Origin of the sequence: Paraburkholderia nodosa DSM 21604 (assembly GCF_000519185.1) — a bacterium.
Classification (GTDB): Bacteria; Pseudomonadota; Gammaproteobacteria; order Burkholderiales; family Burkholderiaceae; genus Paraburkholderia; species Paraburkholderia nodosa.
On sequence record NZ_JAFA01000046.1, the window covers coordinates 1 to 56,465 of the forward strand.

Consider the following 56,465-nt stretch of genomic DNA (forward strand, 5'->3'; position numbering starts at 1 on the left):
CGGCGGCAAGATCCCGGGCTACGGCGCTGAAGCGAATCGGGAGAAGCTTTCTCCACAGGCGCTTTGAAAGGATGTTCAGGGACAGGTAGGCAAGATAATTCGCGACCAGCAGCCACATGATCGCGAAGTGCCATTGCAATGCGCCACCCAGCCAGCCGCCCAATGTCATGCTTGCGGGAAATTTCAGTCGCGCAAAGATTGGCGAGGCATCGTATATCTGCCAGCCGCTTGTCACCATCAGCGCGACTGCCACGGCATTGATCCAGTGTGTCGTGCGGACCCAGAGAGGCTGAATTGTCGTTCGGCTCATTTGCAGGTTTCGTGGAAGTTTTTCGTTGACGATCAGACCTGGCTCCATCGTTCCGTGGTCGCACCGTGATGGTGGGTAAACCACTCATGTGCGCCCCTATTCCACTGCTGCTGAGAAATTTCTCCTTACAGATTTCCAACGAATCTTGCTTCAGGTGCTGCGGAATAAAGGGTGCGGGTGGAACGTTTCCACGGTGTCCTCAGTACGTCAGTGCGGCGACGTCACGTCTTGATCGGGCACCTGAGCACATGCGACTGTTGCTCGCGGGGTCTGGCTCAGCAGCCCCGTGTCAGCATTAGGTTAGCGCGATGAACGATGAGCGACGATCTTGACCCTGGCGCAGCGTCACGCTTAAGCGAGCCGGATCTGCGCGCCCTATCGGCATTCGTCGACGACGAGTTGACGGCAGCGGAACACCAGGCGCTCGGGGCGCGGTTGACCATCAACCGGCGTGCTGCAAACCGCGTCGCCTGCTATCGCACGCAGCGGGCCGCCTTGCGTGTACTGTTCGCTGATCCTGCCGCGCAAACAAGCAGGTCGTACGTGGTGCTGCGCACGCGCACGTCCTGGTGGCATCGCATGGCGCTCGCCGTCAGCGCGTTCGCCGCCGGCGCCGCCCTCGCTGGCCTCGCTGGCCTCGCTGGCCTCGCTGGCGTGATTTCAACGCCTGTTACACCGCTATCGGCGCAGATGGCATTTGCCAGGCAAGCCGACCTCGCTTATGTGGTATACGCGCCCGAGCGGCGTCATCCGGTCGAGGTGACTGCCGCGCGCAAGGGAGCACTCGTCGACTGGCTCTCGAAGCGCCTGAATCGTCCGCTCTCTGCGCCGTCGTTACGGGAGTATGGCTACGCGCTGCTGGGTGGGCGGCTGTTGCCAGGCATAGCCGGACCAGCCGCGCAATTCATGTATGAGAACGGGGCCGGCGCACGGCTTGCGCTTTACATGAGTCCTGCCTCGCAACGCGAAGTTGCGATCCAGCTCCTGCGCGAAGGGGATCGCCGCACGTTCAGTTGGGCAAATGACCATATGAGTTACGCGCTCTCCGGGCAGATGGCAGAAGGGCAATTGCGCGAGATAGCTGTCGACGTTTGCAGCGAGTCTGGCGGGCATCCCGAAAAATGGAGGTAAAAGCGTGCCGGATTGCAACCCTGTCCGTCGACGTGGCTCGGTCACGGATCGTCTCAAACGACACGCAACCGTAATCGCGACGTTTGTCTGCGCTACCTGCGTCGCTGTCAATGTGAGCGCCGATCCAATCGGCGAGTCTGCTCCGCTCGGACAGTATCGACTCGATCCAGTCCGTTCGGGAGTGACATTCGACGTCGCAAACGTCTGGCACTCGAATCTCGCGATGCACTTCAGCCGTATGGATGTCCAGCTCGATGGATTCCAGGGCTTTATCGCGGGCCGCGTCACGGTGACGATCGACGCAACAAGCCTCGAAGCGAACGCACCGTTTGTCAGGGGAATTGTCGAAGGCGGCGACATGCTGGACGTGGCGCACTATCCGGCCATTCGCTTCGTCAGCACCCGCCTTGTCCAGACTGGTCCGTTTCATTGCCTTTTGACAGGCGATCTGACGATCCGCACGACAACGTCCCCCGTCACGCTCGCTGTCACCCTCGACGAAGACCCGCACGATCCGCCGGGCGCCCGCCAAACGCTGGCCTTCTCAGCCGACGGCCATTTCAGCCGGGCAGCGTTCGGGCTGTCGAAATGGCGTTCCGCTGTCGGGGATGACGTGCACATGAGGATCCGTGCCGAATTCGTCAGGGAGCGTACGGATCCGTGAACCATCACGCTGCCGTTTCACCCGAGGAGACCCGTCATGATCAAGCCCTTGCTGGACATCGCGGCCGCCGCGAACGCGCTCAGCATGTATCGGTAGATCGATGGCTACATCGAACGAGCCATCGTGTCATTTGAGGAAAGGCAGCATGCGCGAGAGCAGGCGGTCGCGATCGAGCCACTGGTGCTTGACGGCCGCGGCGACGTGTACGGCAACGAGTGCGAACAGCCCGTAGTTGAGCGCGATGTGAACCGTCTTGAACACCACCTTCAGCGCCAGATCGGGCCCGATGATGCGCGGCAGCGGGATCAAGCCCAGATAGACGACGGGCACGTTGGCAGCCAGGGTGTAGAGATAGCCGGTAACCGGGATCGCGATCATCAGCACGTAGAGCAGCAGGTGCACAACATGCGCCGCGCTGCGCTGCCAGGCGCTCATGCCGGCAGGAAGCTGGGGCACCGCATGGCTCGCGCGCCAGAGCATGCGCAGCAAGGCGAGCGCGAACACCGTCACACCAATCCACTTGTGCCAGGAGAAGTAACGCAGCTTGTCGGGCGTGATACCCGGGATGCGGACCATCACCCAACCTAGCGAGAAGCCGCAAGCGATCAGTNCCGCGATCAGCCAGTGAAAGACGATCGCCGTGCACGTGTAAGAGACGGGGGTGGCTGACGTACGCCGGGATGACATGGGGAAAAGACGCAAGGCGAACCCTCAGGAACAGACTCCAATCAGTAACCCGGCCGGCCCGCAAATCCCCTCGCGCGACCATGGCTGCGCCCGTGAACTGAATCGCCTCCGACAGCAGCGAGAGTTATGCGTGTCCATTAACTGATCACATTCTTGCGCCACGAAAGCCGGGCTTTCGACACGAAGTAAACGATGCCATCGGGTATGTTATTCCGTTGATAAATTCTCGCCCCTGGAGAACGAGAGGCGGAGAAGCGCACGGCGAGCGTTCCGAGCGCCCGCACGGCGATCCGGGACGTCGACAGGTTCTTGTCGCGCGATCGAATACCGTTCCATCGCGCCACCGGGATGTCATGTCGACGACCGATCAGGGTCGCACGCGCGTGTCCGCAAATACATGGCTCGCGGTCGGCGCCATGCATCGCAGATCCGGCACCCGGTCGTAGCCGCCTGGTCGATGCCGCTCCCCGCCTGGATACACGCCGGCGCGCTCCTGGAATATGCCTCCCTCCGCGCACGTTTACTGCACGTGTCGCGCGATGCAGAAAGCGTTCATGCCTTCGCACAGGCAGGGGCCATTGCGTGCGCAGCGAATTGCATGCGGCAATCGCCCCACGCCAGGCAGACGCGATATGTCGAAGCAAGGGAGGCCGCCATGTATGCCACTTACAGAATCACCATCCTCGCCAGTGTGATCGCACTCGGGATGACATCGCATCCAAGCTGGGCGGAGCAAACCGTCAACGCGACATTGCTGTCGAACTCGATCCAGCTCGGGACGCACAACGTGAAGACGGGTCGCATCACGCTTGAAGTCAGGAATGCTGCGGATAACAACATGGAACACGAACTCGTCGTGCTCAAGACGGATCTCGCGGACGATGCACTCCCCGTCAGCAAGGGAGAGGTGCTTGAGCGCAGGCTGAACAAGATTGGCGAAGTTGAAGGTATTGCCCCGGGCAAGAGCAAGCGCGTTTCATTCAGACTTGCGCCGGGCCACTACGCGCTGATCTGCAACAAGCCGGGACACTACGCAGCGGGAATGCATACGGAGCTTGTCGTGACACCGTAGGTTGACGCCAACGTCCAGAGCGACCCAAATCGCGCAGTTCGACTGTACTCGGCGGAAAGAGCAGCAAAAGTGCTGCTCGAACACGAGCGTCCAAGACGCTTCGAGTGTCCTGTGGTGCCACGCAGGGTATGGCAACGAGCGTGAACAGCCCGTAGTTGATCGCGATGTGATCCGCCTTGAACACGACCACAATGCCGAAAACGGTGGTGTAGAAAATGGTTCGCAGCGACCTTGGCCACACCGAGTGCCCCGATCCGGTCGCGGAATATTTCGAAGCCAACTTACGTTTTTATAGTGGAGCCGAAATGCAGATGCGATCTCATCAGGTTCTCGAGGAGAAACATCATGATAGATATCATGCTGCGCTCGTGCTCGCCGCCACCACGCTTGGCATTGCTCCGCTGAACAGCCGTGCCCACGAGACACGGTGAATCCATCGTCTTTCGCTCGCGACAGGCAATTTGCGCGACAGCCGAAAGGGAGGCCACATGTCACTCATCGTCGCAGCACGCTTTACGACATTCCCCGCAGCTGAAGACGCGGCACAACGGGTCATCACTGCCGGTTTCGTCGAGGAGGACGTCACACTGTTTTTCGTCAATCCGTCCGGCCAGCACGGATTCGAAACCATCAGCGACGCAAACGCGAGGGAGGCGCCGGAGGGTGCCGAGATAGGCGTCACGATTGGCGCAGTGGTTGGCGCCCTGGTCGGCGTCGGTATCTTCGCAGTGTTTTCGCCGCCGCTTATCGTTTCGCTGATGGCGACTGGGGTGAGTGCGTATGTCGGCTCATTGGTCGGCGCGATGGTGCGCACCCGTGAAGCCGGCAACGAAGAAACCCGTGAATCCGGCGTGCTGGTGGCCGTACACGTGTCGCCGGACAGCCAGTTGGACGCCGCACGGGTGCTGCGCGATGCGGGAGGCGCGGCGATCGAACGCGCGACCGGCCGCTGGCAACAAGGGCGGTGGGCCGACTTCGATCCGCTCAAGCAGCCTGTGCCGCTCAACGAATTCAGTGCGAAGCACGCCTGATTTAAAGGAGTTTTTCGCCGAGAGTTCCTCCGAGTCAATCAGGAGACAGAATATGCAACTTCACATGGATTCCCATCATTTCACCCACGGCCAGCTCGACTTGCGGGCCGCCGTGCTGGCAGGCGTCATCGCCGGCACTGTGTTCCTGGTGTTAGGGGTCGTCCTGATGGCACTGACGACTGGCGGCAGTCTGCTAGATCCCCCACGCATGGTCGCCGCGATCATTCTGGGACGAGGCGCATTGCAATCGCCGCAAGCATTCTCGCTTGGCATCGTGCTCGCGGCCTTTGTCGTGCATTTTGCCCTTGCCATCGTATTCGCGCTTGTCCTCGGTCTGATCATGACGTCATTCAACCTTGACTCAAGCATGGGGATGGCTTCACTGGCGGGTTGCGCTTTCGCTGTAGCCGCATACCTGATTAATTTCTACGGCATGACTCGGCTTTTTCCGTGGTTCGCAGAAGCGCGCAACTTGGCGAGCGTGATCGTTCACATCGTCTTCGGTATCATGGCAGCGAACCTGTACATGAGACTGGAACGCAACACATCACGCAGGGCCAAGGCGGTCGCGGGCGGGCCGTCGTAGTCCGGTGCCGTGCTGATCGACGATCAGGCTCTGGAATCCGGCGTGCAACGCAAACGGAGCGAAGCCCTACGGACACAGTGGGCCAGTTTCCGCCCTCGCGGTGCTGGCCGATGGCCGGCTTGCCTCCGGGTCGACGGACCAAACGACCAGGCTGTGGAACCCAGCCAATGGCGCGTGCGAGGCGACGCTCGAAGGGCACACCAACCATGTAGATCGCATTAAAACTGTTGCGACAATAAATGTGTCACAACGCGCCGGCCCCGGCCCGGAGCCGGCAGAGTGGCGTAGGCAGCGACCACGGCGAGCACGTCGCCGCTGCCTGCGAACTTCCGGTATCGACCTAGGGTGTGTGAAAACACGCTGATCGCCTAAACTGGATTAACTCATTCAGCACGGGTGACCGGATGAAGCGATTCATAGAAGGTGAAGATCGCAAGCAGGTGACGCTGCTTCCAGAGTGCCTGGATGATTTCGTTGCCGAGGACAATCCGGTCAGAATCATTGAGGCGTTCGTTGAAGAGCTTGACCTTGCATCACTGGGCTTCGATGGAGCGATGCCGTCGACTACAGGTCGACCGTCCTATCATCCGGGCGTGCTGCTGAAGATCTATATCTACGGCTACCTGAACCGGGTCCAGTCGAGCCGGCGCCTGGAACGTGAATGTCAACGCAATGTTGAATTGATGTGGCTCACGGGCCGTTTGGCGCCGGATTTCAAGACCATAGCCGACTTCCGTCGTGACAACGGTACAGGCATTCGCAACGTATGTCGCCGCTTCGTCGTTTTATGCCGCGAACTGAAGCTGTTCTCGCAAGCGTTTGTTGCCATCGACGGCAGCAAGTTCAAGGCAGTCAACACTCGTGATCGTAACTTCACAGAGGGTAAGGTCGAAAAGCGCCAGAAGCAGATCGAGGAGAGCATCCAGCGGTATCTGAACGCGCTGGAGACTGCCGATCGTACGCAACCCGCCGAGCTGGAAGCGAAGACGACCCGATTGCAGGACAAGATCGCGCGCTTACGCGAGCAGATGCGAAACCTTAATCAGATCAAGCAGCAACTCAAGACGCAGCCTGATGGCCAACTCTCGATGACTGATCCCGACGCGCGCTCCATGGCGACGAGCGGAAAAGGCTCGGGGATGGTCGGCTACAACGTGCAAGTGGCCGTTGACGCCAAACATCACCTCATTGTTGCTCATGAGGTCACAAATTCTGGTAGTGACCGGGCGCAGCTTAGCCCGATGGCGCGAGCCGCGCGCGATGCGATGGGCAAAACCAGATTGCAGGCAGTAGCCGATCGTGGCTACTACAGTGGGCCTCAAATCAAGCAGTGCGACGATGCGGGAATTGCAGTCATTCTGCCGAAACCGACAACATCGGGAGCGAAACACCACGGCCGGTTCGACAAGGCAGACTTCATCTACATTGCGCGGGACGACGAATACCAATGTCCAGCTGGAGAGCGGGCAATCTACCGTTACACCAGTGAGGAACACGGGATGCAGCTACATCGATACTGGAGTAGTGCCTGTTCGCAATGCAAGATAAAGTCACAGTGCACGCCCGGCGAACAACGACGGATAAGTCGATGGGAGCATGAGTCGGTGCTGGACGCAGTTCAACGTCGGCTGGACAAGACGCCTGATGCGATGACAGTGCGCAGGCGAACCGTCGAACATGTCTTTGGCACGTTTAAGCATTGGATGGGCTACACGCACTTCCTGATGCGCAGATTGCCTAACGTAGGTACCGAGATGAGTTTGAACGTACTCGCCTACAATCTCACTCGAGTGCTGAAAATCCTGGGCTTCAGCAAGACGATGAAGGCAATGCGGCGGATGGGCGCCTGAGCACCCCATAGGTCCAGAAACACATCTCTTCAATTCGCCAGAACGCATCGGAGAGGCTTGCCCTCTCGGAGTCGCCGTGATGACCTAAAAGGTAGCCAAACGCGCCGCTCGTGTCAGCGGTTATGCTTCGCATTGCAATTCCATCGGGTTTCCACACGGCCTCGACCCGGAGCGGCCGTTCGCACCTTTCCGAAGCAGACGTTCAGCGGTTCAGTTCGGTGTGCCAGAATTGACTTCTGCCGATGAAGTCGAAGGCTTCTGGCCACGATGGATCAAGGTCAGCCTCGATCTGAAACGCCGCGCCACCTGAAAAGCGAAGGCAAAGCACGTAAGCATCCGTTTGCGTGACAGCGACCACTGACTGGCCGATGAGCTCTACGAGTTTGTCACAGAAGCCAACTGTTCCCTGCCGGATTACGCTTTCTCTATCTGCAACTGCAGATCTGTTATAGACAGTGAACCGTTCTTCCTGGAAAACGAGTTGAAAATAGTCGTGGATGAATACAACCTGCGACAGCGGTTCAACGGGCACTAGCCTGCTATCCATGCGTCGTGCTCCTTGCACAGTAACCGACGACAATTTACCTAAGGGTGTCGAGCGGCAGACAGTGGCCGACCGGCACCCGTGCCTGTCTGCATACTAGAGTGACCGGGCGCTGACGTTGCCCAATCAAGGGATCGGACGCACAAATTCAAGCCCAAATCTCACGTTATAGACAACGAAGCGGTCTTCGGGTGTTATCACGAGGCCAGTGATATTCTCCCGCTGAAAGTCGTCTATACGCGATTCATCATCGACGCCAAGGCTGACGTTCAAAGCCCCGTCCACCTCAACTATGACCTTGTGGTCATAGTTTACAGTCGATCCTAAGCAGGTAATCGCGCCTCCGCTTACCACTAGCTCCGAAAGCGGATCATCCGCACCCACCCAGCGACCCTGCATTCGCGCTGGCAGCGGCTCATCACGTCCCAATCGATTCACGTTTTTCCCTCTTCATCGAGTGCGGAGAAAGGGATTGTCGACGATCCAAGCAGCCCTGTCGAATGTCTCAAAGTGGCCGCACTGGCACGTTCGTCGCCCAACGCTGCTCGTCCATCCTACCGCTGCTCCGAACTTCCGCAGTCGACCCCAAACGGCCAGTCGCATACATTTCGGTGCAACGGCCGCTTGCAAGGGCGGAATCGACGTTGAAAAGTCCGCCTGAGAGCACGGCCGAACGGCCGTAGATTGCCGATCTCAGCTGAGCCACATGTTCATACTGCCGATCTCGTCGTGCTCTCGAGGATCCAGGCGTGCGTCTGATCAAGCACTTCGTCGGAAAGCGCCGGATCCTGCGCCAGCCGCGCGAGGATCACGGCGCCGACCATCGCCGCATAGCTGCCAATCGCATTGCGCCGCACCATGGCAGCGTCGGGTTGAGGCGCGCTCGCGGCGAAGCGTTCGATTAGCCTGCGCAGTCCCTCCGCCATCGCGGCGCGCGCTTCGGGCGTCTGCCGCACCGTTTCCGCGCCAAGCGCCGCTATCGGGCAACCGCCGGCTACGTCGTCGCGATGGTCAGGCGACAGGTAGCTCGCCGCATAGCGCTTGAGGTCGGTGTCCGCACGCGCGCCTTGCGCCGTCACATACGTGAGCGTTTGTGCAATCAGGTCGTCCTTTGATTTGAAGTAGCCATAGAAGCCTCCGTGCGTGAGCCCTGCGGCCTTCATAACATCGACGACTGTCACCGCGTCAAATCCCTGCGCGCGAAACAGACGGCTCGCGGCGTCCAGAATCTTCTGCCGGTTCTCGGCAACTTGCTCTCGGCTGACTTTCATTTCCCCTCCAAACACTAGTTCTTGACATTATACATGTTGCCCATCATGATAACTTTAATCATGATGTTGATCATGATTAAAGTCTGACCATATCTAAAGGAGCAACAACCGAGATGACCACAAAACCAGCCGTACTCGTTACAGGCGCCTCTACCGGCATCGGCGCGATGTACGCCGATCGCTTCGCGAAGCGCGGCCATGATCTTGTCCTCGTTGCGCGTGATCGCAGCCGCATGGAGCATCTTGCCGCGAGACTGCGAGCCGAAAATGGTGTCGGTGTCGACATCATCAAGGCCGATCTCACCAACGCCGCTGAACTCGGTCAGGTGGAGGCACGCGTGCACGGTGACGCGAGCATCGGCGTGCTTGTGAACAATGCCGGCATGAGTGCGCCGGGCACCTTCGTCGAACAGACGCCAGACACCGTCGCCGCAATCGTCAATCTGAACACGACCGCGCTCGTGCGACTCGCTGCTGCGGTCGCACCGCGCTTTGTACAAGCGGGTACCGGCGCGATCGTGAATATCGCCTCCGTGGTCGGGGTCGCGCCGGAACTCGGACTGACCGTCTACGGAGCGACGAAGGCGTTCGTGCTATTTCTTTCACAGGGGTTGCAACTTGAACTCGGACCAAAGGGCGTCTACGTGCAAGCGGTGCTGCCCGCGGCGACACGTACCGAAATCTGGGCGCGCGCGGGCAAGGACGTCGACGCAATGCCCGGCGTGATGGAAGTCGACGCGCTCGTCGACGCCGCGCTGGTTGGTTTCGATCGTCGCGAACCGATCACGATTCCGCCATTGCCCGACGCCGCTCAGTGGGACGCCTACCAGGCCGCACGGCAGGCCATGTTGCCAAACTTCGTGCAGGAGCAAGCAGCGGAACGCTATCGCAACGTGTAGTGAGCGCGGCTGCGGTGTGGGTCACTGCGGGTCTTGCGGCGCCGACCGACGACGAGAAGCGTGCCCACGAACCGCCGGAAATCTTCGTCCAGGAAGTCAGGACGGCATTCAAGCCTCTGCGCCAGAAACTATTGGGAACGGAAGGCGTCGCCGTTCCGGCGTCATCCCTGCGGCGCTCGCCCGGAAATCTGAAATCCCTCACCACGACTACCCCCGGAGAAATGTCATGGCCGAAGTGAAATATCCCATTGATCGCACCGCTTACCTGCTAGTCGATCCCTATAACGATTTTCTGTCGGAAGGCGGAAAGGCCTATCCCTTTATCGAACCGATCGCCCAGAAGGTCGGCCTGCTCGACAACCTGCGCGGTCTGGACCGCGCCGTCCGTGGTCGCGGCATTCAGGTGGTCATCGTGCCGCACCGCCGTTGGGAGCCAGGCGACTACGAAGACTGGGACCATCCCAATCCCAACCAGCTCAAGGTCATGCACGGCCATCACTTCGCGCGCGGGGAATGGGGCGGCGAATGGCATCCCGACTTCGCCCCCAGGGGCGGCGACATCATCGCCAAGGAGCATTGGGGCTCGAGCGGGTTCGCCAATACCGACCTTGATTTCCTGCTCCGGCAGAAGGGCATCACGCACGTGATCGTCGCCGGCCTGCTGGCGAATACCTGCATCGAAGCGACTGCCCGCTACGCGGCAGAGCTCGGCTACCACGTTACGCTCGTGCGCGATGCGACTGCCGCCTTCAAGCCAGAGATGATGCATGCCGCGCATGAACTCAATGGCCCTACGTATGCCCACGCCATTGTGACGACGGACGAACTCATTGCCTCCCTGGAGCAACCCGCTTCGGCGCGGTGAGTGATCATTCCGCCAGGAGTGGCGAGCGGTCGAGACCTGCTCGCCCTGCAAGGCCGCGGACTTCCTGTGAGTTGCGCTGCCATTGTCAGCGCACCACTACTCGAAGGAAAGCGTTTCATGGACAAGATTCACAACATGCGTGTGTTTTCGCGCGTTGCCGAAGCCGGTAGTTTTACCGCAGTGGCCAACATTCTGGAGAGCAGCGTCGCGCATGTGTCGCGCGCCATTTCTCTTCTTGAGGACGAGTTGCGCGTCCGGCTGTTTCACCGGACAACGCGTCGCATCACGCTCACCGATGCCGGGAAGCGCTATTACCAACGCTGCAAGCAGATCCTCGCCGACATGGACTACGCCGACGCTGAAGCCGGAGATGCGTTGAACGACCCCTCCGGCATGCTGCGCGTCCATGCGATGCCCGGGCTTGGACAGACGCATCTCGCGGCTTGCATCGTGGCCTATCAGGCCCGTTATCCGAGCGTGAACATCGAGCTCGTGCTGTCGTCGACGATGCCAAGACTCGTCGAGGAACAGTTCGACGTATCGGTGGTGAGGGCAAATACGCTTCCTGACTCTGGCTATGTTAGCCAGGTGATAGGCACCAGCCGCAGCGTGCTGGTCGCTGCACCGTCGTATCTGGAGAAGCATTCCCTGTTGCGTTCGCCGGAAGATCTGGAAAGCCATGCGTGCGTGCGGATACAGTCACCTGCATCGGCGGCGGATGGCTGGCAGTTCGAAAGCGCCGATGGCGCCGTGCTGTCGAATGCTTCCAAGGCACGCTTCAAGGTCAGCGATGCGGAGGCCTTACGTGTGGCGCTACGCGCGGGCGCGGGCATCGGAGAGCTCGCCGCTTGTTTGGCAATCGACGACCTGCGCACCGGCACGCTGATCCGTATCTTGCCGCAGTTCCAGTTGCCCACTCGCAACGTTTATTCGATTTATCCTTCGCGTCACTATCTTGACGCGAAGATCCGCACGTTCGTCGACTTCGTCAAGGAGGAACTCAGTATGAGGATTTCTTCTCAGGAAGCCGCGCTCCAGACCTGAAATGATTCGCATCACTGATCATCATCTCCGATTGGACGATTTTACAGAGACGCCAAAAAGACTTTTACCGAACGCTGCCTTTTTCCTCCAAAGCTTCCTACCTAGACTAGGTAGCAAGGTCTTCCCAGTCTTTCTACTTCGACTCGATTCGGGGAGGCTGATCGAGGCGTCGAACAAAAGAGCAGAACGTGCCGCAATCGAAAGTTTGCTGCTGATGCAAGCCTTGAAGCGTTGCGTGTCCTCTCAGATTCGATTCAGTCTCGTTACCCGAACCGCAAATGCGTGTTTGCGTAGAAACCACTGACTGGAGGTAGGAAAAATGAAACTCGTTCAATCGTTCATCATCCCCGTTGTCGTTACTGCTCCGGCCGTATCGTACTCACAGCAGAACCAACCGTTTACTTGGGCCGAGGTACGTGAGCAACTGGTTTTACTAAAGAAAACCGGCTACAACCCCTCCAGCGATCACACCCAATATCCGAGGAACATCGAGGCAGCTCAAGCGCGCCTAAGCTCTGCAAACGCCCCGTCCACCAGCGGCACGTAGGTGCCTGGGTCGGCGGAGTAGGAACTTGTCGGACTCGGTCCGATCTGCGTGCCTCCGATAGCGCATCGTCGCTTAGATATACTAATGATGGAGATTTTGATGTTCAGTCATGTAGTGGTCGGGACCAACGACCTTAAAAAAGCCAAGAGATTCTACGATGCGGTGCTGGGCTCCCTTGGTTACGGTGAGGGTTTGATCCGGGACGCCGGCGGCTACCTCTATGTCGCCGACAATAGTTTTTTCATCGTGACAGGGCCGCTCGATGGTCAGGCGGCTACCCATGCCAATGGTGGCACGATCGGTTTTACCTGCCGGTCGACTGACCAGGTCGATCTCTGGCACGCCGCCGGGGTTGCCAATGGCGGCAAATCGGTCGAGGACCCACCTGGTGTGCGGGAGACCCCGGCTGTCGCGCTTTATCTCGCCTATTTGCGCGACCCGGATGGCAACAAGCTCTGCGCCCTGTACCGCATACGCGCTTAACGTACGCCGCAGTGCCTGCCTTTTGTCTCACGAGACAAGGGCGGCCGCCATCAATATCGCTTCGATCGTCGCCATTGCCTCGTAAGCCTGCACGCGCCGCAGGCTACCCGGTGTTATTCGGAGAATCACCATGTCTTTTGTATCGTCAGCGCCAACCCGGCGCACCCTTCTTGTATCTGCTGCGGCTGTAGTCGGTCTTGTTCTGGCCACTGCCCTCAGTTACGCCCATGCCGTTACGACTGCGGATCAGCCTTCCCCAACACAGCGCGCAACCGCTGAAGACGACTCGATCCGCCCGTTCCCCAAGGTCCACGTGCCGCAGGCCGCCATTGACGAACTTCGCCGGCGGATCGCCGCCACCCAATGGCCGGAAAAGGAGACCGTCGCAGACTCTTCGCAGGGCGTACCGCTCGCGACCATGCAGAATCTCGCACGCTATTGGGCGACGGATTACGACTGGCGCAACGCGGAAGCGAAGCTGAACGCTCTTCCGCAGTTCGTGACGACCATCGACGGAGTGGACATCCATTTCATCCATGTTCGTTCGAAGAACCCCCATGCGCTTCCACTGATCATCAACCATGGTTGGCCCGGCTCCGTGCTCGAACAGATCAAGCTGGTCGGACCGCTCACGGACCCGGTTGCGTATGGCGGGAAGGCCGAAGACTCGTTCGACGTCGTCATCCCGTCAATGCCGGGCTACGGTTTCTCCGGCAAGCCGACAACAACCGGTTGGGGTCCCGAGCACATGGCGCGCGCGTGGGCGGAGCTGATGCGACGTCTCGGATATCAGCACTACGTCGCCCAGGGCGGCGACTGGGGTGCGTTCGTCGTCGATCAAATGGGCTTGCAAGCACCTCCGGGATTGCTCGGTATTCACACCAACATGCCCGCAACGGTCCCTGCCGACATCGACAAAGCGCTCCAGATTGGCGCCCCGGCACCAGCCGGTCTGACAGCGGACGAGGGCCGCGCATACGGGCAACTCGCCCGGACGTTCAAGGAAGTGGACTACGCCCGCTTGATGGGGTCGCGTCCACAGACGCTCTATGGCATTGACGATTCACCGGTCGGCCTCGCCGCGTGGCTCCTCGACCACAATGATGCTAATGGCCAGCCAGCTGCGGCAGTCGCGGCGGCTCTGAACCGCACCTCAAGCGCAACAGGCGAACTGACGCGTGATGAAATCCTCGACAACATCACACTGTACTGGCTGACCAACACGGGCGTGTCTGCATCTCGTCTCTACTGGGAATATAAGGGAGGCTTCTTTAACGCCAAAGGCGTCAAGATTCCGGTGGCCGTGAGTGTGTTCCCCGGCGAGCAGTATCAGGCACCGCGAAGCTGGACGGAGAAGGCCTACCCCAACCTCATCTACTACCACCAGGCAGAGAAAGGAGGCCATTTCGCGGCGTGGGAGCAGCCAATGATCTTCGCTCAGGAACTTAGGGCGGCGTTCAGGCCGCTGCGCTGAGTTGGAGGGCGCGGACAAAGCTCTCTCAGCCGTCCGCCCCAACCTCGGTCCCCACTTCCGAAGTCGCCCCTGAACCGCGGTTCGGACTCCGGCCGCTGCAACGTACCGCTTTCGAAATACAGCCGGCGATTGCCCTATCAAATTGATTGGCGAGTAACGGCCGTAGCTATATCGCCAATATCAGGCCGGTCGCAGGTTTACCCGATTGCGCGTACCCGGCGGTCATACCTCCGTACGCATCCCTCGGCGCATTGATAGCGTCGCTGTGTTCTGCGGCGATGGGAAAGGACTATTACCGCCTGCCTTCAACAACCCAGGTTTCCTGCCAGTAGGAGCTTGTATGCCAAACAAAATTTCCGCCCAAACGCCGTCACGCCGTCGTTTCATTGGTGTGGCGGCGGCGACCGTTGCTGCGGCCTCATTGGGCCGGCTCGCTTTCGCAGAAACGAATCAATCCATCACTCAGGTCGCACAGTCGGCCGGCGGTGACAAGGCCGCTATCCGTCCACTGCGCGTGCATGTGCCGGAATCGCAACTTGCCGATTTGAAGAGGCGCATCAAGGCGACCCGCTGGCCTGAGCGGGAAACGGTAGCGGATGCTTCGCAAGGCGTGCAGCTCGCGACCATGCAGAAACTGGCGCGTTACTGGGCGACAGACTATGACTGGCGGAAAGTCGAAGCGCGGCTGAATGCCTTGCCGCAATTCGTCACCGAGATCGATGGGCTCGACATTCATTTCATCCACGTGCGTTCGAAACATGAGAATGCGATGCCGATGATCATCACGCACGGCTGGCCCGGCTCGATCATCGAGCAGCTGAAGATCATCGGTCCGCTGACCAATCCGACCGCGCACGGCGGAAGTGCGTCGGACGCGTTCGACGTAGTGATTCCGTCGCTTCCGGGCTATGGGTTCTCAGGCAAGCCGAGCGCGACCGGCTGGGACCCTCAACGCGTGGCACGCGCCTGGGTCGTACTGATGAAGCGCCTCGGATACACACACTATGTCGCGCAAGGCGGCGACTGGGGAAATGCCGTCACTGAGCAGATGGCCCTGCTGGCTCCGCCGGAACTGCTTGGCATCCATACCAACATGCCGGCCACCGTACCGGACAACATCGCCGAGGCGCTCAAGGTTGGCGCGCCGGCCCCGGCAGGCCTCTCCGCCGACGAGAAGCACGCGTTCGATCAGCTCGACTATTTCTACAAGCACGGCCTGGGCTACGCATTGGAGATGGCGAACCGCCCGCAGACGCTGTACGGCATTGAAGATTCACCTGTCGGCCTCGCCGCGTGGATGCTCGACCACGACGCCAGCAGCCAGGCACTTATCGCACGCGTCTTTGACGGTCAGTCCGAAGGCCTTTCGCGAGACGACATCCTCGACAACGTCACGCTCTATTGGCTCACAAACACGGCAATTTCTTCGGCTCGTCTGTACTGGGAAAACAAGCTCAACTTTTTTGCACCGAAGCACGTTGCCATCCCGGTCGCCGTCAGCGTCTTTCCAGATGAGATCTACACCGCCCCGCAGAGTTGGGCAGAGCAAGCTTATCCAAAACTGATTCACTATAACCGCCTCCCCAAAGGCGGACACTTTGCAGCCTGGGAGCAGCCGCAACCTTTCGCGGATGAGGTTCGCGCGAGTTTCCGGTCGCTGCGCTGAACACAAACGTGCGGACGACGCCGACGCGGCGGCATCCACGTCGCTTGGCAAACATGCAGTGGAAATGCCTATGGCGACTGCAAATGACCAACCCCACCCGTACGATCGCCCTTGCGGGCGCTGGTACTCCTATTCCTACCAACATTCGCTGCGTCCAACGCAGCACCTGGAGAGCATCCATGTCGACCATCCTGTCCGACACCATCACCGCACAGCCCCCTGTTAAACGGCTTCGCGTCGATTCCTACACGAACGGACTCCTCGGACCGAGCCAGCCGATGCTCGGTCCGCTCGCCGACGGCGGCACGCTGGTCGCTGGCACCCCGCCCGGCTGCTGGGGGCCGATGATCACGCCGGCCTTCCAGGGCGGCCACGAAGTGACACAACCGGTCGCGATCGCAGGAGCCGAGATCGGCGACGCTGTCGCGCTGAAGATCAAGCGCATGTGCGTCACGTCGGTCGCGACGTCTTCGGGCGTGATGGAGTTCGTGGAGGGGCGCTATCACGGCGACCCGTTCGTTGCAAAGTTCTGCGCAACGTGCGGGACGGAGCATCCAGCCAGCCACGTCGAAGGCATCGGCGAGGACGCGATTCGCTGCGATCACTGTGGCGCCGAGGTCAACGCGTTCCGCTTCAAGCATGGCTACGTGATCGTGTTCGATCAGGAAAACCAGGTAAGCCTTACGGTCAATCAGCAAATCGCCGATCATCTTGCGGGCAAGGCGCCGTTGATATCGGCCTTGCCCGAGCTGGCGGCCCAGCATTCGATCCTGTCTCTCGCGCGCGCCGACATCCCGGGCGTGGCGGCGCACATGCGCCCCTTCCTCGGCAACATCGGCACGACGCCGTCGCGCAATTTGCCCGATTCGCACAATTGCGCCGATTTCGGCCAGTACCTGGTCGGCGCACCGCACCGCTACGCGCTGACCCGCGATGAGCTGCACGCGGCCAAGACCGACGGCCACATGGACACCAATTCGGTCCGCGAAGGCTGCATCGTGATTTGCCCGGTCAAGGTGCCAGGAGCCGGCGTGTATCTGGGCGACATGCACGCGCAACAGGGCAATGGCGAGATCGCCGGGCATGCCACCGATGTGTCCGGAGAAACCGAGCTCACGGTCGAGGTCATCAAGCACCTCACGCTCGAAGGTCCGATCCTGCTGCAGAACGTCGATGACTTGCCACCGATGGCGCGCCCAATGAACGCCGAGCAGCGGCAGAAGGTGGCCGAACTGGGTGCGCGCTGGGGCCAGCGCGAGATCGAGGATAGCGGTCCGATCACGTTCATCGGCAGCGGCGTCAATCTCAACGAGGCCACCGAAAATGGCCTGCGCCGCGCGGCGGCAACGACGGGGCTCGCTTACGAAGAGGTGCTGAACCGGGCCACGATCACGGGCTCCATCGAAATCAGCCGGCTGCCCGGCACGGTCCGCGTGACCTTCCTGTGCCCGTTCGCGATCCTCGATCGAATGAGGATCGGGCATCTCGTGCGCGAGAAGTACCAGTTGAAATGAGCAACGCGTCGTGCCTCCTTCCCGATGAGGCACGACGCCCGATGTCTGCAGTAATCATCAGGTCGCCGGCCGTGCGCCGTGACCAGTTCGACGATGCGGGCATCCTCCGCGTCGAAACCCGCCGGCACTTGAATTGCTTGATAAAGGGAGATGGTGGCGTGCGCAAATATTGGTTCACAACCAGCGTCACCCATACTTCTGCACGCCGCGCGGCCCGAAACGACATGTCTTTGATGACGGCGGGACAAGCGTCAGTGTCGACCAGCACTTGCGTGAGGGCAATTCCAGTACATTAAAAGGCGATCATATATCAAGGTCGGCGGTGGTCTTGCTGTGGCTCGGGATGACCTACGGATAGCCAGCACGCGGATTCGCGCACGAAGGTCCACTATCGGACACTGCCTCAGCGTCTCGTAGAGTGTTTCTACCTGCTCTGGTTGTTGCCGAACGCGTGACCGAGGTCCCGAACATCGGAATTTTCGGGGATCCTTGGCTATTCGCACCGTGTAGTTCAGCCCAAACGAAATTGATGAGGCACCGCAAGATCACACGATACCAGCTGCGATGTAAGCGGTCTTCACCGTCGTGAAAAAATCTCGGGCGTAGCTGCCCTGCTCCCTCGCTCCGTAGCTAGATTTCTTTCGACCGCCGAAAGGCACATGGTAGTCGACCCCAGCCGTTGGTGTGTTGATCATAACCATGCCCGCCTCAGCGTTTCGCTTGAAATGGCCCGCGTATTTCAGCGAAGTCGTGCAAATACCTGCGGACAGGCCGAAGTGCGTATCGTTGGTTACTGCAAGCGCCTCATCGTAATCATGGACCTGAATAACCGACGCGACCGGACCGAACACCTCTTCCTGATTGATCGTCATGGATTGATGCGTCCCGGTGACCAACGCAGGCGCGAGAAAAAACCCGTTAGTGGCGGCATCCACACGGCCGCCACCGAACACGTTTCCGCCCTCACACCTTGCTAGCCGAATATATCGCTCGTCCTGCGCAAGCTGCCTTGCATCGACGACCGGTCCTATTTGCGTTTGCGAATCGAGCGCGTTGCCCACTTTCAGCACTCTCATGCGTGCATGCATTGCTTCGACGAATGAGTCATGGATACCGCTACCGACAATCAGACGACTCGATGCGGTGCAACGTTGTCCAGTTGAATAGAAAGATCCGTTGATACAGGCTTCGACAGCGACGTCTATATCAGCGTCGTCGAGAACGACCATCGGATTCTTTCCTCCCATTTCAAGCTGTACCTTTTTCCCGCTCGACACGCATTTCTCGGCGACAGCTTGACCTGTCGCCACCGAGCCCGTAAAGCTGATTGCATCGACGTTGGAAGACCGCACGAGCGCTACGCCCACGGCCGCACCTGGTCCCATCAACAGGTTGACTACGCCAGGGGGAGCCCCGGCGTCAGAAAGGATTTTTACGAGCTCCCACGCACATCCCGGCACCAGCTCTGCTGGCTTGATCACGACACAATTCCCGTACGCGAGAGCCGGTGCAATCTTCCAGGCCGGTATTGCAATCGGAAAGTTCCAAGGTGTAATGAGCCCAATCACTCCAATAGGTTCCCGAGTGACCTCGACGGTCAGACCTGATCTTACCGATGGAAGTACTTCGCCATCGGCTCGCAACGCTTCTCCAGCGAAAAACTTAAAGATTTGCCCCGCTCGCTGCACTTCGGCGGCGGCTTCCGGGAGCGTTTTACCCTCTTCTCGAGAGAGCAGTCTCGCCAGCTCCGCCTTCCGAGACAGGATGATTGAGGCCGTCTGGTCTAGTAAGTCAAAGCGTTCCTGTGGACCACTTTTTGACCATGACCGAAAGGCCTCGCGTGCCGCAGCGGCGGCGAGCTCAGTCTGCAGTGCGTCTGCATCGGCGTATTCACCGATTACATCGTTGCTATCTGAAGGACTCACATTGGGCCGCCAGTGTTCGCCAGCGACCCACTCACCATTGATCAGGTTTCTAAACTGATTCATTTAACTTCGCCAAAAGGAAAGTGTCTTGCCGTATATTGGATATTTTATGAACCGCTAAAGCGCCCTGCGCAAACTGGTTACACCGATAATGGTGGCGTCGAAACGACGACTTTCGGCTCATCGACGCGCTTTCCGACTATCAGTGCGTAAACAAGAGCAGCAAGAAGCGCGATTCCGGCACTGATAAGGAACGCGTCGACAAACGAATGCGTCCGATCAACAACAACACCAGTGACGAAAGGCGCGAATGAGCCGCCGAAATAACCGCCGAAATTCTGAATACTCGCAAGGGAAGCCGCCATGTGCCGAGGCGCAGCCACAGACACAAGTGCCCAACTCGCACCGCAGGCCATCTGGACAAAGAACATCGCTACGCTGAGGTAAAGAATTGCAAGTGTCAGATTCGGAGTGAACGCAGCGGGAACTGTGAATACGGCACCACCGATCAGACCAACACAGACGGGCCATTTTCGGCTTCGAATCGGCGCGATGCCTCGGGCCTGCAAGGCGTCAGCGACAAAGCCGCTCGACAACATGCCAATCGTGCCGAAAAGATAGGGGATTGACACCAACCATCCGGTGCTCGCGAGCGACAGATGACGCTCACGTTCAAGATACGCAGGCAGCCATGTCAGGTACAGCCACAACATATAGATGATGCCCGCATTACCAAGAATCATGCCCCACGTGGTACGCGTCAGGAACAGATTGCGCCATTCCGACATGGTCATGTTTCGCTCAACCTTAGTATCACTCGCACCTTCGTTGAGATAGGCGGCTTCTCCTTCCAATAGCTTTACGCTTTTTCGATCACGATAGATCAAGTACCATCCGATCGACACCGCAATTCCTAAGCCTCCCATAATCATGAACATTTGTCGCCAACCGAATGACAGCATCATCACTGTCAAGATCGGGGGCGCTAGGGCCGGCCCAATCGTTGACGAAGTAATGAAAATGCCTGTCGGTCGACCCCGCTCACGAATTCCAAACCATTCGCTGACCACTTTCGCTCCAGCTGGAAAGTTCGGCGATTCACCTACTCCAAGAGCGATACGCGCAATAACGAACTGATGGAGGTTTGTTATAAACCCTCCACAAAACTGTGCAACAGACCAGACAAACATTCCAAGTCCGAGCATCACTCGCGATCCGAACTTGTCCAGAAGTACCCCAACTGGCAGTTGAGCAAAAGCGTACGCGAACGAAAAGGCAGACAGCAATATTCCCATTTGAGATGCCGACAAACCGAGTTCACCGCTCACGGAATGGTTCGCAATAGACAACGTACTCCGATCGAGATAGTTGACTATCCCGGCCAGCGTTAGAAGCGCGACTGATACGACCTGTATGCGCTTTAATTTTCTTGATTTCTCCATACTTCGGTCTCCCTATATTGTTGAGAGTTAGCGTTAACATCTACCTCGAACAGCACTACGTTCGGAGTTGTATCTAATGGTTATCGGCGGTAGATCTCTGCGAGCACCTTCACGGGGTGACGAAGCGTCTGGCCTCGCAGCCGCTTTACCTGACAGCGACAGGAATAGCCTGTCGCCAGGACCTCGGGACTTTCCTTGTTCCCCAGCGAGTGGGCGAACTCAGGGATCTGGTATGCCCACGAAAGCGCGAAAATTTCGGTCGATGTGGTCAAGTTCCTTGCCTCATGTCCGTAAGTGCCTGACATCCCGCAACATCCCGTTGACGGCATCGCCAAGTCCAGACCTGCCGCTGCAAACACCGCTTTCGAAAGCGCTGTAGCTTGCCCAGCGTTCGTCTTCCCCGTGCAATGAGGTAGCAGCTTAAACGCCTCGCGTGCATCTTTAGGCGGTTGCGACGCGGTGATCGCAGTCGCGAGCCACTCTTGGCTTGCGCTGGTAGATCGAATTGTCTGTTGCAAGTACCGTGCGGGTCGCATGGCTGACGTCAATCTCGCCCTCCAGTCCAGCAACCCGCAAAACTCCAAGAAACGCTGTTTCAGAGGTATTGTCTCGAGCTTCTTCTAGTTTTATCTTTACAACCTTCATGTCGCTTTACCTTTTATGCGTCCTTGCTCGGCACTTTTCGTCGGTTTTGCGAAAACCGCGTCCATCAAGAATGGAGGCTCGAGATGCGTTTCCATCCACCACGTCTCGCACCGCGATTCAGTCAATTTTTTCAAGTCAAGCTGCGCCTGTGCGGCCTTTCCAGACACGACTAATTCGCGATGTCGGGATGCCTTGCTCGCTGCACCGTTGCCATTGGCCGCATTTTGAAAAAGACGTGAGGTCACGAGTCGACCGCCCGACATTTGGAAGGAAAGCTCAACCCGATCGATGCGTTCGTGAGTGCTGAACGCAACCTGCATGCGTATCAGCATTCACCTTCTGGCTCGCCGCTACCACCGGGCACATGCGCTCTGGCGAGCAACGCTCGTGCAAGATCAGCCGATCTGAACTCTCTCGAGAATTTCGTCGGAACCAAGCTCGAGGGGAGCGAAATTGGTCGAGCGCACATAATCCGGCCGCGGCTGCTCTACTTCGTCAGGTTTGTTCTTCACCTGGTTGTATACGACATAGGCCTGCCATCGATCCTCACCGGAGAGGTTGTGACCTGAAGAATGCACAATGTTTGCGTCGAAGAACACGACTGTTCCCGGTCGGCCAATGATAGGCACGGCCTTGGGATGGCTGGACAAAACGTCAAGCATGGTCTGCTTGGGCACAACGTAAAAGCGGTAACCGGTCGCCTCGTCGAACGCCGGATCGAGCGAACCCAATTTGTGGCTTCCAGGGATGAAATAGAGACATCCACCGATTTCGGTAGGCTCGTCGAGCATGACCAACGCGGTCGTCATCTGTGGCTCTTTCACGCCGTCGATATGCCAGGTTCCGAAGTCCTGGTGCCATTGCCAAACGGAGCCGTCAATTGCCGTCTTCAAATTACACTTCGTGTGATAGACGTAAAGTTGTGGATCATCGATGAGTTGTTGTGCCGTCTCGAGCAGTCTGGGAGAGCGTACTGCGGAGTGAAAAACCGCTGATGCCGTCGGACTTTCGGTCTCGTGAACTTTGTAGATCGTTTTTGCGATGCCGCCAGTTTTTTCACGGACGAGATGGTCGGTATCGATCTTTTGGATTCGGCGCAGCTCGTTCTTCATCTGCTCGACTTCCTCTTCCGAGAAAAGCTCCGGCAGAACAACGAAGCCATCGCGCTCGTACGCTTCCAACTGCGACGCGGTAAGTTTCATGAGGGGATCTCCTGACTTGTTGGTGTGATGCCATGATCCTAAGAGCGATCGCGTCCAATGTAAAAGATATAATAAGTTGCATATCGATACCCAAAAGGTTTCACATGGAACTGCGTCATCTTCGCTACTTTCTGACGGTGGCACGCACACTTAACTTCACGAAGGCGGCGGATGAGCTGCACATGGCGCAACCGCCGTTGAGCCGACAGATCCGGGAACTGGAAGAGGAGCTCGGAGTGGCGCTTTTTGAACGCCGGGGCAAACGGGTGTTTCTTTCATCGGCGGGTCAGGTATTCGAAGAACGGGCCAAGCGGATTCTGACGGAAGCGGATTCCGCGATCGTGGATTCACGACGCGCAGCAAGAGGGGAAATCGGTCGGGTGGCGGTCGGGTTCTTTGAGCACATCGCGTACACACTGCTGCCACCGCTATTGCGTGAATTCCAGCAGCGTTACCCATCGGTCGCGGTCGAGCTTCGCTGGTTCTCCTCCGCCGAACAGGTCAATGCCCTGAACCGAGGTGACGTCGATCTGGCATTCGTCCGCTCTTTGCCACCCGATACTCAATTGAGCAGCGTTTTGTTGCTTCAAGAGCCGTTTTACGTTGCCATTGCCAAAGACAACCCTCTCGCAGCCAAACGACAGATTTCCATCAAGGACTGCATGCAGTTGCGCGTAATCAACTACCGGAAGGATGTCGCGCCGGACTATCACGCAACCATCAACCAGTTGTGCGCACTTGCCGGATTTTCTCCTTCCACAAGTTTTGAGATGGGGCAGATCTACGCTTCCCTAGGGCTTGTAAGCGCCGGGTTCGGTGTGACGCTCGTACCGGCGTCAGTCCAACGAACGCACATGGACAACGTTGTCTATCGTCCTCTGCGCGAGCAGCACGCGAAAAGTGAGCTATATCTTGCATGGAAGGAGCCTAATCCGCCCGCTGCGCTAGGCACCTTTGTTCAACTCGCTCGCGAGATAGCCGCTCACTCACCACAAAAAAGCGAAGGTTAAGCGCGAAGCGACCCATGCTATTGCAGGGAAGCGTCTGCCGCACTCATGCGTCTGACTCAGAATTTGACTGGTCGAGGACTCGACCAGACACATGCTGGCGTCGAAGGCGGAATGGTCGGTGAGAAAGCGCGTGACAGTGAATGGCCCACTCGGGAACGGCCGACGTCAGGAAGCGGAATGACTGCACTGCGGGCACCCTTTTGCTTCAAGATTTTCCGGCAAACGCAGCAGGCCCACCCTTGTGCCGGTAGCTTTTGCCGCTGACTTGAACGCCTCGACCAGGCTGGCCAGGATTAAACGTCGTCGTCACATCGCGATTTGCGCGACTCTATCGCAGAAGGGGCAACGGAAGTTTTCGTGGAGCGCAGGGCGAATCACGACATCGCCGCGAGCGCGGGGCGACGCAACGGCACATCATCGGAATACGAGCGGCCACGCGTCCCCGGCGGATCTGATCGCGTTCGCCCGCCGCGTCGACGCGCGGACCACGATTCCCATTCAGGGCGTTGCCTGGGACCCAGCGCGCAATAGCTTTCCAAACATCACGCGGCTCGCAGATGGTCAGCCGCACGACCTTTGAAAGGACGTTGAATGTCGACCGAAGATGCGCTGCAACTGGACTCGAACGATGGTCCCTTCCGGCCGCGCGCGCTATCCGAAGCCTTCTTTCACATGCTGGAGAACGAATGCGCATCGCTCCATCCACTTCTGAACTACGTGATGTGCGACCACACGTTGATGACGGGCTGCGAGGGACATACATCAACGTCCATTATCGGGGCGGCAGCCTGATGAAAGTCGCTTGCACGAGTTAAGCATGCGACCGGTTTCTCATAACTTTCGACCCGAACTATGGCGATCATCCGCTGTGCAAGCAGCGTCTGGTGTGGTGAGCAAGGCTCACGATTTGCAGCTCTGGCTCGATAGCATCCCGTACCTGAAGCTTCTGATGGATCCGTTCTTTGCCCACCGGCCCAGGCAAGACCGAGAGTTTCAGCAGCTCGTCGCCCGCAAGAACAACCAGTCGGCGATTTCGAACGAAACCGACTATTTCATCGCCGATATAGAGTACGCACACGGCAGTGCGAGATTCGCAGTGCTCGCATTGCTGCTGCGACATCGCTTTTTGTCCTTTGTCAGCGAGTCGTCGCATCGGTCAAGAGATAAATGCCCCTCTGCTCAGGAAGTTGATGTGCAATCGGAAGAGGCCGCTTCAGCTGATTGTCGACGGGTTGCCTGAACACAAAAAGGCTGTCGTGAAAGACTACGTTGCCAGCACTAACGGCAAACTGACCCTGCACTTTCTGCCCGGCTATGCGCCCGACCTCTACCCGGATGAGTTGGTGTGGAGCCACGTGAAGCGCACAGGCGTCGCGCGAAATCCGTTGCGCCAAGGCGAAAAACTCGGCCCGAAGGTTCACGAGCAACTTGCTCAGGTTCAGCAGAACCCGGGGCTCGTGCGCTCGTTATTCAGGCACCCGTCTGTCGCCTATATTTCTGACCTATGAGTAAGTAAGTTGAAGAAGGACATGGGAGGGTTTACCCGTTAAAGAACAACCGCGAAAGTGCGGCGGCTCTCTGACGACTAGGAAACCGGTTACGCGGGCACACGGAAGGCAGATACAGCGTGCTGCAAATGCCGCGTCTGATCCTCAAGCGCTTGAGCGGCCGCAGCGACCTGCTCTACGAGTGCCGCATTTTGTTGCGTGACCTCGTCGATCTGCGAGACAGCCTGCGCGATTTCACCGATGTTCGTTGACTGCTCCTTGGAGGCGTCCGATATTTCGCTCACGAAATTCGTTACCCGGCGCACGTCGGCGACGATGTTTGATATGCTGCCGCCCGCCTTCGTGACCAATTCGGAACCATCACGCACCAGTTGGCCTGACGCTTCAATCAGATCTTTCACATCCTTCGCCGCATTCGACGAACGTTGAGCCAACGTGCGCACTTCGCCCGCGACGACAGCAAAGCCTCTTCCCTGTTCGCCCGCACGCGCAGCCTCTACCGCCGCGTTCAACGCGAGAATGTTCGTCTGGAAAGCAATGCCTTCGATGATCGCGATAATGTCCGCCATGCTTTCGGAACGCTCCCGAATCTCGGACATGATCTTCGTCACTCCGAGCATCGTTTCCTGACCATTGCCGGCCGAGGTCATCGCGACGTTTGCCACCTGATTTGCTTCGTGTGCGCTGTCGGCATTCAGTTTGACGCTTCCCGAAATCTCGCCCATGCCGGCAGCCGTTTCCTCCAGCGAGGCGGCCTGCTCTTCCGTCCGGGCGGACAGGTTTGCGTTCCCTGCCGCGATCTCCTGCGCGGCCGAGGCGATAGCTTCAGTGCCGTTACGCACTGCCGCGACCGTCTCGATAAGACCTTGACGCATGTTCTCCAATCCCTGCAGCAATAGACCCATTTCATCGCGCGAGGTAATTTCAATTCGATGAGTCAGATCGCCACCCGCGACCTTTTCAATCTGCTCAAGCGCGGCATTGAGGGGCATGCCAATCGCCAGACGAATCTTGGCGAAAGTCAGCAGCGCGAATCCGAGACCTGCAATCAATGCGACGCCCGTCACGACACGGAACGTGGAATAGACCACCTGGGATTGTCGATACGCACCCAGCGTCGCCTTCGTGCGGTAATCATTCAGTTGATCGCAGCTGTTTTGAAGTTCCACGAAGGCGCGGAATCCGGCATCCGAAGCCTCGATGGTTTTATGTTTATCTCTGGCGGTGATTGCCTCGGCGAGTTTGTCGTATATCGCCTCCACTGCTGCCAGGTTCGCGGATACCGCGTCGGCAAGCCGACGCTCGTCGGGCGATTTCGGCAGCGCCACATAGCGCGCCCATGAATCATGCGCGCGCGACTCGACCTGGCCTGCAAGGTCAAGCAGCTTCCTGATGGCCTGGTCATCGTCGACCAGCATGGCCCGATCCAACGTGACGCGTTGACGGAGCACGAACGTCATCGTGTCTCCGACCGCAATTGCACCTGGCAGTCTCTCTTCGTAGCTTGAACGGCCGACTTCGTTGCTCGATGTCATGCCAACGATACCCAGCGCGCCGACAACCAATAAAAGGAGCGACAGCAAAGCCATTGCAGTGGCCAGGCGGGTTTTTATTGAAAGGCTTGCAATCACGAACGATTAAACCCTGATGAATGAAGCATGAAAAGGAGCGCGGAAGTAAGCTGATCCGGCGCGCGTACGCGTATGCGCGCGGAGATAGCGGGGCCGTATGGTAGGAAAGAGTCGAGAGGATGTACACCAACGTCTCGTGAACCTGCCATCGCCAAACGTTATGGCAAGGGTTCCGGGATTTCCGGATCGATGGTGGCAGTGCGCCCGGCGTTCCCCTTCTGTCACAAGGCGCAAGCAATGGCGGGAGGTTTGCGGCACACTACCGGCTCCGACCATTCGTGTGCCGCACGAATGCAGATGTCGATCGATCAATATGGAAGCACATCATGGCCAGCTCGCCCCTCATCAGAATCGCCATCCTCGACGATTACCAAAACGTAGCGCTAGAAATGGCGGACTGGTCGCCGCTTAAAGATCGCGCAGACATTACCGTCTTCAATGACCATGAGGCCGACACGGGGAAGCTCATCGCGCGCTTGCAACCGTTCGACGTGATATGCGTGATGCGAGAGCGCACCCCTATCACCCGCCAGGTCGTCGAGAGCTTGCCGAACCTGAAGCTGATCGCGTCGACCGGGATCCGCAACGCGTCGATCGACACCGACGCCGCCGCTGATCGTGGAATCAGCGTCGTCAACACGGGCTATTCGTCTACCGCGACGATCGAATTTACGTGGGCGTTGATTCTGGCCATGTCCCGCAACATCCCGCTCGAGGCACAGTCCGTGCGAGAAGACGGATGGCAGTTGGCCGTCGGCACGGAACTGGCGGGCAAAACGCTAGGCGTCCTCGGGCTCGGACATATCGGATCAGCCGTCGGTGTGATTGGGCGCGCTTTCCGGATGAATGTGATTGCCTGGAGCCAGAACCTCACCGCGGAGCGCACCGAATCAAAGGGAGTGCAACGGGTCGACAAAGACACCTTGTTCTCGACGTCGGACTTCCTCACCATTCACCTTCGCCTGAGCGAACGGACTCAGGGTCTGGTCGGCGCCGAAGAGTTTGCGCGGATGAAGAAGACAAGCCGTCTGATCAATACGTCGCGAGGTCCGATTGTCGATACGTCGGCGCTTATCGAAGCGCTGACGAGCGGTCAGATCGGTGGCGCCGCGATCGATGTGTACGACACTGAGCCGCTCGAACTGGGTCATCCGTTGCGCTCGCTGCGGAACGTACTGGCTACGCCGCACATCGGATACGTCACGCGCGAGCTCTATCAGACGTTTTACGGCGATACGGTGCGCAACATCGTCGAGTGGCTCGATCAGTCGCAACGGACCGATCATGCGTAACGGCGGGCGATCCATCCCACTTGTTTCCAGAGACGGAGGTTGGAGTGTGAAGCTCGATCCCGTCTCGCTCAAGCTCTTTGTGCGCGTGGTCGAAGAAGGCACTATCGCCGGCGCGTCGGAGATCGAGCATATCGCCGCGCCCGCAGTCAGCAAGCGGCTCAGAGAACTCGAAGAACTCTTCGGCACGCCTTTGCTCACACGCACGAACAAAGGCATCAGTCCGACCGCGGCGGGCGCAAAGCTGTCCGTCCTCGCGCGTGACATGCTGGACGACATGCGAAATATCGTGCTGCAAATGAAGGCGTATTCGGATGGCCTGCGGGGATCGGTACGCGTGCTCGTCAATATCTCCGCGATCTCGACTTACATGCCGCCGATCATCAAATCGTTCAGCGAGCGCTATCCCGACATCAACATTTCTCTGCTTGAACGCGACAGCCTCGCGATCACCGAAAGCGTTGCCGAAAACGTCGCTGAAATCGGCGTCTTCACCCGCTTGCCTCATAGCGCCGACATAGAGGTCCATCCGTTTCGTACGGACGAACTCAAGGTTCTGGTGCCGTCGGGTCATCCACTCGCAAATCGCCGGCATGTCACGTACACGGAGACGCTCGCCTATGAGCATGTCGTCCTCCGGGCGGGAACGCATTTGCACTTTCAGATGCTGACGGCAGCAAGCCAGGCCGGCAAGACCTTGCGTGCGAAGGTCGAAGTGTCGTCGTACGACGCGTTGTGCCGAATGGTTCAGGTCGGCATGGGAATCGGCATTCTTCCTGCCGGCAATGCGGAGTTGTACCGCCTACCGGGCACGCGGCTTCTGAGGCTGAACGAGGCGTGGGCCAAGCGGGAACTGGTGGTCTGCGTGCGCCGCAAGGACGCGCTTTCCCCCGTCGCGCGCCTGTTCTTCGACTACATGCTCGGCAGCACTCAAGGCTAGTCGCACACGCTCTCGCCATAACGATTGGCGATGGCGGGATAGCCAACCACTCATGTACAGCGCGCAATCGCGCCCTTAGCATGAAGAACCTCGAAACGCACAAGTAGCGTTGGTTCCTTCGCCCGTCGTGTGCCCTTCGTGAGCCGTCTCCCACAGACATACTCACGGGCCGGGCGCCACCTGAAGTCAATGGAACGACAATGAACAATACCGGAGCAATGGAGACAGGACGGGCGGATGCCGCTACGTCCAGCAATCAGATCGGGCGCGCGCAGCGCTACGTCACCCTCGGTGGCTCGTGGGGCGCATGGCTGTTCGACGCGCTCGACGCGACCGTATTCGGCTTCGTGATTCTCGCCGTCTCGCGTACGTTTTCGGCCTCGCTTGCCGACGTAGTATCCACCGTCGCGTGGTTTCTGCTGGCGACGGGCATCGGCGGATTCTTCCTCGGCAATATCTCCGACAAGATCGGACGCAAACGCACGCTGCTCATCTCGGTGCTGACGTACGCGACGGGCACCCTGTTGTGCGGATTTGCCCATAGCATCGCGGAACTGAACGTGTACCGTTTTGCGGTCGGCATTGGCGTAGGCGGGCTTTGGTCGGCCGCAGTCGCCCTCATTAGCGAAATCTGGGCACCATCAGGACGCGCCAAGGCAATCGCCGTGATGCAGACGGGGTGGTCGGGCGGTAGCCTGCTGGCCGCCGTCTTCGCCTGGACATTGCTCGATGCGTCGAACCCCGACTCGTGGCGACACCTGTTCACTATCTGCAGCATTCCGGCGTATTGCATCGCGCTGTTCATTCTCGTCTTTGTCAAAGAGTCGCCCGTCTGGCTGGCCAATCGCGAGTATTTGAAAAGCAATGCGAGCAAAACGAATCTGCTGCAGATTTTTCAGCCCAAGTACCGGCGCACGACGCTGCTTGCACTGCTCATTTCGATCATGGGTATGTACGGTTACTGGATCATCACGACGTTCACGCCGACTTATCTGCAGACTATCTTGCATGTGCGCATCGATCAGGCTCCCGTCTTTCTGGTGTGGACGGGCATCGGTGCAACGCTTGGCTATCTTGCGTATGGCTCGCTCGCGGAGCGAATCGGCAGGCGCGCGGCGTTCGCCGCTTTCTTTGTGGGAATCGCAGTGGCCGTGCCCGTCTTCGCATACGGCGCGACTATGATTCCCCTGACCAACGGCAAACTGGAATTCAACGCACGGAACATCGTGACGATCGGCGTGTTGTCCGCGCTGCTCGGATTCTGCACCGGTTATTTCAGCGGTTTCGGTGCATGGTATGCGGAGCTCTTCCCCACCAGCATCCGCTCGACGGCTGCCGGCTTCTGCTTCAACTTTGGCCGCGTGGGTGCGATTGCCGGAATCAAACTCGTTCCGGCTCTAATTCCCGTCCTGGGATTCACGATGACCTATTGCATCGCTTCGATCGCTTATGTACTGGCCGCAATACTCGTGTTCACGCTTCGCGAGACGCAAGGCGTCAAGCTCACTAGCGGCAACTGATTTTCTCAACCTCTTATCTGCAAGCTCATGAAGACCTATCGAATCGGACAGATCGTCCCTAGCTCGAATACGACGATGGAAACGGAGATTCCGGCCATGCTGACGGCCCGTTACGAACTGTTCCCGCAAGAACGCTTTACGTTCCACTCCGCGCGCATGCGCATGATGCATGTCACACCGGAAGAACTGAAGAAAATGGACGTCGATAGCGACCGTTGCGCGCTCGAACTCAGCGATGCGCGCTGCGATGTGCTCGCCTATGCGTGCCTCGTCGCCATCATGTGTCAAGGCCCCGGCTATCACCGCGTGTCGGAATCCCGCCTGAAGCAGACCGTCGAAGGCAATAACTGGCCGACTCCGATCATCAGCTCCGCCGGCGCTTTGGTCGATGGCGTGAAGACCATGGGTTTCAAGCGCGTAGCGATCATTACGCCGTACATGAAGCCACTGACGCAACAGGTCGTCGATTACATCCAGAGCGAAGACATCGAAGTCACCGATGCGATGAGCCTTGAAGTATCCGACAACCTCGCCGTCGGCCGTCTCGATCCGACGAATCTCATTGGACATGCAGACCGCCTCGACATCAGCAACGCAGACGCCGTCGTTCTCTCCGCATGCGTGCAAATGCCGTCGCTGCCTGCCATTCAGGCAGTCGAAGATCGAATCGGCAAGCCGGTTCTGTCGGCCGCGACGTCGACTGTGTACCGCATCCTCAAAACACTCGGCCTTAACGCACAAGTGCCGAACGCGGGACATCTGCTGTCAGGCAAATACTGAGGTTCTGTCGCAATAAGATGGGCTGGTATTCTGTGGCCCCCCGAGCGATCGATCCGATCGATGAAGCAAATCCTGACTCCGGCGATGGCGAAAGCGTTCAAAGGCCTACACTATCCGCTGGGCGTAATGCTGCTATGCGTGCGTTGGTATGTCGCGTATCCGTTGAGTCTGTGACACTTCGAAGAGATGATGGCAGAGCGTGGAATTGCGGTTGATCATTCGACCGTTCATCGCTGGGCGCTCAAACCGTTACCGCTGCTGGAGAAAGCGTTCCGGCGGTGCAAACGGACGGTCGGCAGGAGCTGGAGGGTTCTGGTGCAATTCGTGGCGGTGAATCGGTTAAAGTCTGACTGGCCTATTTCATCATCTGACAATGAGCAAGCCGAAGAATATCGACGAACTGTTCTCAGGCCGTCACTTCGACCGCGACGTGATCATTCAGTGCGTGCGCTGGTACCTGCGCCCGAATAGACATGGCGGCATTGGCACCACCGCTTCAACTCACCGGGTACGCGCACACATCTGCCAGCTTGAACACCGCTACCGACGCCTTCAGTTGCCCAGCCTGATCGTCCATCGACTGCGCCGCAGCCGCGGCCTGTTCGACGAGTGCTGCGTTCTGCTGGGTAACCTGATCCATCTGACTCACCGCAGCGTCGACCTGTTCTACACCACGGGTCTGCTCCTCGGATGCAGCTGTGATCTCGGCTACCAGATCGGCCACGCGCCGGATGGCCCGCTTGACGGCAACCATGTTCTGCCCGACTTCGTCCGCCCTTTGGACGCCTTCGCGGACCGATTCGACCGAGGCCTCGATCAATTCCTTGATTTCCTTCGCGGCCGCGGATGAGCGCTGCGCGAGACTGCGAACTTCGCTCGCAACCACTGCGAAGCCGCGTCCCTGCTCGCCCGCGCGCGCCGCTTCGACCGCCGCGTTGAGCGCAAGAATGTTGGTCTGGAACGCGATGCCCTCAATCAGCGTGATGATGTCGGCGATCCTGGCGGAACTATCACTGATCTTGTTGACTGTGGCGACGAGATGCTCGACTGCGGTTGAGCCCTTCTCGACCGTGCCGACCGCGTGGGTGCCGATCTGGTCCGCCTGGCGCGCGTTCTCGAGGTTCTGCCGGATGGTTGCGGTCAGTTCACTCATACTCGCGGCGGTTTCCTCCAGCGAGGCAGCCTGAGCTTCCGTGCGCGCCGAAAGATCGTGATTGCCCGCCGCAATTTCTGTCGATGCGCTGGCGATGGCGTCGGTCCCGCCACGCACCTGGCTCACGATATGGGCCAGGTTCTCGTTCATCAGGCGCAATGCGTCCAGAAGAATGGCCGCCTCGTCGCGCGTACGTTCGCCGTTACGGACCAGCGCGCCGCCATCGGACAGATCCCCGTCCGCAATACGCCTCGCTGCGGCAACGGCTCTTCCCACCGGAAGCGTGATGCTCTTCGTCAATAGCCACGCGCAAACAACGCCAAGTCCGATCGCGAGTATCGCCAGCAAGATCAGCGCCGCGCGGCTCGTGCTGGCAATCTCGTCGACGTGTTGCGCCGCCATGTCGATTGCATGACGCTGGTGATCGAGCAACTTTTGCACTGCGTCTTCGTAAGCCTGCGCCGCCGGCAGATAGTCCTCTTCGAGCGAGCGTTTTGCCGTATCCTGGTCCCCAGCTTTCTTCGCGGCCGAGACCTGGTCTCGCGCATCGGTGAACACCGTGCGAATGTGGTTGATGTTTTCGAGCAGTGCTTTCTCCTCTTCGGAATCGGCAAGTTCCTCGATCTTCTTTACCAACACCAATGACTTCTTTGTCGAGGAATCAGCGTCTGCCGCAAAAAATCCGGCGAGTGACGCGTCACTGCTTTTGGCAATCGCGGTAGTTCGGCGAATACCGCCGTAGAGATAGCGCTGCCAGTCGGAGATCATGCGCTCCTTCGCAAGCGGCACACTCATTAACGTATGCGTTGCGTCGGCAACCGTCTGCAAACGGTAGATGCCAACTCCTGTGCTTACGGTGAGCGCAAGGAGAACTAGCGCAAATCCCAAACCCAGGCGGTGACCGATGCTCAAATTCCTGAATGTCACGACGTACTCCCTCTTCTTCTGGAAAATGCAAACGCACGGCGATGGGACGTCCATCGTCGTGCGCTGGATGGCAAAGCACGCCCTGCATTCTCACCACCTGCCCCCGGCTGCCAAGGCGTGCTGCCGTCTTTAGAACTTGTGCAAGATGCCTATCGCAACCGCCAGCTGGTTCGAGCCAGTGGCCACGGTCGTCGTCGCGACTGGCGTCGCCCAACCCGTGGCGCTCAGCGCAGCCTTCGAGCTGTTGATCACATACGTGATGTCGGTGTAAAGCGCCGTGCGCTTCGACAGCCAGTAATCCGCATTGAGACCGGTGCTCAGTGCGTGTGCGTCGACATCTCGATACGAGTGGTAGTACGCCGCGGCTGAGACGTCCAGCGCCGGGGTTGCCTGGTAGCGCAGGCCCGCGAACGCCATCGACTGCGGCGGCGAGGCCGCGAGCGTCGACTTGACGTCGTTCAGCAGCAGTTCATAGCCGCCGTACAGTGTCGCCTTGGCGATCTGATACGAACCACCGGCCACGTATCGCCGTTCGCTGTCACCCGAAGACGCGATGACCGACCCTTGCCGCTGCTCGTACACGAACGTGAGGTTCAATGGTCCCTGTACATAGCGCCCGCCAATGTCGTACTGCTTGCCGACGCGGAACGAGCCGGCCACTGGCACGCTGTAGGTAACCGCGTCATAGCCGAAACTGTACAACGCATTCAGCTCGAAAGGCCCAACATGCGCGAGATACGAAACCGAGTTGTCCGCGCGACCGACGAACTGCGCGTCCTGCGCCGAAAGCCCGTAACTCGAATAACCGAGCGGATCGAGCGCGAGGAAGTAACGGTACATAGGCGTCATCTGACGGCCGAGCATCAGCGCGCCGTAGGTGTTCGATTCGAGTCCAACGAACGCCTGGCGGCCGAAAAGACGCCCCCCTTGCTGAAGGGCACCCGTATTCATCGCCATGCCCGATTCGAGCGTGAAGATCGCCCGCAACCCACTACCGAGATCTTCCTTGCCGGTGAAACCCCAGCGCGAATTCAGCCGGTTGCCGGAACCGAGCGCGACCTGTGTGCCGGACGATCCCTGCGACGTGGCGGCGTGTGTCACGTAGGTCACCCCCGAGTCGACAATGCCATAAAGCGTGACCGACGACTGCGCGTGCGCAGCGCCGCTGATGCCGATACCGATGCCGCATGCAAAAAGGACCTTCGATGGCCCGGCGAAAGGCTTGTGTTTCACCATGTGTCTCCAGTTGGAAAATATATTGTTTTGCAGTACGAATTAGTAACTTCGCGACGACTCCTGTAAAGGAAGCCGGCGAGCCGGCTTCCAGGGAACCCGCTATTCGCGTGCGATATGCGGGTTGACGAAGAACATTGCCGCAACCGCGATGGCAGGTCCGATTGCGAGCGTGAAGAGCGCGAGCGTGAACGAATGGCTCGCGCCATACAGCGAGCCGACCACGATCGGCGACACGGCGCTGCCCGTCTGCCAGATCGCATTCGTCCACCCGGCGCTTGCACCCGCGAGGCGTTTTCCGGAAGCGTCGCTGACCTGTGCCATCAGCACCGGCAGATAGCCGAACGAGAATGCACCGAGGATCGGCGCGACCAGATAGAACTCGTGCACCGTCGAGCAGTAGCCGAACACCAGCAGCGTGATCGCGAATGCGATCAGGCAACCGATCGACATCATCCGCCGCGACACGCCGGGCAAGTCGGATATCCAGCCGAGCGTCGGCTTAGCGATCACCGCGCCGATGCCGAACGAGGCGACGATCGACCCGGCCACGATCGGCGAAATGCCGTATTGCCGTGTCATCAGCGCGTTGCCCCATGCACCGAAGCCGACGGTCGCCCACAACCCGCCGCAGCCCGCGATCGAGAGCGCGATCAGGTTACGGTTGCGCAGCAAGCCGAGCATTTCCTGCGCGCTGTTGCGCGGCGGCTTCGGCTCGTTCGATGGGCGGTTCTTCAGCAGCAGCAACGCTACGATGCCCCACGCAAACGTCACGATGCCGAGCATATGAAATGCGTTCGACCAGCCGTGCCGCACGGAGAACGACGGCACGACCGCATTCGCGATCACAACAGCGAGCGACGTCGCGGTCGTGTAGAGACCCATTGCGCGGCCGCGGTCGCGCGTGAACCACGCGGGGATGATCTTCATGCCGGCCGAATAGTCGGCGCCCGCCGCGAAGCCCATCGCGGCCTGGATCACGATACCGAATGCGAGCGAATGGGTGTAGCCGAACGTGAACGTGAGCACGCCGAGCGGCAGCAGTGCGAGCGTCAGCATCGCGCGGCCGCCCAGCAGATCCGTCAGCATGCCGCCGATTACGTTCGCGACCACATAGCCCGCATAAAACGCGGTCACGAACGCGCCGAGCATCGACACACCGATGCCGAGCGACGCGCCAACGGGCGCGGCCACCGTACTCCATGCAACGCGGACCACATAGCTGAGCAGAAAGGCGGCCCAGACAATGAATAGCGCGACCCAGCGATACGGGCTCACGTCGGCGCTATTCGCCGCCTGTGCAACGTTCTCCGTGCGAACGCGGACGTGCACGGGCATGCCCTCCGATGATGCCAGATTCTTCTCCATGACTCCTCCAATTGCGGACGTGCCAGTGGCCGCCCGTTTTCTTTCTGATGGATGGTGACGGCCGCGCGAAGCAGCGAGACCGTAGATGATCGCTAAAGGTCGAGCACGAGCACCCTCGACTTTGCGCGCGAGCAGCACGGCAGGAACTGGTCATTGCGCGCCTGCTCTTCCGGCGACAGGAACAGGTCTCGATGATCAGGCTCGCCTTCGAGCACGCTCGTGATACAGGTGCCACAGATGCCCTGCTCGCACGACACCGGCACGTCGACGCCTGCTGCCGCGAGCGCCTGCGTGACCGTGCAGTCGGCCGCAATCGATACGACGCGGCCGGAGCGCGCGAGCCGCACATCGAACGAAGCGCCATCGCCCGACGGCTGCGTCGCCGCGAAGTACTCGTAGTGGAGACGATCGTCACTCCAGCCCAGCGAGCGCGCCGTGTCGAGCACCGCATTCATGAAGCCCTGCGGCCCACACACATACAGATGCCGGTCTGCACCGGCGCCTGCCAGCAGCACGTTCAGATCGAGCCGTCCGGGCTCGTCGTCGAAGTGGTATTGCACGTTATCCGCCCACGACGACGCGGCGATCCGCTCAACGAACGCCGCACGACACTTCGAGCGCGCACAGTAGTGCATCTCGAACGCGGCGCCCGTTACTGCCAGTTGCTCCGCCATGCAAAGAATCGGCGTCACGCCAATGCCGCCCGCCAGCAGCAGCGGCTTCGCGTCAGGCCGCACGAGTGGGAAATGATTGCGAGGAACGCCGATACGAATCGCGTCGCCTTCGTTCACCGCGTCGTGCATGCCCCGCGATCCGCCGCGCGAATCGACGTCGCGCAACACCGCGATCTGATAGCGATGACGTTCGGCAGGCGCGTTGCACAGCGAGTACTGCCGCACGGGCCCTCCCGGCACGTAGACGTCGATATGCGCGCCTGCATCGAACGGCGGCAGTTCGCGGCCGTCTACGCCGGCGAACTCGAAGCCGACAATCCCGTCGGCCTCCTCACGTCGCGCGGCGACACGCACCATCAGCGTGGAATCGGTCATGTTCATGCGGCCTCCTCCGTTCACATCGCCGACAGGCCACCGTCGACCATCAGCGTCGTGCCGGTGATGTACGACGCCTCGTCGCTCGCGAACCACAGGATCGGCCATGCGATCTCTTCGGGCGACGCCCAGCGGCCCATCAACGACGTATCCTGGCGCTGCGTCTTCAGCACTTCGACGCTCTTGCCCGAAGCGATGGCCTTGTTCACGTGAAATTCGGTGAGCGTCGAGCCGGGACACACCGCGTTCACGCGCACGCCGTTCGCGGTCTCCTCGAACGCGAGCGTGCGGGTCATCGCGAGCATGCCGGCCTTGGTCGCGTCGTACAGGCCCATGCCCTTGCGCCCGGTCTCGGCATAGCAAGACGACACGTTGACGATGCTCGCGCGGCCCGCGCCGCGCAGGAACGGCAGCGCCGCCCGGCAATAGTTCGACGTGCCAATCAGATTGACCGACACCATCGCCTGCCACTCGGCCGGCGTCGCATCGGCGAGCGCACTGTAGTTGCGCATCGCCGCGTTGTTCACCAGCACGTCGAGCCGGCCGAACGCATCGGCCGCGAGCTGAACCGCGCGCACCGCATCGGCGTCGTGCGACACGTCGGCCGCGAACGTTTCGACACGCGCAGACGAATCAGCGGCCTTCAGTTCTTCAGCGACGCGAGCGAGCGCCTCCTGGTTCGCATCGACGAGCACTACCGCGGCACCCTCCGAGCAGAACACGCGCGCCGTCGCGGCGCCGATGCCGCCTCCGCCGCCAGTGATCAGCGCGACCTTGCCCTCGAGTCTTTTACGTTGCTGCATTGCATGCCGGCTCGAGGCCGGCCTCCTTGTACGGATTGGCAAATATCCAGATGGACCAGACGACGACAAGCGGGGTCAGGCCGAAGTCCGGCACCGCCATGTTTCAGATCGAGTAGATCGGCTGGTCCTTGCCGTCGTGGAGATGGATCACCGCCCATTCCTGCGGCTTCTGATCGCGCGGCAGCAGCACGCCGGCAGCCCGCACGCGCTGCTGGTCGGCGTCGATCGCGGGGGGATCGGTGTCGGGCACCAGCGCCGTTGCTGCCTCGTACATCATGCGGCGCGCCATCACGATCGCGCGGTCGGTCGGCAGCAGCTTTTCCTTGCTGTGATCCTGGATCGGCCCCATGCTTTCCTGCAGTGACGCGTCCTGCATCGCGAAGCCGAACACGCCCGAGTACGCGCGCTTTTCCTTCTGCGCCTGGCGGTCGATCAGGTAGTCGTTGTCCTTGTTGGCCTTCGGACGGAACGTGCCACCCTCTTCATATTCACAGTGAATGCCCTTGCCGGCGTTCAGGTCGGCCATCTCCTGCTCGTCAAGCGGGCGGTCCGGACGGAAGTTGATGCTCCACGCCCAGCAGGTGTGATCGTCGATCGGCACCCACACGTGGCCTGCGAGCGAGTGATCGCCGAACGGCGGGATCAGCGTGTACCACGGGAACAACCACTGCGTAACGCGCCAGTAGTACGAATCCGGCTCGCCATTGCGGCGGCCGAACAGCGTGAGGCCGAACGGCTGCTTCTCGATCTCGAAGATCACATTGCCGTCTGCCTTGATGTAATCGAGCGCCTTCGTGCCCTGGTGCATGGGGTCATCGTCGACTTCATAGCGGTGCACGTACGACACGTGGCTCGTGTCGATCCCACCTTCCATCGCCTGCAGGTAGTTCGACTCCTGCAACCGCTTCGACACGAACACGTGACTCTCCGGCAGGTTGCACCATTCGAGGTCGGGCGGTGCCGGCTGACGGTCCTTCGGTCCCATGTACGCCCACACGATGCCCGCGCGTTCGATGCACGGATACGCCGTGATGCCCATGTGCTTGCACGCCTGCGGCGCGGACGGCACTTCCACGCAGTTGCCGTTGCGGTCGAATTTCAGGCCGTGATACGAGCAGCGGATGCCGTTCTCTTCGTTGCGGCCGAAGTAAAGCGACACACCGCGGTGCGAGCAGAACTCGTCGATCAGCGCCGGCTGGCCTTCTGAATCGCGAAACGCGAGCAGCTTTTCGCCGAGGATCTGCACGCGCACCGGCGGGCAATCGGGTTCGGCGATCTCGCTCGTCAGCAGGATCGGCACCCAGTAACGGCGCATCAGGTTGCCCATTGCGGTTCCTGGGCCCGTGCGCACCAGGGTTTCAGACATGTTCTTGTCCATGCTCACTCCTTCTCCTGAATCAGTTCGTTGTGTTGCCAACTTGTCCGCTGTATGAGACAGTATTCTCATTATACGGACACATTGATCCTGGTCAAGAAATTCGGACCAGGACTTTCACTACAATGTGCAGTCGGCACACCATGACCACAGGCAGGAAATTTCAAATGGAAGAGAAAAAAGCGCACGAAAATGTGCGGGCCGTCGAGCGAGCGCTTGAGATTCTCCTGGCGTTCAGACCAGGGGACGCGGAACTTACTGTGGCGCAGTTGCTTACCCGCGTTGACCTCAGCCGGCCAACGCTGTACCGGCTGCTCAGTACCCTGGAGCAAAGCGGGTTTCTGAGTTCGGCAGGGGAGCCGCAGCGGTTCAGCCTGGGCAGCGCGATTGCGCAACTCGCGCACGTGTGGATGACCAGCCATAGCGTTGCGCAGATCGCGCAACCCATGCTGCAGCGGCTGTGGGAGGAGACGGGGGAGACGGTCGCGCTGTTCGTGCCACAGGGCCTGTACCGGGTTTGCGTGGCGGAAATGGAAAGCCCACAGCCCCTGAGCTTCCGCCGCGGCGTTGGCTATCGCGAAAAGCTCATGCTCGGTGCGAGCGGCCGCTCGATCCTGGCGCACATGCATATCGCAGCCGAGGAACTGCATCGCTATGCGTCCCACACGCAGCAGGATGTCAGCCCTCTCATTGCGGACCTCGAAACGATCCGCAAACAAGGCTATGCGACCAGCCATCATGAACTGATCGAAGGCGCTGTGGCCGTGGCCGCACCGTTTTTCAATGGCGCCAATCAGGTGGCCGGTGCGCTCAGCATATTTGGGCCCAGCGTACGCGTGACGCAAGAGCGCGTTGAACTCTTTACCGAATTGCTCAAGCGGGAGACCGCCCATCTTTCGCGCGCGCTCGGATACCAGGCGGCAACCGCCTAGCTGGCGATGAAATGAAAAGGGCCACAGAGATTTCTCCGTGGCCCTTTGACTCTCTTCATACTCCGGCGGCACGATCTCCGATGCCCACGTCACCGACGGCGATGATTGTCGTGGCGCTGTTCTCAAAGGCCGTAATAACGACTTGCCAAAAATCATCCATTGCAGCCGGCCTCAGCGAGTTGCCGCGCCGACGCACCCCGCGTATCACGCCGGATCTGATACGCATGTGTTGACACGTAACTGCTACTCGTTTTCGAAACACAGTCAGGTCATAGTACGCAGCTCAGATTACAGTACGAAAATGACCCCATGCGTCTTTTCCAACGCTACGCAGCACGAATATGCCGGCTGCGAGCTGTATTCGACGAGCATCTCTACGCGGTGGTGACTGTCGCCATTGCGTCGAGCGCGGCTGGTTTGCTCGCGGCCAGCCTGATCGCATCTCGCGACACCCTCGTGCGGCTTATCGCGCTATCGGCTTGCGGCGCGGTTGTGTACGTGGGTTATCGGGTCCGCCCAAAAGCAAGATTGCGGCGCGCGGCGCGCATCGGTCTTCGCCGCGGGGAGTTCCATGTCGTCTATCAGCCCATTGTGGACACGCGCACGCGACACTGCGTGGGCGTGGAAGCCCTACTCCGGTGGGGCCATCCAAAGTTCGGAGCCGGGGGCCCGGGGCTGTTCATTGGAGAACTGGAAGGCACCCGTTTGCTGAGCGCGCTGACCTGTTTCGTGCTGCGCGAGGCGAATAACGCACTGAGCCAGCCGCCGTTCCCTCAACACTGGCATATATCGGTAAACATCTGCGCGCGGCATCTGATGGAGGTCTGCTTTGTCGAGGATATTTGCGGGTCCGCCGGTCCGATGCTGGAGCGACTTGTTCTGGAGCTCACCGAGCGCAGCTGCGTCGAGCGCTCGCCACGGGTTGTCACGGCGCTTAGCCACATGAAGCAACGCGGCGTACGCCTGTCACTCGACGATTTCGGCACAGGCTTCAGCAATCTCGACTTACTCGCGGACTTCCGATTCGATTACGTGAAGGTGGACCGGCGATTTCTAGCGATGCGCGGCGAAGCGCGCATGCAGTTTCTGAAGTCAGTAGCCGCGTTGGTGCATGCACTTGGTGCGAAAGTTGTTGTGGAAGGCGTCGAGACGGCCGCGGAACACGATGTGGTACAGCACTTGGGAATCGACCTCGCTCAGGGACACTGGCATGGGAAACCAATGACGGTGGAGCAGCTCCGTGCGTTCGCGTTGGCGACGGCGTCGATAAACACATTACACGATAGGACCGGAACGGAGCATGGAGCGTGAAAGACGAATGCATCATGGATGCGCAGCAAAAACGACAACAAGCCAGCGCCCCCCTGCCCACAGAAAGCGACTACGATCAGTACTTTGAGCGGGTGACCCGGGTCGCCGCGCGCGCGCTGAATTTACCTATATCCGTCGTATGTCTTGACCGACTGGGCCAGCCAGAAGTTATCGGCACATGCGGTTCCGGACGGGACGTCGTATCCCACATGGAGACCTACTATTGCCGCACGCTCCAATGTGAGGAGCCGTTCATCGTCAGGGATGCGTTGTCTGATGCGGAGCTTGCGCAGTGGCCACTGGCAACCGGCGAATCGGGGATCCGCTTTTTCGCAGGCATTGCGCTGCGTCTACCGTGCGGCAAACCCATCGGTATGCTATGCGTGATGCACTCGATGCCGCGGCGCTTCACGCGCCAACAGCGTCAGATGCTGGTAGACCTGGGGCAAATGATCGAGCACGAAATTGGCCTGCGCAAGCTGGACAGCCCTGATCGTTTGCAGGTGCTTCAGGCGATCGACCGGCTTCAGGCCCAGCATGCGCTTTACGTCGAGACGTTCCAGCGGACGCCGGTCGCTATCGCGCATATCGGACCGGACTGGGAGTGGCGGCACATGAATGATGCCTGCGTGAAATTCTTCGCGCACTCGCGCGCTCCGCTGACGAAAACGAACATACCCGATCTGCTGGATGCGAGCGACCGGACCAAACTTGAACAGGCCGTGCAGACACTTAAGCGCGGCCGCGGGGTCGAGGTCATAACGCTCGACGTAACGTTCCGGCTGCGCAACAGGCAAAGTAAGCCAGCGCGAGTCCAGGTGGCACTGAAGCAGACGACGTCGACCCGCGACGGAGGCTGGCTGTTCGTCATTCACGATACCCAGGCGGAGCAACGGGAAAAATCCGCCCGCAATGCGCGGGAGGCTGCGTTGCATCGGGGAGCACATGAGGCCTCGGAAGGTCTGCGGAGGGCGCATGAGCAACTGACGGTCGCCGAGCGACAATTGGAAACCACGCGCGTAGATTTGCGCGCCATCGGTGACAATCTGCCCGTGCTGGTCGCTTACGTCGACGGTGAGCAACGTTTTCGGTTCGCCAATTCAACCCATCGCGAGTGGCTGGGGTTAGACCCGGAGGAGATCGTGGGACGGCTCACCCATGAGGTTCTCGACGCTGACTATTTTGCTGCCATCGAGCCGTACGTCCAACGCGTACTTAACGGCGAAAGGGTCGAGTATGAGGTCCGAGCGACGCTCAACGGGAGCGGACGTGTCCTGCGTGGTGTGCTGGTGCCGCGTCGCGTCCACGATCAATCGGCTGACGGATACTACCTGCTGGTGCAGGATGTGACTGAGCGGAGGGCGTTGCTCGCTCGCCTGCGGCATCAGGTGTTCCACGACGCGCTGACCGGCCTGCCAAACAGACGCTCGTTCCTCGACAGACTGGAGGAGGCATGCGCAGCAGGAGCCGACGGTGTGGCTGCCGTCTTGTTTATCGACCTGGACGGCTTCAAGGCTGTCAACGATAAATACGGGCATCAATGCGGCGACAAAGTACTGGTTGAAGCCGCGCGCCGGATCAGCCGCTGCGTGCGTGGCGAGGATCTGGTTGCGCGATATGCCGGGGATGAGTTCACGGTGCTACTGACCGGCCCTGCAATCGATCGCGCTGCCTTGGAGAGAATTGCACGTGCAATCCTGAGGACACTGAGCCAACCCATGACGTTCGGTGCGAAGGTTGTCCAATTATCGGCGAGTATCGGCATGCGATTGCGCGACCAGGCAGTGTCGCTGAGTGGCGAAGCCCTGTTACGCGCGGCGGATGCCGCTATGTATTGTGCCAAAGTTGCGGGCAAGGCGCGTATTGTCGTGCACGAGCTTCACGATTCACGGACCGGCATGCCCGGTTGAGATCGACGCCCGCGTCATGCCGGCTGAACTGGACCCGTCAGCTTTGCGCCGCAACGCGACTCATCAGCGCACAGGGCACCCAGTATCGCGACCGCTTCATCGAGCCGCGCAGACCACGGGTATCCATAGTTCAGACGCACACGTTGTCGAAAGGCGCCATCCGAAGAGAAGATAGGTCCCGGCGCGACGCTGATGCCACTGCTGAGCGCCGCCTGGAAGAACTGTATCGAGTCTACGTGATCCGGAAGCGCTACCCATGTGAAATAACCGCCGTCAGACTTGGTCGCCATCGTATTGGCCGGGAAGTACCGGCTGATCGCGTCGAGCATCTGTGATTGCTGATGAGCCAACTTGCGACGTAGTTTGTGCAGGAAGCGTTCAAAGCCGCCGTGCTCCAGATAGTCGGCGATTGCGCGCTGTGCCGGCATGCTGGCCGATAGCGTGGTCATCCATTTCGCACTTTCCAGCCCGCGCGCGAACCTTCCGGCCGCCGCCCAGCCTATGCGATATCCGGGCGCAAGGCACTTCGCGAACGATCCACAATGAATGACGAGACCTTTCCGGTCGAAGAATTTGGCCGGACGCACCGGGTCCAGGCCAAAATGCAGTTCGTTGTAGACGTCGTCCTCGATAAGCGGCACGTCGTGTCTGGCGAGGAGATCAACCAGCGCCTGCTTTTTGGAATCACCCAGCGTCACCCCGGTTGGATTGTGGAACGAGGTCATGAACCAGCAGGCCCGAACCGGATATTGCTGCAGCGCCCTCGCGAGCGCATTCAGATCATGACCCTCTACCGGGTCGACAGGAATCTCCACTATGTTCAGCCTCAGACGCTCGATAGCCTGCAGAGCCGCATAGAACGTCGGCTTTTCAATCACGATCACATCGCCTGGAGCGGTAAGCAACTGGGCAGCGAGCGTCAGGGCTTCGAGCGCACCGCTCGTAATGACAATCTCGTTGACGGGCACCGTCATCCCCGCCATCAGGTAACGCAACGAAATCTGTTGGCGCAATCCTTCATGCCCCGGCGGTAGACAGTCACCCATGCTGGCTAGGTCTGTTGAGCGATTCACAGTCGCGCACGATTTTCCAACACGCGTCATTGGAAACAGCGCAGGGCTCAGGAACGCTGAACCGAGTGGGACAGTCTCGGGCTGCCTGATCGTCTTGAGAACCTCAAAGACAAGGTCGCTGATATTGACGGTCTTCGGGTCGGCAGCCGGCGAGGTCCCGGACCTTTGCCGCGGTAATTTTCCGGTGTTCGGCGACACGAAATAGCCTGAACGCGGGCGAGCTCTAATCATGCCCCTATTTTCGAGCAGGTAGTAGGCGCGAAATACCGTCGCGGGGCTCACGCCCCACGCCTTGCACGCCGCGCGAACCGAAGGAATACGCGCGCCGGGCGGTAGATCACCGCGCTTGATGAGCTCACTGATCTGGTCGGCTAGCCGCTCGTATCGTTTCAACTTGTGTGCTCCTCACAGAAAACACCATTGCGGGCGTCGGACCGCCGCGTTCGCACCCATGCCTAACGCTTGAAGATAGCCGCTTTTCAATCTGATACGGCTTTTCTTTTGCAATCTGATTCTATTGCGGACGCACATACGCTGGCAAAGTGCAGCGCAGACTGGTGCGACTTCTTTCAATGTTTCGCTTACGCGTAGCGGTCCGATCGATAACCATTTTCAGGCCGAATTTTTTAACGATAAATCAATGGCATTTGGGTTTCCGCTATCAACAATCAGGCGCAGCGCCTTCATCGCGCTCCACCGTGCCTCGAGTCAAGGGTTCGCAGTCGTCCTGATCATCTGCGCAGGTACCTCGCTCGCTCTTGCAGGTCCGCCCGAAATTGCTTCGAGCCGCAGTCTTTCGTTTGAACGCACCGTCTGGCAGCAATTGACGGACTGGCTTGCTGGTCCATCGGCGCCCCCGATTCGCTTTGGCTCAGCCTGCGTGTCCATCCCGCAGTTGCCCCTAGTTCCCGCAGCTGTCGCCGGACCGGTCGCCGGTCCGATGCCTCTACTGACTAGTACTTGCGATTCGTTCGACGTCACGCGTGCCGATGTAAACGGCGCCGCGGCTGCAACGGACAGTTCGGCGCCGAACGTTGTGACGCTGCTTAGGGAACTGCGGTGGCAAATCAACGACCACGCGGCGGCAGTTCGAAGCGGGTTTCCGGCCTCTGACGCGGTGGCCGATATCGCTTCGCGGGTCGACCGGGCGAAGCAGTCGCCTGAATTACCAACGATGTCGCCCCCGGGTTGCTCGCTGGGTGGGGGTTGCGAAACGCAAGCGATCGCGCCTTCGATGGGCACCGACACACCCGCCTCGGTGCGGCCTTCGGCGAGCATTGCTACGCGGCGTTCCTCGGTATGGACCATATTGCGCTTTGTATTGTGGCCGATCCTGGTGGCGGTTTTGGTCGTTATTGTCGGTTGGGCCCTCAAAAGGTGGTTTCGCTACGACAAGTCGCTGCTGCGTGCTGCACGTGCAGGGCTGCGTCGCGGCGAGTTCCATGTTGAGTACCAACCCATCGTTGGCGTCAGGCGAGCCCGGTGCGTTGGCGTCGACGCGTTGTTGCGATGGGACAACCAGAAGTACGGGGCGCTGGGCCCCGGTCACTATATGAAGTTCATCGAGAACAGTAATTTGATCGGACCGATGACGCGATTCGTCCTGTCGCGTTCCGCTCAGGAGCTGCGGGAAATCGGCGCTCCGAAATCGCTCTACCTGGGCGTTACCGCTCCTGCGTCTTACCTGGTAAGTTCCGCGTTCGTCGCAGTTCTGGGCGACGTTGACTCCCTCGGTCTTCCGCCGCTAATACTAAAGATCGGGGCAGGCAGCGCGAAGAAGTTGAAAAAACGTCTCATCCCGATGATGGCGCAGGCGCGCGCTAAAGGAATGCGTTTTGCCCTGTCGGCCGTGCGTCCCACTGACGTCGGACCTGAACTGCCGGCAGACATGACCTTTGAGATGATGAAGATTGACAGGGACGTGCTGGGAATGGATCCCAATGAGCGCTCCACACTGATCAGTGCATTGACGAGCATGGGCCACGATATGGACGCCGTGGTCGTTGTCGAAGGCATAGAGAACGCGGTGCACCACAACGTCGCGCGGGCGAGCCGTGCCGAGTTTGGTCAAGGGTTCTTCTATAGCCGTGCACTCGGCGCCAGCCGGCTGAAGGTATTTCTCGAGACCGCCAACGCCCCGTCCTCAAAGCCGGCGGGAGCCGCAACCGTGCTCGGCTGGCGGGTTCGAAACTTCTAAGCGAAGCGTTCCACCCGCAACCGTAGCAGGTCGGGACAGCTTCATTTAATTAGCATGACACAATAATGAAGCGCTATCTCCAACTGGCGGCGGAGTTCGAAAGCCTGATTGCGAACGGTACGCTTGAGCCGGGTATGCGACTTCCGTCGGTGCGCCAGGCGAGTAGTTCGTACCGCGTCAGCCCTTCAACCGTTTTCCAGGCTTACTACACGCTCGAACGACGACGCCTGATCGTCGCGAGACCCCGGTCGGGTTATTTCGTCGCGGGCCGGCCCGCGCCAACGAAATCACTAACGATTGTTTCGAAGCGCAGTATTGAGGAGGCTGATGGTGACAGCCTGATTATCCGCTTCATGAAGGCTCAACGTCGATGCACGCATGCGGGGCTTGGCGCTTCGGAGCCAAGTGCCCAGCTGTTCCCGTTTGGCCGGATATCACGCTCGTTGACTGCAGCAACTCGGAGGATGGCGAGTTCCCGGAGCGCCTTGTCGGCGGGAGAGGCGGAAGCAGATCTGCGTCGCCAGATCGCCCTGCGCTACGTTGTCACAGGTGTTACGGTCCCAATCGAAGAGATTGTTGTGACGAGTGGCGCGCTCGATGCACTGATACTCTGTCTGCAGGTTCTGACGCGGCCTGGCGACACCATCGCAATAGAACGGCCCGCTTTCCATGCTGTGCAAGATGCGGTTCGGCGCCTGCATCTGAAGGCCGTGGAAATCCCTGTCGATCCACACCGTGGACTCGACCTCGGCGTATTAGCGGAGGCGTTGCGGCAGCATCCGGTACGGGCTTGCTGGTTTATGACGACGCTGCACCAGCCTACCGGCGCGACGCTCTCCGATGAACGGAAGGAGGCGCTCGTAAGGTTGCTGGCAAAACATGACGTGCCGCTCATCGAGGACGACGTATTCCGCGAACTGTATTTTGGCTTGACGCCGGCATATCCGGCGAAGCGCTTTGATTCTGAAGGTCTCGTGCTGCACTGCGGTTCGTTTTCGAAGAGCCTTGCGCCTGGACTGCGCCTCGGCTGGGTAGCGGCGGGGCGATACGCCGCGAGAATTGAGCACGCGCGTTGGCTGACGATGGCGCCGGCGTCTGTGCCCGTGCAATGCGCAATTGCCGGCTACCTTGAGCATGGAGACTACGACCGGCTTCTGCGCAAACTGCGCCGCGAACTGGCGTCTCTTCAGACCCGGATGGTGGCTGCGGTCGTCAGGTACTTCCCTAAAGGGACACTGGTGGTCCGGCCACCGGGCGGATTCTTTCTATGGGTGCAACTTCCAGAAGGAGTCGAGGCAGTGCAGTTGTTCGAGATGGCGGAAGCGCACGAAATCGCGATAGCACCCGGTGCAATATTTTCATGCAGCCGCGAATTCCGCCGTCACATCCGGCTTAACTATGGCCGTCCCTGGACCCCCGACGTTGAAAAGGAGTTGCACACCTTGGGCATGCTGGCGAGGCGAGCAATGGCTGAGCAACGGACAGCCCGACATACCAAGCGCGAAGGAGCGGAATCAATAGCAGACGAGGAGCCATGATTGATGGCGACGCCAACTGGAGCGCGGAGGATCCGAGGCCGCCTGGACCTGCGCCTGGCGGCAGCTGTGAGAACAGCTGTGGTATCACCAGCGGCAACGGTATAACGGCCGGGTGCTCCCTGGCAGTCACCCCAGTGAGAGCTTCCAGCTCTTCTCGCCCAATTCTAAAGCCATGTACAGGCGACCGCCTGTAGTCGTATTCTGCCCATGGAGGGCTGTGTCAGGCGCATCCATTTGCGTGCTCCTTCGGAGAAAACGAGTGTGCAATTTCCGTTTTACTCCAGTCGGGCTTACTTCCGCGGTCCTCCCACATAGCACCTACCACCGGGCAGGTCGTCGTTAATGCCTTCGCAGGTGCGCTTCAATTTCGCGCGCATCGAGGGCCGAGAGATCTTCGTTGATCTCTTCGAAAATCAAGTGACGCGTCCCCTCGCTCAGACGCGCGTGCAGCATCCCGAGAAACTTCGGCTCGACGGCTAAGCGCAATCGCTGATACCGCTGATGGAGCCGTCCCTGTTCGATGTAGTCGGCGACGGTCCTGGCGAATTTTTCGCGATCCTTCTCGCTCAGCGTCCGAACACCAGGGACGACATTGACGAGGTCTTCGATTTCCCGCAAGTCCAGTTTAAGTCCCAGTGTCTGGAAGATTCGAGCACGGCTGCCGTCGGCAACGACAACCCAGGTAGTGACAGCCATGATGCGCCTCTCAGTGTGTTTGGTCGCCGGCTCGGCGGGCATCGCAAATCGTCGCGTCACGCTAGCGAGCTCGCGGGTCGGCAACACTCTATCTCCAACGCCCATCGATGACGGACCGTGGGGCCTCCCCTCGTTCCTGCGCGAGTGACGGATAATCCGTATATCCGCGCTCGCCACCTCCATAGAACGTGGACGGATCCGGCGAGTTGAGCGGAGCGTGCAACCGCAAGCGTTCCGGCAGGTCGGGATTGGCGATGAACAAGCGTCCGAATGCGATCAGGTCCGCGTTGCCGTCCTCGAGCCATCTTTCCGCACTGCCGCCGTCGAACCCGCCCGCGACCATCAGCACGCCACGATAGGTGCGGCGTATCATCTCGCTCATGCGTTTCGCGCGCGCCGTGAAAGCGACATCCTCACCGGTCGCCGCCAGCGCGGGATTGACGATGTGCAAATAAGCCAGCCCGTATCGATTAAGCTTCTCGATGACATAAGAAAAGGTCGCCTCGGGATTGTCATCATGCATGTCGTTGAAGGTGCCGAGAGGGGACAGCCGGACGCCGACCTTTTCCGGCCCCCACACGTCGCAAACCGTTTCGATTACCTCGAATAGCAGCTTGGCCCGACGCTCGCTCGATCCGCCGTATTCGTCCGTGCGGCGGTTCGTGCCGGACAACAGAAACTGATCGAGCAGATACCCGTTCGCTGCGTGCACTTCGACGCCGTCCATTCCGGCAGCCTTTGCGTTGCGCGCACCCCTGAAGTATTGGCGCACGAGATACGGCATCTCTTCGCCCTGCAGCGCGCGAGGCGCGACGCAGGGCGCGACGACACCTTCGCCGCGCTCGTTTTCGATGAACGCCTCCGCGTTCGGCCGAACAGCAGAGGGCCCAACGGGCAGCATTTCATCGGGCTGCAACGAGGGGTGCGATATGCGTCCGACGTGCCACAACTGCATGAACATCAACCCGCCCGCCTCGTGCAAGGCGTCCGCTACGAGCCGCCAGCCTTCGACCTGCTCACGACTATGGATCCCAGGCGTCCATGCATAGCCCTGTCCTTGCATCGACACCTGCGTCGCCTCGCTGATGATGAGCGCGGCCGCTGCGCGCTGCGTGTAATAGCAGGCGTTGAGCTGCGACGGTATGTTGCCTGGTCGGCTCGCACGCGAACGCGTCAGGGGTGCCATCACGACACGATGACGCAGGTTGTACGGTCCGACCTTTACGGGTTGGAAGAGCTTGCGCAGCGAGACTTGCTCGTCGTGCTGCCCGGCGTCCCCGGGCGCGATTTCCGTCTCAGGCATATTCGCTCCGTGTGTCTTTGATTCGCCCCGAAACGTGCTGCCTTAGACGCTTCGATGCGTCGGCGTCAGGTCACATCGACATGATCCCCCTTAGTACCGACGACGACTAAGTTTGCGTCTTCGGGGGTTGTTCGGGCTCGGGGTGAACGGCAACTGGATCGCTCGCGGGAAAGGTCTCTCCGAGCGCCTCGTCAAGTTGTTCGTCGAGGGTCATCGGCGCTTCCTGCTCCTCGACTTTCGACTTCCGGATGTCGTCGTGGCTTTCCTTTGTCATATAGCGCTCCATAGGGCACAGCGGAATCTCGCTGTCGCACCGGCGTTGAGTACATGCAATCACGGTCGTTGGAGACGGAGATCGCCACCTCCATCCCACAGATCAAGAACGCGTCATGACGACATTCGGATCGACGTCACTGATCTTCCTTCGGGTTGGCGAGAGATCGGCGCGTGCGTAAAGCAGGAGATGCTCGACACCACGGAGCTCGCGTGCTCGACCGAACCGTGCCTGACAATCTGCTCGCGAAGGCGTGAGCACTCCCCAATGTCGAACTGCGCGTCGATGTGATCGACATCCACACGGAATAATCCGCATAAATTGTCGCGGTGCCGATCCGGCCCAAATGCAAACTTCAACGGAATTCAAGATCACAACCCTGATGCAGCGCAGCGATACTTATGCCGTCGTACCACTGCTGTTCAGGCTCTCTAGCGCCTTCCTCAGGCGCTCCTCCTGATCGTTCGTGAGAGACGTCTTTAATACCTTTCCGCCGAAAGGCTTTAACTCTGGCAGGACCTTGTCGAAATTCACGCGACGCACGAGGATGAAGAGCGCAGACGAACCCGGCTCAATGTTCTGGCCCGTCGAACGCATGAAATCGTCATCGATTCCATAGTCCGAGAGCGCGCCCGACAATGCGCCCGTGCCAGCACCAATGGCCATGCCTGCTGCCAGCCCGACGAGGGGATTGAGCAACATGAGCCCAACCAGCGCACCAAATAGACCACCCCAAGCCGCGCCACTGACAGCGCCGATCTTGACGAGATCGACGGCTTGCTTGAGGTGTACCTTGCCCTTCGCGCTACGGACCACGATGCAGGCATCCTCAAGGTCGATCAGATGTTCCTTTTGCATCTGTTGAAGTTTGGTCAACACCTGGTCGGCTGTCTCTTCGCCTTTGAAGCTTACAACGACTAGATCGCTCATCGATTTTCTCCTTTTCTCTGGGAAATAATCCGAGACCCTTCCCCTGGAAGATGGACGAATTTATGCTCAGCGCCGCGCGCGAGCCGGTCGATCGCACCGCAAAGCAGCTCCGTTGCCGGCCAACCTTGCATATGCCGCCCGGCGCGCACCCTGGAACTTTGACAGGGCCATTGACGCGACGACGATGGCATCAAGACTAGATTCTTGCGGCCTGCACTTCTTCCTCATTCCTGCAGGACGTGTCGGATCTCTGCGCTTCTGCTGTGCGGCTTTCAGATGTGAACGGACAGCAGCATTACGCAAAAACTGCACAGGCGTAGGGAAGAAAATCGGCCCGGCGCGCCCTACCGTGGACGAATGCGTGCGGTGCGGGGCGTAGCCCGCGCGCGTGTTAGTCCATTAACAAACCAACGAGGAGCAGCAATGAGAACCGACGAAGACATCAAACGAGATGTGGAGTACGAATTGAAGTGGGATCCGGACATCGATCCATCTGATATCGGGGTAGCGGTCAAGGACGGCGCGGTCACATTGTCTGGTTTCGCACGCAGCTTCCGGCAAAGGACAAAGGCCGCGGAGGACGCGACGCGCGTACGTGGCGTCAGGGGAGTCGCAAACGATGTGGAGGTGCGGTTGCCTCTGATCAACAAGCGGCCCGATCCGGAGATCGTGCGCGAGATCATTGCCGAACTGAAGGCCGAGGTGCCTTATGCGGCGGAAGATATCAAGGCAGTCGTCAGGGACGGACACGTGACGCTGAAGGGCGAAGTCGAATGGGACTACCAGCGCCGCCGCGCGGCCGACACGGCGCTGCGGGTGAGCGGCGTCACCGGCGTGACGAACGAGATCGAAATCAAGCCGAAGGTCAAACCCGAGGACCTCAAGCACAAGATCGACGACGCATTCAAGCGCAACGCGGAAGTTGACGCACAGCACATCACGGTGGAGGCCGAAGGCAATAAGGTCGTCCTGCGCGGCACGGTCCGCTCATGGGCTGAGCGCGAGGAGGCCGAGCGGATCGCATGGCTTGCCCCCGGTGTGATGCGGGTCGACAACCGGATTACCATCGAATACTGACAGGCCACTGGAGGCCGGGCGGCTCGCTTGCGTAGCGGATGGCCGAGGGAAAGAGGGACACGGCACCAAAATCCGCAAACGCCCTCAGCACACTTGACTGCCCCCTATACCGCCAGGACGACTTGGATCGATGACACCGTTCTTCGGCTCCTTGCGACGCGAATCCGAGAGCTCGCAAGGTTGGTCATGAAAATCCTGGTGATACTGACTTCACACGACCAGCTCGGCGCTACGGGCCGGAAAACCGGATTCTGGCTCGAAGAGCTTGCCGCACCCTATTACGTGTTCATGGGACGGCTGGCGTCAAGATGACACTCGCTTCGCCAAAGGCGGCAGCACCCTCGACCCCAAGAGCGACGATCCGGATTCACAAACCGAAGCGACGTGGCGTTTCAAGACTCTGATTCATACGCGAGCGGGAAGTCCCGCGGTCATGGTTTTGCTCGCAACTTCCCAAAATTAATCAGCTACCGACGTTTCGGTGGGCAAGCCGGAATGCGCGAGGCGTCACACCGGCATGTCGATGAAACACGGCGGTGAAATGCTGCTGAGTCTGGAACCCCGCGCGCGCCCCAACCTCAACCAAGGGAATGGTCTCCTCGCACAACATCGTCCTGGCAAACTTCACTCGTTCGAGTGTCACGTACAGATGGGGCGGACTACCTGTCGTCGCTTTGAAAACGTGTGCAAAGTTTGAGGCACTCATGTGCACCAGCACCGCGAGTTGGTCGACAAGAATATTTTCGGCGATGTGCTCATGAACGAAGACTTGAATGCGAGTCAGCATTTGACGGGTAAATAGCGTGTCCGGCTCGGCCGCACCAGCACAGTGCCCGTACCGGAGAGCGATGTGCACCGAGATGACATCGGCAAAAGCGTCGGCGCAGGCAGCGTCGATGAGATCCGCGTCATGCAAAGCACCCAATGTATCTACGGCCTCCCGTAGGAACGGATCCCAAGACGTAGACCATATCGGGACTGCGCGAAACGCCTCTTGCGAGACTTGCCCAAGTACGTCTGATTTGAGGGCGATAACCCATCCGCTGGGATCGCTGGCAGCGATCGTGGCCAACGTCGCCCTCGTCGGAATAACTGCGGAAAATGGTGTACAGATCAGGATGGCGTGACTCTTTCCGCGGTCATCGCAGCCCACGGCACGCACGACAGTTGGACCTGTCGGTACAATCAACTGAAATCCCGGCAGTAGACTCACCCGCCGGTCGGTAAAAGCGACGTTCATCGGTTGGCAGCGTAATCCGTGATCCGGGGTCGTGGCTTGATTCATGATAAGAAAGGCTCTCGTTTCCACCTCGTCGGTACCGGAAGCGTAGGCCAAGTCCAGGGGGGCTGCTTAGAGGTGTTAACAGAATGACTTTTGCAGGTGTCGCCAGCATATGATGCAGCAGGCGATTCTGAGGAAAGCCTCGTGGATGAAAGCGAGCTGTTCGAAGCGAATACGCAGTCGGCGGAAGTCGTGAAGCCAGGAGATGGTCCGCTCCACAACCCAGCGTGTCTTGCCTAGCCCACTGCCATGAGGCTGACCACGTCGAGCGATTTCGGTTGCAATGCCAGCGGCATGCAGTGGACGTCGATATTTGTCGTGGTCGTAGCCTCTGTCGCCCTGAACGACCCGAGGCTTAGATAGTGGTTTGCCACGCTTGCCGCGGATCGGCGGAATTGCTTCGACCAGCGCTTGAAGTTGAGTGACGTCGTTGCGGTTGGCGCCGGTCAGAATCACCGCGAGCGGGATGCCCTACGCTTCGGTGATGAGATGGTGCTTTGAACCGGGTCGCGCGCGGTCTGTGGGATTCGGTCCTGTTTTTGACCTGAGCCCACAGCACGGACTGAAGAGGAATCGACGATGACGCGAGACCAGTCGATTTGGTCGGCTGCGCGCAATCGCGCAAGCAGAACCTCGTGCAACTGCTCCCAGACGCCAGCGGCTTGCCAGTCACGTAGGCGACCCAGCAACTCATGCCGCTGCCGCAACCCATCTCGCGAGGTAGCAGGTCCCAACGCAGGCCTGTCTGTAAGACGAAGAGAATGCCGGTGAGCACCGCACGATTGTCGAGCGGCTTGCGCCCCGGATAACGGGTTCGTCGTAGTTTGGGAGGGGGCAGCAACGGTTCGATGAGTGCCCACAGTTCGTCGTCGAGTATCGGCTTGGCCATGTCCTTTTCGTCGTCGAAACAACGAAAAGGTTAACAGCATTCATCGACGGTTAACAGCCCCCTCGTTCATTTTGTTAAGGGTTCTTAAGACGGATTCGTCATATGGGCAGAAGCGCCCCCGTTTGGAGTAACCGGAACTCGAAGCAACAACACATCCACCCGATGCGCGGCTTGCGCGAGTTGCTGCGCCAGATCTGGGCGCGCAACACAGCATCTACGCCGCACCGATCGCTGCGATCGCAGGAGGACGACTGCGGCTTTAGGCAAAAGGGACTCCAGAGCGGCGTTTGACGCTCCTGCAGTTGGCTACCCTCGACGCTAGACTGTAGTGAGAGGTGCTCGCCGAGCGCTACGTTACCTGGAAAACTCGCAGAGTACAGATGATTTCGCACGTTCAATTGCTTGAGGCGATCTTGCGCATGGTCGCGGCAGTGCTGGTGGGTTGTATCGTCGGACTCGATCGAAACCTGCATGGCAAGCCAACCGGCGTCAAGACGCTGGGGCTCGTTGCGCTCGGCTCCTGTCTTGTCACGATGGCCGGCATGTCCTTCGAACTACACGGTTTTACTGACGGCAGCGACGCCGGTCGTGCGATTCAAGGCGTCATTACGGGCATCGGTTTTCTCGGCGCCGGGGTGATCCTGCAAAACCGAGCCACCGGCAAGATCAGCGGCTTGACGACAGCGGCTTCGATCTGGGTCACCGCCGCGCTCGGCATCGTGTGCGGCATCGGCGCATGGCAGATTGCGGGTATTGCCACCGCCCTGCTCCTGCTGCTGCTCTCGGTCGGCGGCATCATTGAACGTGCGTTACACCGGCGATGGCTAAGAAAGTCGCCCGAAGAGCAGGCGGCAATCACGCGGCACGACGAATAGCGCGGCGGCGCACTGATCGGCGCACTGCCCGTAGAACGAATGTGCCGCGCGTCAAATGCATCGACGGACGATGCGAGACATATGTCACCGATGCTCGCTGTAGTCGGACCTCGGCTTAGGCGTCGCGCGTACCTTTGCGTATTGAAACTCGGGCAGCGCCTTGATCGCATCTTTCGTCGCACCGGGAAGCACCAGTTTGCCATTGTTGAAATCGAGCTGCTCCATCGGAATGGCCACGTCGTGATGCGACACCCCCAGAAACTGGTTCGCGGCGACGATCGCAAACGATACCGACCGGTCCGGTGCCACGATAATGTCATGAATGACGCCGACGCGCTCACCCTTCTCGTTGAAGACCGGCTTGTCCATGACCGACTTTCTCACGCTCCAGCCCGCCACGATCGCGGCCGACTCTTCCACGCTGACACCAAGCGGCTGGGCACCGGCCACCTGGGCGTGCGCCTCTAGAGGGAGTCCGAGCGACGACGCGAGCAGCCATAGAAGCAGATTCTTTTTCATGAGATTCCCTTTGTGGTTGCACGGTGCGACACTGGGCCAGCAGTGAACAGGCTAATGCTGGACCGTGAGTCGCGTAAGTTCATGTTAGGACGCCTCACGGCGAGCCGCGCTGAAAAGAAAGGTGGTGGATCGCGTGATTTCGGTGCATCTGGGACGCCGATCTGCACACCATTCAGCATGCCTCATGAATGAACGCAGAATTGCGAAACGCATAGCAGAAA

General features: G+C 59.5%; 54 protein-coding genes and 5 pseudogenes. 33 read left to right on the forward strand and 26 right to left on the reverse strand.

All coding sequences use genetic code 11. From position 1 onward, the window contains the following. On the reverse strand, positions 1-310 hold a 310-nt coding region (locus A3CW_RS0138140), incomplete at its 3' end, for a cytochrome b/b6 domain-containing protein (protein ID WP_028208227.1). Between the two features lie 315 nt (positions 311-625). Here A3CW_RS0138140 and A3CW_RS0138145 point away from each other — a divergent pair. Together A3CW_RS0138145 and A3CW_RS0138150 are read left to right on the forward strand one after the other, a co-directional pair. After that, the gene (locus A3CW_RS0138145; protein WP_028208228.1) at positions 626-1,441 is read left to right on the forward strand and encodes an anti-sigma factor family protein; all 816 of its coding nucleotides are present in this window, start codon (positions 626-628) and stop codon (positions 1,439-1,441) included. A 112-nt stretch (positions 1,442-1,553) separates the two neighbouring features. Beyond that, entirely contained in the window at positions 1,554-2,105 is a 552-nt protein-coding gene (locus A3CW_RS0138150) for a YceI family protein (RefSeq protein WP_281175170.1), read from the forward strand. A 126-nt stretch (positions 2,106-2,231) separates the two neighbouring features. On the opposite strand, the gene A3CW_RS0138155 is transcribed toward A3CW_RS0138150, so the two are convergent. Further along, positions 2,232-2,792: a cytochrome b gene (locus A3CW_RS0138155; RefSeq protein WP_028208230.1), complete on the reverse strand. Its 561-nt coding sequence runs from the start codon at positions 2,790-2,792 to the stop codon at positions 2,232-2,234. A 137-nt stretch (positions 2,793-2,929) separates the two neighbouring features. Further along, on the reverse strand, positions 2,930-3,214 hold the full coding sequence (locus A3CW_RS52765) for a hypothetical protein (RefSeq protein ID WP_154678165.1): 285 nt from the start codon (positions 3,212-3,214) through the stop codon (positions 2,930-2,932). A 233-nt stretch (positions 3,215-3,447) separates the two neighbouring features. Here A3CW_RS52765 and A3CW_RS0138160 point away from each other — a divergent pair, with 233 nt between their 5' ends. The 6 genes from A3CW_RS0138160 (at position 3,448) to A3CW_RS0138180 (ending at position 7,331) form a co-directional block, all read left to right on the forward strand. Then, positions 3,448-3,864 (forward strand): plastocyanin/azurin family copper-binding protein, encoded by a 417-nt coding sequence (locus A3CW_RS0138160; RefSeq protein WP_028208231.1) that lies wholly within the window; start codon positions 3,448-3,450, stop codon positions 3,862-3,864. Between the two features lie 215 nt (positions 3,865-4,079). Then, on the forward strand, positions 4,080-4,295 hold the full coding sequence (locus tag A3CW_RS52770) for a hypothetical protein (RefSeq protein ID WP_154678166.1): 216 nt from the start codon (positions 4,080-4,082) through the stop codon (positions 4,293-4,295). A gap of 57 nt (positions 4,296-4,352) precedes the next feature. Beyond that, positions 4,353-4,895, forward strand: a complete 543-nt coding sequence (locus A3CW_RS0138170; protein WP_028208233.1) for a membrane protein — start codon at positions 4,353-4,355, stop codon at positions 4,893-4,895. 52 nt (positions 4,896-4,947) lie between these two features. Continuing rightward, positions 4,948-5,481: a hypothetical protein gene (locus A3CW_RS0138175; RefSeq protein ID WP_028208234.1), complete on the forward strand. Its 534-nt coding sequence runs from the start codon at positions 4,948-4,950 to the stop codon at positions 5,479-5,481. 22 nt (positions 5,482-5,503) lie between these two features. After that, positions 5,504-5,845: a WD40 repeat domain-containing protein gene (locus tag A3CW_RS54620; RefSeq protein WP_081772004.1), complete on the forward strand. Its 342-nt coding sequence runs from the start codon at positions 5,504-5,506 to the stop codon at positions 5,843-5,845. A 40-nt stretch (positions 5,846-5,885) separates the two neighbouring features. Then, positions 5,886-7,331, forward strand: a complete 1,446-nt coding sequence (locus tag A3CW_RS0138180) for an IS1182 family transposase (protein ID WP_028208235.1) — start codon at positions 5,886-5,888, stop codon at positions 7,329-7,331. 202 nt (positions 7,332-7,533) lie between these two features. Here the strand turns inward: A3CW_RS0138180 and A3CW_RS0138185 are convergent, their stop codons facing one another. Further along, positions 7,534-7,878, reverse strand: coding sequence for a restriction endonuclease subunit S domain-containing protein (locus A3CW_RS0138185; protein ID WP_028208236.1), 345 nt, complete (start codon positions 7,876-7,878; stop codon positions 7,534-7,536). Positions 7,879-8,585: 707 nt separating this feature from the next. Beyond that, positions 8,586-9,146 (reverse strand): TetR/AcrR family transcriptional regulator, encoded by a 561-nt coding sequence (locus tag A3CW_RS0138195; protein WP_028208238.1) that lies wholly within the window; start codon positions 9,144-9,146, stop codon positions 8,586-8,588. Positions 9,147-9,259: 113 nt separating this feature from the next. On the opposite strand from A3CW_RS0138195, the gene A3CW_RS0138200 reads away from it, so the two are divergent. The 8 genes from A3CW_RS0138200 (at position 9,260) to A3CW_RS0138240 (ending at position 17,638) form a co-directional block, all read left to right on the forward strand. Continuing rightward, on the forward strand, positions 9,260-10,045 hold the full coding sequence (locus A3CW_RS0138200) for an SDR family NAD(P)-dependent oxidoreductase (RefSeq protein ID WP_028208239.1): 786 nt from the start codon (positions 9,260-9,262) through the stop codon (positions 10,043-10,045). Between the two features lie 226 nt (positions 10,046-10,271). Then, complete coding sequence (locus tag A3CW_RS0138210; RefSeq protein WP_028208241.1) at positions 10,272-10,910, forward strand: isochorismatase family cysteine hydrolase; 639 nt, start codon at positions 10,272-10,274, stop codon at positions 10,908-10,910. Positions 10,911-11,027: 117 nt separating this feature from the next. After that, positions 11,028-11,954 (forward strand): LysR family transcriptional regulator, encoded by a 927-nt coding sequence (locus tag A3CW_RS0138215; protein ID WP_028208242.1) that lies wholly within the window; start codon positions 11,028-11,030, stop codon positions 11,952-11,954. A gap of 319 nt (positions 11,955-12,273) precedes the next feature. After that, on the forward strand, positions 12,274-12,501 hold the full coding sequence (locus A3CW_RS51570; RefSeq protein WP_081772005.1) for a DUF4148 domain-containing protein: 228 nt from the start codon (positions 12,274-12,276) through the stop codon (positions 12,499-12,501). A 99-nt stretch (positions 12,502-12,600) separates the two neighbouring features. Continuing rightward, the gene (locus A3CW_RS0138220; RefSeq protein ID WP_028208243.1) at positions 12,601-12,984 is read left to right on the forward strand and encodes a VOC family protein; all 384 of its coding nucleotides are present in this window, start codon (positions 12,601-12,603) and stop codon (positions 12,982-12,984) included. Positions 12,985-13,114: 130 nt separating this feature from the next. Next, the gene (locus tag A3CW_RS0138230) at positions 13,115-14,458 is read left to right on the forward strand and encodes an epoxide hydrolase (protein WP_028208244.1); all 1,344 of its coding nucleotides are present in this window, start codon (positions 13,115-13,117) and stop codon (positions 14,456-14,458) included. 340 nt (positions 14,459-14,798) lie between these two features. Beyond that, positions 14,799-16,124: an epoxide hydrolase family protein gene (locus A3CW_RS0138235; RefSeq protein ID WP_028208245.1), complete on the forward strand. Its 1,326-nt coding sequence runs from the start codon at positions 14,799-14,801 to the stop codon at positions 16,122-16,124. A gap of 8 nt (positions 16,125-16,132) precedes the next feature. After that, positions 16,133-17,638, forward strand: coding sequence for an acetamidase/formamidase family protein (locus A3CW_RS0138240; RefSeq protein ID WP_245623850.1), 1,506 nt, complete (start codon positions 16,133-16,135; stop codon positions 17,636-17,638). A 40-nt stretch (positions 17,639-17,678) separates the two neighbouring features. Here the strand turns inward: A3CW_RS0138240 and A3CW_RS51575 are convergent. The 6 genes and pseudogenes from A3CW_RS51575 to A3CW_RS0138255 all read right to left on the reverse strand — a co-directional run. Next, positions 17,679-17,864: pseudogene (locus A3CW_RS51575) on the reverse strand (DUF188 domain-containing protein); the annotation flags it as partial. A 319-nt stretch (positions 17,865-18,183) separates the two neighbouring features. Beyond that, positions 18,184-19,626, reverse strand: a complete 1,443-nt coding sequence (locus tag A3CW_RS0138245; protein ID WP_028208247.1) for an aldehyde dehydrogenase family protein — start codon at positions 19,624-19,626, stop codon at positions 18,184-18,186. Positions 19,627-19,703: 77 nt separating this feature from the next. After that, positions 19,704-21,005, reverse strand: a complete 1,302-nt coding sequence (locus A3CW_RS50665) for an MFS transporter (RefSeq protein ID WP_063750903.1) — start codon at positions 21,003-21,005, stop codon at positions 19,704-19,706. 441 nt (positions 21,006-21,446) lie between these two features. Continuing rightward, on the reverse strand, positions 21,447-21,650 hold the full coding sequence (locus A3CW_RS52775) for a hypothetical protein (RefSeq protein ID WP_154678167.1): 204 nt from the start codon (positions 21,648-21,650) through the stop codon (positions 21,447-21,449). Next, positions 21,647-21,982 (reverse strand): hypothetical protein, encoded by a 336-nt coding sequence (locus A3CW_RS52780; protein WP_154678168.1) that lies wholly within the window; start codon positions 21,980-21,982, stop codon positions 21,647-21,649. The genes A3CW_RS52775 and A3CW_RS52780 overlap by 4 nt, the downstream gene beginning before the upstream one ends. 63 nt (positions 21,983-22,045) lie before the next feature. Beyond that, positions 22,046-22,852, reverse strand: coding sequence for a phytanoyl-CoA dioxygenase family protein (locus tag A3CW_RS0138255; protein WP_028208248.1), 807 nt, complete (start codon positions 22,850-22,852; stop codon positions 22,046-22,048). A gap of 104 nt (positions 22,853-22,956) precedes the next feature. Between A3CW_RS0138255 and A3CW_RS0138260 the strand changes: the two genes are divergently transcribed. The 4 genes and pseudogenes from A3CW_RS0138260 to A3CW_RS0138275 form a co-directional block, all read left to right on the forward strand. Further along, entirely contained in the window at positions 22,957-23,862 is a 906-nt protein-coding gene (locus tag A3CW_RS0138260; protein ID WP_028208249.1) for a LysR family transcriptional regulator, read from the forward strand. 591 nt (positions 23,863-24,453) lie between these two features. Beyond that, positions 24,454-24,654 (forward strand): hypothetical protein, encoded by a 201-nt coding sequence (locus A3CW_RS0138265; RefSeq protein ID WP_028208250.1) that lies wholly within the window; start codon positions 24,454-24,456, stop codon positions 24,652-24,654. A gap of 97 nt (positions 24,655-24,751) precedes the next feature. Continuing rightward, positions 24,752-25,102, forward strand: a complete 351-nt coding sequence (locus A3CW_RS53525; protein ID WP_169739137.1) for a hypothetical protein — start codon at positions 24,752-24,754, stop codon at positions 25,100-25,102. Beyond that, a pseudogene (locus A3CW_RS0138275) lies at positions 25,023-25,370 on the forward strand (transposase); the annotation flags it as partial. The gene A3CW_RS53525 and the pseudogene A3CW_RS0138275, both read left to right, overlap by 80 nt. Positions 25,371-25,459: 89 nt before the next feature. On the opposite strand, the gene A3CW_RS0138280 reads toward A3CW_RS0138275, so the two are convergent. Continuing rightward, a complete protein-coding gene (locus tag A3CW_RS0138280; RefSeq protein WP_035515179.1) occupies positions 25,460-27,001 on the reverse strand; it encodes a methyl-accepting chemotaxis protein in 1,542 nt (513 codons plus the stop codon). Positions 27,002-27,327: 326 nt separating this feature from the next. Here A3CW_RS0138280 and A3CW_RS0138285 point away from each other — a divergent pair, with 326 nt between their 5' ends. The 5 genes and pseudogenes from A3CW_RS0138285 to A3CW_RS53660 form a co-directional block, all read left to right on the forward strand. Beyond that, entirely contained in the window at positions 27,328-28,293 is a 966-nt protein-coding gene (locus tag A3CW_RS0138285; RefSeq protein WP_028208254.1) for a D-2-hydroxyacid dehydrogenase family protein, read from the forward strand. Then, positions 28,286-29,230: a LysR family transcriptional regulator gene (locus A3CW_RS0138290; RefSeq protein ID WP_245623851.1), complete on the forward strand. Its 945-nt coding sequence runs from the start codon at positions 28,286-28,288 to the stop codon at positions 29,228-29,230. Before A3CW_RS0138285 ends, A3CW_RS0138290 begins: the two co-directional genes overlap by 8 nt. 218 nt (positions 29,231-29,448) lie before the next feature. Next, positions 29,449-30,750 carry an MFS transporter gene (locus tag A3CW_RS0138295; protein ID WP_028208256.1) on the forward strand — a complete coding sequence of 434 codons (1,302 nt, stop codon included), beginning with the start codon at positions 29,449-29,451 and terminating at the stop codon, positions 30,748-30,750. Between the two features lie 27 nt (positions 30,751-30,777). Further along, positions 30,778-31,530: a maleate cis-trans isomerase family protein gene (locus A3CW_RS0138300; RefSeq protein WP_028208257.1), complete on the forward strand. Its 753-nt coding sequence runs from the start codon at positions 30,778-30,780 to the stop codon at positions 31,528-31,530. Between the two features lie 60 nt (positions 31,531-31,590). Next, a pseudogene (locus A3CW_RS53660) lies at positions 31,591-31,884 on the forward strand (IS6 family transposase); the annotation flags it as partial. A 142-nt stretch (positions 31,885-32,026) separates the two neighbouring features. Here the strand turns inward: A3CW_RS53660 and A3CW_RS48975 are convergent. The 6 genes from A3CW_RS48975 to A3CW_RS0138335 form a co-directional block, all read right to left on the reverse strand. Then, positions 32,027-33,610, reverse strand: a complete 1,584-nt coding sequence (locus A3CW_RS48975; RefSeq protein ID WP_051481999.1) for a methyl-accepting chemotaxis protein — start codon at positions 33,608-33,610, stop codon at positions 32,027-32,029. Between the two features lie 129 nt (positions 33,611-33,739). Next, positions 33,740-34,846 carry a porin gene (locus tag A3CW_RS0138310; protein WP_028208258.1) on the reverse strand — a complete coding sequence of 369 codons (1,107 nt, stop codon included), beginning with the start codon at positions 34,844-34,846 and terminating at the stop codon, positions 33,740-33,742. 99 nt (positions 34,847-34,945) lie between these two features. Next, positions 34,946-36,211 carry an MFS transporter gene (locus A3CW_RS0138315; RefSeq protein WP_028208259.1) on the reverse strand — a complete coding sequence of 422 codons (1,266 nt, stop codon included), beginning with the start codon at positions 36,209-36,211 and terminating at the stop codon, positions 34,946-34,948. A gap of 92 nt (positions 36,212-36,303) precedes the next feature. Further along, positions 36,304-37,266: a PDR/VanB family oxidoreductase gene (locus A3CW_RS0138320; RefSeq protein WP_035515181.1), complete on the reverse strand. Its 963-nt coding sequence runs from the start codon at positions 37,264-37,266 to the stop codon at positions 36,304-36,306. Between the two features lie 14 nt (positions 37,267-37,280). After that, positions 37,281-38,063 (reverse strand): SDR family NAD(P)-dependent oxidoreductase, encoded by a 783-nt coding sequence (locus A3CW_RS0138325; protein ID WP_028208261.1) that lies wholly within the window; start codon positions 38,061-38,063, stop codon positions 37,281-37,283. Between the two features lie 103 nt (positions 38,064-38,166). After that, positions 38,167-39,441: an aromatic ring-hydroxylating dioxygenase subunit alpha gene (locus A3CW_RS0138335; RefSeq protein ID WP_028208262.1), complete on the reverse strand. Its 1,275-nt coding sequence runs from the start codon at positions 39,439-39,441 to the stop codon at positions 38,167-38,169. Between the two features lie 164 nt (positions 39,442-39,605). On the opposite strand from A3CW_RS0138335, the gene A3CW_RS0138340 reads away from it, so the two are divergent. The 3 genes from A3CW_RS0138340 to A3CW_RS0138350 all read left to right on the forward strand — a co-directional run bounded on the left by A3CW_RS0138340 (position 39,606) and on the right by A3CW_RS0138350 (position 43,591). Beyond that, entirely contained in the window at positions 39,606-40,370 is a 765-nt protein-coding gene (locus tag A3CW_RS0138340; RefSeq protein ID WP_028208263.1) for an IclR family transcriptional regulator, read from the forward strand. A gap of 309 nt (positions 40,371-40,679) precedes the next feature. Continuing rightward, positions 40,680-41,681, forward strand: a complete 1,002-nt coding sequence (locus tag A3CW_RS0138345) for an EAL domain-containing protein (RefSeq protein WP_245623853.1) — start codon at positions 40,680-40,682, stop codon at positions 41,679-41,681. Further along, on the forward strand, positions 41,678-43,591 hold the full coding sequence (locus tag A3CW_RS0138350) for a diguanylate cyclase domain-containing protein (protein WP_028208265.1): 1,914 nt from the start codon (positions 41,678-41,680) through the stop codon (positions 43,589-43,591). The genes A3CW_RS0138345 and A3CW_RS0138350 overlap by 4 nt, the downstream gene beginning before the upstream one ends. Positions 43,592-43,605: 14 nt before the next feature. Here the strand turns inward: A3CW_RS0138350 and A3CW_RS0138355 are convergent, their stop codons facing one another. Next, positions 43,606-45,057 (reverse strand): aminotransferase-like domain-containing protein, encoded by a 1,452-nt coding sequence (locus A3CW_RS0138355; protein WP_028208266.1) that lies wholly within the window; start codon positions 45,055-45,057, stop codon positions 43,606-43,608. Positions 45,058-45,304: 247 nt separating this feature from the next. Here A3CW_RS0138355 and A3CW_RS0138360 point away from each other — a divergent pair, with 247 nt between their 5' ends. Then, the gene (locus A3CW_RS0138360) at positions 45,305-46,861 is read left to right on the forward strand and encodes an EAL domain-containing protein (RefSeq protein WP_028208267.1); all 1,557 of its coding nucleotides are present in this window, start codon (positions 45,305-45,307) and stop codon (positions 46,859-46,861) included. 65 nt (positions 46,862-46,926) lie between these two features. After that, the gene (locus A3CW_RS48980) at positions 46,927-48,399 is read left to right on the forward strand and encodes an aminotransferase-like domain-containing protein (RefSeq protein WP_035515184.1); all 1,473 of its coding nucleotides are present in this window, start codon (positions 46,927-46,929) and stop codon (positions 48,397-48,399) included. Between the two features lie 339 nt (positions 48,400-48,738). Here the strand turns inward: A3CW_RS48980 and A3CW_RS0138375 are convergent, their stop codons facing one another. The 4 genes from A3CW_RS0138375 to A3CW_RS0138390 form a co-directional block, all read right to left on the reverse strand. Beyond that, entirely contained in the window at positions 48,739-49,182 is a 444-nt protein-coding gene (locus A3CW_RS0138375; protein WP_322787984.1) for a host attachment protein, read from the reverse strand. A 1-nt stretch (position 49,183) separates the two neighbouring features. After that, positions 49,184-50,398, reverse strand: coding sequence for an alkene reductase (locus A3CW_RS0138380; RefSeq protein ID WP_028208269.1), 1,215 nt, complete (start codon positions 50,396-50,398; stop codon positions 49,184-49,186). A 106-nt stretch (positions 50,399-50,504) separates the two neighbouring features. Beyond that, entirely contained in the window at positions 50,505-50,672 is a 168-nt protein-coding gene (locus A3CW_RS53530) for a hypothetical protein (RefSeq protein ID WP_169739138.1), read from the reverse strand. 399 nt (positions 50,673-51,071) lie between these two features. Further along, the gene (locus A3CW_RS0138390; protein WP_028208270.1) at positions 51,072-51,602 is read right to left on the reverse strand and encodes a DUF1269 domain-containing protein; all 531 of its coding nucleotides are present in this window, start codon (positions 51,600-51,602) and stop codon (positions 51,072-51,074) included. Positions 51,603-52,025: 423 nt separating this feature from the next. On the opposite strand from A3CW_RS0138390, the gene A3CW_RS0138395 reads away from it, so the two are divergent. Beyond that, complete coding sequence (locus A3CW_RS0138395) at positions 52,026-52,679, forward strand: BON domain-containing protein (RefSeq protein ID WP_028208271.1); 654 nt, start codon at positions 52,026-52,028, stop codon at positions 52,677-52,679. A gap of 186 nt (positions 52,680-52,865) precedes the next feature. Continuing rightward, positions 52,866-53,076, forward strand: a pseudogene (locus A3CW_RS54090) (type 1 glutamine amidotransferase domain-containing protein); the annotation flags it as partial. Positions 53,077-53,142: 66 nt separating this feature from the next. Here the strand turns inward: A3CW_RS54090 and A3CW_RS0138405 are convergent. After that, the gene (locus tag A3CW_RS0138405) at positions 53,143-53,964 is read right to left on the reverse strand and encodes an AraC family transcriptional regulator (protein ID WP_028208273.1); all 822 of its coding nucleotides are present in this window, start codon (positions 53,962-53,964) and stop codon (positions 53,143-53,145) included. Between the two features lie 75 nt (positions 53,965-54,039). Continuing rightward, positions 54,040-54,850 (reverse strand): annotated as a pseudogene (locus A3CW_RS51595) (IS5 family transposase). 380 nt (positions 54,851-55,230) lie between these two features. Between A3CW_RS51595 and A3CW_RS0138410 the strand changes: the two are divergent. Further along, positions 55,231-55,725: an MgtC/SapB family protein gene (locus A3CW_RS0138410; protein WP_028208274.1), complete on the forward strand. Its 495-nt coding sequence runs from the start codon at positions 55,231-55,233 to the stop codon at positions 55,723-55,725. Between the two features lie 84 nt (positions 55,726-55,809). Here the strand turns inward: A3CW_RS0138410 and A3CW_RS0138415 are convergent, their stop codons facing one another. Continuing rightward, on the reverse strand, positions 55,810-56,244 hold the full coding sequence (locus A3CW_RS0138415) for a PRC-barrel domain-containing protein (protein ID WP_028208275.1): 435 nt from the start codon (positions 56,242-56,244) through the stop codon (positions 55,810-55,812). Positions 56,245-56,465 lie beyond the last annotated feature (221 nt).

Excerpts from the sequence above, each read along its gene's own strand:
- A3CW_RS0138145 (WP_028208228.1), top strand. The coding sequence starts at position 626 with ATGAGCGACGATCTTGACCCTGGCGCAGCGTCACGCTTAAGCGAGCCG.
- A3CW_RS52765 (WP_154678165.1), bottom strand. The coding sequence starts at position 3,214 with ATGCATGGCGCCGACCGCGAGCCATGTATTTGCGGACACGCGCGTGCG.
- A3CW_RS0138160 (WP_028208231.1), top strand. The coding sequence starts at position 3,448 with ATGTATGCCACTTACAGAATCACCATCCTCGCCAGTGTGATCGCACTC.
- A3CW_RS52770 (WP_154678166.1), top strand. The coding sequence starts at position 4,080 with ATGGTTCGCAGCGACCTTGGCCACACCGAGTGCCCCGATCCGGTCGCG.
- A3CW_RS0138170 (WP_028208233.1), top strand. The coding sequence starts at position 4,353 with ATGTCACTCATCGTCGCAGCACGCTTTACGACATTCCCCGCAGCTGAA.
- A3CW_RS0138175 (WP_028208234.1), top strand. The coding sequence starts at position 4,948 with ATGCAACTTCACATGGATTCCCATCATTTCACCCACGGCCAGCTCGAC.
- A3CW_RS0138180 (WP_028208235.1), top strand. The coding sequence starts at position 5,886 with ATGAAGCGATTCATAGAAGGTGAAGATCGCAAGCAGGTGACGCTGCTT.
- A3CW_RS0138185 (WP_028208236.1), bottom strand. The coding sequence starts at position 7,878 with ATGGATAGCAGGCTAGTGCCCGTTGAACCGCTGTCGCAGGTTGTATTC.
- A3CW_RS0138195 (WP_028208238.1), bottom strand. The coding sequence starts at position 9,146 with ATGAAAGTCAGCCGAGAGCAAGTTGCCGAGAACCGGCAGAAGATTCTG.
- A3CW_RS0138200 (WP_028208239.1), top strand. The coding sequence starts at position 9,260 with ATGACCACAAAACCAGCCGTACTCGTTACAGGCGCCTCTACCGGCATC.
- A3CW_RS0138210 (WP_028208241.1), top strand. The coding sequence starts at position 10,272 with ATGGCCGAAGTGAAATATCCCATTGATCGCACCGCTTACCTGCTAGTC.
- A3CW_RS0138215 (WP_028208242.1), top strand. The coding sequence starts at position 11,028 with ATGGACAAGATTCACAACATGCGTGTGTTTTCGCGCGTTGCCGAAGCC.
- A3CW_RS51570 (WP_081772005.1), top strand. The coding sequence starts at position 12,274 with ATGAAACTCGTTCAATCGTTCATCATCCCCGTTGTCGTTACTGCTCCG.
- A3CW_RS0138220 (WP_028208243.1), top strand. The coding sequence starts at position 12,601 with ATGTTCAGTCATGTAGTGGTCGGGACCAACGACCTTAAAAAAGCCAAG.
- A3CW_RS0138230 (WP_028208244.1), top strand. The coding sequence starts at position 13,115 with ATGTCTTTTGTATCGTCAGCGCCAACCCGGCGCACCCTTCTTGTATCT.
- A3CW_RS0138235 (WP_028208245.1), top strand. The coding sequence starts at position 14,799 with ATGCCAAACAAAATTTCCGCCCAAACGCCGTCACGCCGTCGTTTCATT.
- A3CW_RS0138245 (WP_028208247.1), bottom strand. The coding sequence starts at position 19,626 with ATGAATCAGTTTAGAAACCTGATCAATGGTGAGTGGGTCGCTGGCGAA.
- A3CW_RS50665 (WP_063750903.1), bottom strand. The coding sequence starts at position 21,005 with ATGGAGAAATCAAGAAAATTAAAGCGCATACAGGTCGTATCAGTCGCG.
- A3CW_RS52775 (WP_154678167.1), bottom strand. The coding sequence starts at position 21,650 with ATGAAGGTTGTAAAGATAAAACTAGAAGAAGCTCGAGACAATACCTCT.
- A3CW_RS52780 (WP_154678168.1), bottom strand. The coding sequence starts at position 21,982 with ATGCTGATACGCATGCAGGTTGCGTTCAGCACTCACGAACGCATCGAT.
- A3CW_RS0138255 (WP_028208248.1), bottom strand. The coding sequence starts at position 22,852 with ATGAAACTTACCGCGTCGCAGTTGGAAGCGTACGAGCGCGATGGCTTC.
- A3CW_RS0138260 (WP_028208249.1), top strand. The coding sequence starts at position 22,957 with ATGGAACTGCGTCATCTTCGCTACTTTCTGACGGTGGCACGCACACTT.
- A3CW_RS0138265 (WP_028208250.1), top strand. The coding sequence starts at position 24,454 with ATGTCGACCGAAGATGCGCTGCAACTGGACTCGAACGATGGTCCCTTC.
- A3CW_RS0138285 (WP_028208254.1), top strand. The coding sequence starts at position 27,328 with ATGGCCAGCTCGCCCCTCATCAGAATCGCCATCCTCGACGATTACCAA.
- A3CW_RS0138290 (WP_245623851.1), top strand. The coding sequence starts at position 28,286 with ATGCGTAACGGCGGGCGATCCATCCCACTTGTTTCCAGAGACGGAGGT.
- A3CW_RS0138295 (WP_028208256.1), top strand. The coding sequence starts at position 29,449 with ATGGAGACAGGACGGGCGGATGCCGCTACGTCCAGCAATCAGATCGGG.
- A3CW_RS0138300 (WP_028208257.1), top strand. The coding sequence starts at position 30,778 with ATGAAGACCTATCGAATCGGACAGATCGTCCCTAGCTCGAATACGACG.
- A3CW_RS0138310 (WP_028208258.1), bottom strand. The coding sequence starts at position 34,846 with ATGGTGAAACACAAGCCTTTCGCCGGGCCATCGAAGGTCCTTTTTGCA.
- A3CW_RS0138315 (WP_028208259.1), bottom strand. The coding sequence starts at position 36,211 with ATGGAGAAGAATCTGGCATCATCGGAGGGCATGCCCGTGCACGTCCGC.
- A3CW_RS0138320 (WP_035515181.1), bottom strand. The coding sequence starts at position 37,266 with ATGAACATGACCGATTCCACGCTGATGGTGCGTGTCGCCGCGCGACGT.
- A3CW_RS0138325 (WP_028208261.1), bottom strand. The coding sequence starts at position 38,063 with ATGCAGCAACGTAAAAGACTCGAGGGCAAGGTCGCGCTGATCACTGGC.
- A3CW_RS0138335 (WP_028208262.1), bottom strand. The coding sequence starts at position 39,441 with ATGGACAAGAACATGTCTGAAACCCTGGTGCGCACGGGCCCAGGAACC.
- A3CW_RS0138340 (WP_028208263.1), top strand. The coding sequence starts at position 39,606 with ATGGAAGAGAAAAAAGCGCACGAAAATGTGCGGGCCGTCGAGCGAGCG.
- A3CW_RS0138345 (WP_245623853.1), top strand. The coding sequence starts at position 40,680 with ATGCGTCTTTTCCAACGCTACGCAGCACGAATATGCCGGCTGCGAGCT.
- A3CW_RS0138360 (WP_028208267.1), top strand. The coding sequence starts at position 45,305 with ATGGCATTTGGGTTTCCGCTATCAACAATCAGGCGCAGCGCCTTCATC.
- A3CW_RS48980 (WP_035515184.1), top strand. The coding sequence starts at position 46,927 with ATGAAGCGCTATCTCCAACTGGCGGCGGAGTTCGAAAGCCTGATTGCG.
- A3CW_RS0138380 (WP_028208269.1), bottom strand. The coding sequence starts at position 50,398 with ATGCCTGAGACGGAAATCGCGCCCGGGGACGCCGGGCAGCACGACGAG.
- A3CW_RS53530 (WP_169739138.1), bottom strand. The coding sequence starts at position 50,672 with ATGACAAAGGAAAGCCACGACGACATCCGGAAGTCGAAAGTCGAGGAG.
- A3CW_RS0138390 (WP_028208270.1), bottom strand. The coding sequence starts at position 51,602 with ATGAGCGATCTAGTCGTTGTAAGCTTCAAAGGCGAAGAGACAGCCGAC.
- A3CW_RS0138395 (WP_028208271.1), top strand. The coding sequence starts at position 52,026 with ATGAGAACCGACGAAGACATCAAACGAGATGTGGAGTACGAATTGAAG.
- A3CW_RS0138405 (WP_028208273.1), bottom strand. The coding sequence starts at position 53,964 with ATGAATCAAGCCACGACCCCGGATCACGGATTACGCTGCCAACCGATG.
- A3CW_RS0138410 (WP_028208274.1), top strand. The coding sequence starts at position 55,231 with ATGATTTCGCACGTTCAATTGCTTGAGGCGATCTTGCGCATGGTCGCG.
- A3CW_RS0138415 (WP_028208275.1), bottom strand. The coding sequence starts at position 56,244 with ATGAAAAAGAATCTGCTTCTATGGCTGCTCGCGTCGTCGCTCGGACTC.